The sequence below is a fragment of the Streptomyces sp. NPDC048278 genome, from assembly GCF_040652195.1.
GTDB lineage: Bacteria > Actinomycetota > Actinomycetes > Streptomycetales > Streptomycetaceae > Streptomyces.
The window spans coordinates 1-54,700 of record NZ_JBEZLP010000003.1 but is presented as its reverse complement, the minus strand read 5'-3'; the positions used below and the strand labels follow the sequence as shown (position 1 = coordinate 54,700).

Here is a 54,700-nt window from a genome sequence, read left to right as displayed (position 1 = left end):
TCACCGTCAGCCCGAGCCGCTCCGCGCTCGCCGCCAGTGTCCGGCGCAGCCGGGACGCCGTCGCCGGCAGGGGCTCGGCCGCCGTCGCCGCGAAGTCCGCCGACAGCCGCAGCGGCCCCGGCGGTACCGCCCCGGGCGGCGCCGGTACGACGGCCTCCGTCACCCCGGCCGGATCCGCCGGGGCGATCCGCACCGCACCCAGCCGCACCCCCGCCACCCCGGCCGCCGCCCGCCGCAGCACCGCGTCCGCCGCCGCCTCCGCGAGCCACGCCCCGTCCTGCGGCCCGCCCAGCGGGAGGATCCTGCCGAAGCCCAGAAGGTGCCGTACCGTGTCTGTCCGTCGGTCCGCCGTCATTGCTCCAGCCTGCCGCATCTTCGGCGCACGACAGGACATCCGCACGTAACGTGGTCGCAGGACGACGACGGGAAGGGACGCACGGCGATGACCGAGATGGCGGCGGAGCCCGAGAAGGACCCGACGGTACAGACCCGGAAGACCGTCAGGCGCGGCGGCGGAGACCCGGCGACCCGCGGGCGGACGACGATCGCCGACGGGGTCGTGGAGAAGATCGCCGGACTGGCGGCCCGGGACGTGGTCGGCGTGCACGCGATGGGCAGCGGCCTCGCCCGTACCTTCGGCGTCGTGCGGGACCGGGTGCCCGGCGGCTCCAAGTCCGTGAGCCGGGGCGTGAAGGCCGAGGTCGGCGAGGTGCAGACCGCGCTGGACCTGGAGATCGTCGTGGACTACGGCGTGTCGATCGCCGACGTGGCCCGCGCGGTCCGGGAGAACGTGATCGCCGCCGTGGAGCGCATGACCGGTCTCGAAGTGGTCGAGGTCAACATCGCGGTGAGTGATGTGAAGCTTCCGGAGGAAGAGGAAGAGGAGCCGGAGTCCCGGCTCCAGTGACCACCGACGGGACCACCGACGTGACCGCTGACGGGACCACCGACAGGACCGCTGAGGGGAGCGCACCATGAACATGGCCGTGGTCGGCATGATCGCCGGCATGGCGCTGGGCTTCGCCGGGTACTTCGGCGGGTTCGGCGCCTTCCTGCTGGTGGCGGCCCTCGGGGCCATCGGGTTCGTCGTCGGCCGGTTCGCGGAGGGGGACCTCGAACTCGGCGACTTCTTCCGCACCCGCGACGACCGGCGCGACCGCCGGCGATGACCTCCGCGAGCGGTGGGACACGCGGCGCCCCGACGGACGTGGCGCCCGGCGAACGCGGTGCCGTCCGGATCGCCGACAGGGTGGTGGCGAAGATCGCCGCACAGGCGGCCCGCGAGGCGCTCGGCACCCTCCCCAAGGACGCCGTACCCCCGCACGCCACCGTGGTCACGCACCATGACACGGCCCGCGTCCGGGTCCACCTCGAACTCGACTACCCGTCCGACATCGGCGCCCGGTGCGCGGCCGTGCGTCGGCATGTGGTCGAGCGGGTAGGCGCGTTGGTGGACATGGACGTCCGGGAGGTCGCCGTCCACGTCGAACGGCTGCACCCGGCCCGGACCCAGGGGAGGGCGTGATGAGCACGGAGCAGACACCGGTCGTCGAGAAGCCACCGGCACCGGCCGCCGCAGCCACGGCAGGCCACGAGCCCCGCTTCTGGTCCCCGCGCCGCGCCCCCGCCACCGTGGTCGCGCTGCTCGTCCTGGTGACCGCGGGCGCCTTCCTGTACGACATCGCCGCCGTACGAGCCCACCACCCCGCCATGCACTGGCGCCGCGAACTGGCCCACGGGCTCGCGACGCAGCCCCTCGACGGCACCTGGGTCCTGGTGGGCGCGGGCATCGCCGCGGCCCTCGGCCTGTGGCTGCTGGCCCTGGCCGTCACACCCGGCCTGCGGCGGCTGCTGCCCATGCGCCGCACCCACCCCGACGTCCGGGCCGGGCTGCGCCGTGACGCGGCGGCGCTGCTGCTGCGCGACCGGGCCATGGAGATCTCCGGCGTGCGCCGGGTGCGGGTACGGCTGCACCGGTCCCGCGCCCACGTCCTCGCCGTCTCCCACTTCCGCGAACTCGACGAGGTGCGCGGCGACCTGGAGGCGGCCCTGACCGACGCGATCCGTGCCATGGGGCTGGCCCGCCCGCCCGCGCTGACCCTGCACGTGATCCGCCCCGGCCGGAAGGGGTGACGCCGTGCTCGGCACCGTCAACCGCGTCCTGATCGCCCTCGCGGGCCTCCTGCTCCTCGCGCTCGGCGGCTCGGTCCTGGCCGTCGGCCTCGGCGCCCCGCCCCCGTCCTGGTGGATTCACGACGGCCGCCACGACGTCCTGCTCACCCAGGCCGAACGCACCCACTGGCGCACCGCGGGCTGGTGGTGGCCGACGGTCCTGGCCGCACTCGCCGTCCTGTTCCTGCTCGCCCTCTGGTGGCTGACCGCCCAACTGCGCCGACGCCGCCTGGCCGAGATCCTGGTGGACACCGGGGACGGCGAGAGCGCGCTGCTGCGCGGCCGGGCCCTGGAGACCGTCCTCGCCACGGACGCGGCCCACCAGGCGGGCGTCTCCCACGCCCAGGCGGTCCTGCGGGGCACCCGCACGGCCCCGCAGGTACGGGTATGGCTCCAACTGGAGCCGGACGTGGCCCCGGAGGACGCCCTGAACGACCTGACGGCCCAGGCCCTGACCCACGCCCGGGACTCGGCGGCCCTGGAAAAGCTCCCCGCAGAGGTCCGACTGACGTCGGTGAAGCACCGTGCGGAGAGGGTCACTTGAAAACGCCGTCCACGGAGGCGCCCCTCCAGGGGCGCGGGGAACTGCGCGACCAGCCCCCACCCACCCGCGCCCACAGCACCGACCCTCAGAACCCGTGCCTCATCCCCCCGTCCACAGGCACCATGATCCCGGTCAGATAAGAAGCCGCCGGAGACATCAGGAACGCCCCCACCCGCCCGAACTCCTCCGGAGCCCCGTACCGCCGCAACGGAATCCGCGACTCGTGCTCGGCCCGCGTCGCCGCCGGGTCGGCGGACATGGCGTCCAGCTCCCGCACCCGGTCCGTGTCGATCCGGGACGGCAGCAGCCCCACCACCCGGATCCCGCGCGGCCCCAGTTCGTCGGCGAGCGACTTGGCGAACCCGGCCAGCCCCGGCCGCAGCCCGTTGGAGATCGTCAGCCCGGGAATCGGCTCGTACACCGACGCGGACAGCACGAACCCGATGACCCCGCCGTCCCCCAGCTCGGCCGCCGCCGCGCGGGCGAGCCGTACGGCCCCCAGGAACACCGACTCGAACGCGGCCTGCCACTGTTCGTCCGTGTTGTCGGCGACGAACCCTGCCGCGGGTCCGCCGACGCTCACGAGGATCCCGTCGAACCCTCCGAACCGCTCACGCGCGGTCGCGATCAGCCGTTCCGGTGCCGCCGGATCCGCGTTGTCGACGGCCACGCCCACCCCGTTCGGTCCCAGTTCGGCCGCCACGTCGGCGGTCCGCTTCTCGTCCCGTCCGGTCACCACGACCTTCGCCCCGTCCGCGACCAGCTCGCGCGCGGTCGCGTGGCCCAGCCCGCGGGTCGCTCCGGTGACGACGTACACCCGGTCCTTCAGTCCAAGATCCATGGTGTCTATCCTGCCTGCTCGCCGCCGAAGAGCGTGAGGGCGGTGTTCACCAGCCCGATGTGACTGAACGCCTGCGGGAAGTTGCCCAGCTGGCGCCCGGTCTCCGGGTCGTACTCCTCGGACAGCAGACCCACGTCGTTGACCAGCCCCACCAGCCGTTCGAACAGCTCCTTGGCCTCGTCGGTGCGGCCCGTCATGTGCAGCGCGTCCGCGAGCCAGAACGAGCAGGCCAGGAAGGCGCCCTCGCCGCCCGGCATCCCGTCGACGCCGATCGCGTCGGTGTCGTAGCGGCGCAGGAACCCGTCCTGGCCCAGGTCGTCGCGGATGGCGTCCACCGTGCCGACCACCCGGGGGTCGTCCGGCGGCAGGAAGCCGACGCGCGGGATCAGCAGCAGGGAGGCGTCGAGTTCGCGCGAGCCGTAGTACTGGGTGAAGGTGTTGCGCTTCGGGTCGTACCCCTTCTCGCACACCTCCCGGTGGACCTCGTCGCGCAGCGCGCGCCATCCCATCAGTTCGCCCTTGAGCTCGGGGTGGTCCTCCAGGGTCCGCACCGCGCGGTCCGCGGCCACCCACACCAGCACCTTGGAGTGCACGAAGTGGCGCCGGCCGCCGCGCACCTCCCACAGGCCCTCGTCCGGCTGCCGCCAGGCCTTCTCCAGGAACTTCATCAGCGCGCACTGGATGGCCCACATGTGCGGCTTGGTGGGCAGGCCGGCGGTGCGGGCCAGCGACAGCGAGTCCATCACCTCGCCGTACACGTCCAGCTGGAGCTGGTCGACGGCGCCGTTGCCGACGCGTACCGGTGCGGAGCCGGCGAAGCCGGGCAGCCAGTCCAGTTCGAACTCGGGCAGCCGGCGCTCGCCCGCGAGGCCGTACATGATCTGCAGGTCCGCCGGGTCGCCGGCGACCGCGCGGACCAGCCAGTCGCGCCAGCGTTCGGCCTCCTTGTGGTAGCCGGCGGCGAGCAGGGCGCCGAGGGTCAGGGTGGAGTCGCGCAGCCAGCAGAACCGGTAGTCCCAGTTGCGCATCCCGCCCAGTTCCTCGGGCAGCGAGCTGGTGGCCGCGGCGACGATGCCCCCGGTCGGCTCGTAGCTGAGCGCCTTGAGGGTGATCAGGGAGCGCACGACCGTGTCCCGGTGGGGGCCGTCGTAGGTGCAGCGGGCGGTCCAGCGCCGCCAGTCGGTCACGCTGGACCGCAGCGCCTCGTACGGGTCCACGAGCGGTGGCCGCTGCTGGTGCGAGGGGTGCCAGGTGAGCACGAACGCGACCCGCTCGCCCTCCGCGACGGTGAACTCCGAGTGGGTGCCGAAGTCCTCGCCCCAGGTCCGGACCGACGGCTCGCTGCGCAGCCACACCGAGTCGGGGCCGGCGACCGCGACCCGGTGGCCGCCGGAGCGCCGCATCCACGGGACGACGGAGCCGTAGTCGAAGCGGAGCCGGAGCGTGCTGTGCACGGTGACCCGGCCGCTGACGCCCTCGATGATGCGTACGACGTCCGGCGCGTGCTCGCGCTGGGGCATCAGGTCGGTGACGCGGACCGTGCCCTCGGCGGTCTCCCACTCGGTGTCCAGGACCAGGGTGTCGGGCCGGTAACCGCGCCGGGTGCAGGTCGTGGCGCCGCCGGGGGCGATCCGCCAGTGGCCGTGGTCCTCGTTGCCCAGCAGCCTGGCGAAGCAGGCGGCCGAGTCGAAGCGGGGCAGGCACAGCCAGTCGATGGAGCCGTCCCGGCCGACCAGGGCCGCGGTCTGCTCGTCGCCGATGAGCGCGTAGTCCTCGATGCGTCGGTCCACGGGAGCCGGTTTCCCTGCGGGCCGGAGGGCCAATCAGGGGGTGGGCCGGGGGAGTGACAGGACCGTTCCGCGGAACCCGGCCGTCAGACGGCGGCCGGTTCCGTCTCCGCGGCCGGCTCCTGCTCCGCTGCCTCCGCACGCGTGCGTGCCTCACGGCGGGCCAGGACGAAGAAGCCGTAGGGGACGCCCGCGGCGAACAGCCACCACTGGATCATGTACGCGTAGTTCAGCGGGGCGTCTTCCTTGCCCGGGTCGGAGATCTGCTCCGGCGTGTCGCCCTTGGGCTCGGGCGCCGTCTGCTGGATGTAGCCGCCGAGTACCTGCTTGCCGAGCCGGCGTGCCTGCTCCTCGCTGTTGATCAGCATGATCTGCCGGTCGGGCAGGCCTTTGAGGTCCTTGATGCCGCTCGCCGCCGTGGTCTCGTCGGGCATCAGCCGGCCCTGGACGGTGACCTTGCCGGCCGGCGGCGCCGGGATCTTGGGGAAGGCGGTCTGGCTCGGGCCGTCCGACGGGATCCAGCCCCGGTTGACCAGCAGCACCTTGCCGTCGCTCAGCACGAACGGGGTGAGGACGTGGTAGCCGACCTCGTCGTCGGAGTTGGTACGGCGGCGGACGACGACCTCGTCGGCGGTGTCGAAGGTGCCGGTCGCGGTGACCGTGTGGTACCGCTCCTTGCGGGTCACGGCATGCCCCGGCTCGGTCACCTCCTCGACCGGCACCGGCTTGGCACCGAGGGCGTCGGCGACCAGCTGGTTGCGGGCGCTGCGCTCCTCGTACCGGTGCTTCTGCCAGATCCCGAGCCGGATCATCGTCGGGATCAGAAGCAGCGAGATGAGGGTGAGGATCACCCACTGCCGAGTCAACAGGAAGCGGTACACCCCACGACCGTACAACTCGGTCGTGGGGCGCGTTCGGGCGGGTACCGGGTCAGACGCGGTCGACAATGCCCGCCTTCCCGGCCTCGCGGGCGCAGTGGGCGCCGCAGAACCACTGGTTGTCGGCCTCGACACCCTGGCCGATGATCGAGACCTTGCAGTGCTCGCAGACCGGGGCCATGCGGTGGATCGCGCAGGAGAAGCAGTCGAAGACATGGACCGCGCCCTGCGCGTGCACCTCGAAGGTCATTCCGTAGTCATTGCCGCAGACTTCACATTTCGCCATGCGCCACAGGGTGGGCGGTCGGCCGCGCGCGGGCGAGGGGGCGCCGGGCGAGTCGTACGGCAATCACCCGTCCGTACGGCCCGTACGGACGGGTGTACGGCCCGCGCGGGCGGTCACTTCGCGGTGGCCGGCGCCACGTCCCGCAGCAGCTGCCCGAAGGCCGCCTCGTCGACCACCGGTGTCCCGAACTGACGGGCCTTGACGACCTTCGAGGTGCCCGAGTCGGGGTCGTTGGTGACGAGCAGGCTGGTGAGCCGCGAGATGCTCGTGGAGACGTGCAGACCGGCCTCGGCGGCCCGGTCCTCCAGCAGCTCCCGCTCGATCGAGGTGTCCCCGGAGAACGCCACCCGCATGCCCTGCTTCAGCGGGCTGCCGTCCTCGTACCGTCCCGGGTTCGGGTAGGGGCATGCGGGCCGCTTGCGGGACTGCCGCCAGGTGCCGGGCCGGTAGCCGCCGTACCCGCCGCTCGCCTGGGGCCCGATCCGGGGCGTGTCCGACCACTCCGTCAGGGGCCGGCACTCCAGCAGCGGCAGCCGTACGTTGCCCGCCGCGGCGGCCCGCAGGCTGGGCCGGAACGCCTCCGCGAGCACGCGCGCGTCGTCCAGCGCGTGGTGCGCCCGCCGCTGGACGACCCCGAAGTGCGCGGCCAGCGTCTCCAGTTTGTGGTTGGGCAGCGGCAGGTCCAGCTCCTTGGCGAGCGCGATCGTGCACAGCCGCTGCCGCACCGGGGCCTCGGTCCTCGCGCGCGCGTACTCCCGCGCGATCATCTGCCAGTCGAAGACCGCGTTGTGCGCGACCAGCACCCGGCCGTCCAGCCGGGCCGAGAACTCCTCGGCGATGTCGGTGAAGAGCGGCGCGCCGTCGAGCACCTCGCTCGTCAGCCCGTGGATCCACACGGGACCCGGATCACGCTCGGGGTTGACCAGCGTGTACCAGTGGTCCTCGACCTCGCCGCGCTCGTCCAGCCGGTAGACGGCCGCGCTGATTATCCGGTCGTCCCGGGCCAGTCCGGTGGTCTCCACGTCGACGACGGCGTACCCCTTCGGATACGCGGCCGGCCACGGGGTGCCGGGGGACACTGCGGTCGTACGGTCTTCGAGCATGGTCATTGAGGATACGGGCCCGCACCGACAGCCCGGTCCGTCAGGGCACCTGCCACAGCGGCCCGTTCGAATGTCCTGATTCCCCGTCCGCGCTGATTGCCCCTTGCGGGGCTATGGACCTTTTCGCCGCCCGGTGCCAGCGTGCACCCCGCCCGGAGCACGGACGGCCGACGGAAGGGCGGTACGGCGGATGGCACGCGTACGGTACGGCGCTCGGACCGAGGCGGAGATCGAGGCCGCGCGCACCACGAGACTCCCGGACGTCTGGTCCACCGGGGTGGTGGCCGTCTGGGAGACCGACCCGGACGCGGTCGCGGCGGTCCTGCCGCCGCCGCTGAAGCCGACCGGCAGACCCCTCGCCCGCGTCAACATCAGCAAGGTCCAACTGCCCGGATACCCGCTCGGCGCGGGCTCGTTCGCGGTCGCCGCCGCGCACGGCACGGTCGAGGGCTGGTACCCGCTGGTCATGCCGATGACCCACGAGCGCGCCCTCACCGGCGGCCGTGAGGTCTTCGGCGAGCCCAAGAAGCTCGGCGAGGTGACCGTCGAGCGGGAGGACGGCCTCGTGCGCGCGGCCCTTGCCCGGCACGGCGTCACCTTCGTCGAGGTGCGCGGCACGGTCGACGGCCCGCTGCCGCTGCCCGCGCCCGCCCCGAAGACCGACTTCTACTTCAAGTTCCTCCCGGCGGTGGACGGTTCGGGCTTCGACGGCGACCCGCTGCTGGTGCACTGCGTACGCGAGGAGAAGGTCCGCCGGCTGGAGCGCGTCACCGGGGAGGTGATCCTCCGCGAGTCCGCGTACGACCCGGTCGCCGACCTGCCGGTGCTGCGCCTGCTGGACCTCACCCTCGGCGAGAAGACCAGCGACCAGCGCGGCCGGGTCGCCGAACGGGTCGACGCCCAGGCGCTGTTGCCCTACGTCCACCAGCGCTACGACGATCCGCGCCAGGTCCACGACGCGCCCCCGGAGGGCAGTGAGGGGAGCGGGGCCTGATGGAGCTGCGCGAAGGACAGGTCGCCGTCGTCACCGGCGCGGCGAGCGGTATCGGGCTCGCGATGGCCCGGCGGTTCGCCGCCGAGGGGCTGAAGGTGGTCCTCGCCGACGTGGAGCCGGCCGCCCTGGAGAAGGCCGCCGACGGGCTGCGCGCGGAGGGCGCCGACGTGCACGCGCGCGTGGTCGACGTCGGCGTCCGCGAACAGGTCCTGGAACTGGCCGAGTCGGCCTACGACACCTACGGCTCGGTGCACGTCCTGTGCAACAACGCCGGGGTCGGGTCGGGCGCCGAGGGCCGGATGTGGGAGCACGAACCGAACGACTGGAAGTGGGCGTTCGAAGTCAATGTGTGGGGTGTCTTCCACGGTGTACAGGCTTTCCTGCCCAGGATGATCAAGTCGGGTCAACCCGGTCATGTGGTCAATACATCCTCCGGTGACGGCGGTATCGCCCCGCTGCCCACGGCTTCCGTGTACGCGGTCACGAAGGCGGCCGTCGTCACGATGACCGAGTCCCTGTACGCCCATCTCAGGGCCGAGCACGCGCGCGTGGGCGCCTCGGTGCTCTTCCCGGGGCCGCACATGCTGCGCACGGGCCTGTGGGAGTCGCACCGCAACCGCCCCGACCGCTGGGCCAAGGAACGGCCCCGCAGGACGCCGTACCGCAGCCTCGACCAGTGGGAGGCGGCGATGCGCGCGGCGGGCCGGGAGGTCGCCTTCACGCCCGTCGAGGAGGTCGCCGACCTCGTCGTGGCGGGCATCCGCGCGGACCGCTTCTGGCTGCTCCCGGAGAGCGGGCACAGCGACGCCCAGATCCGGGCGCGGGCGCGCTCGATGCTGGACCGGACGAACCCCTCGTACCTCGAGAACTTCATCCTCGACTGACACCTCATCCCGTACCGACAGGGGGCAGTGGTGACCGCGTACGACGACCCATACCTGATCATCTCCTCCGACTGCCACGCCGGGCTGCCCACCGAGGAGTACCGGCCCTATCTGGACGCCCGGTTCCACCGGGACTTCGACGAGTTCCTCGCGGGGCGCGAGCGCCGCCGGGAGGAGATGACCCGGCTCGGCATCCGCAACGAGGCGTTCGCGGCCAGGTGGTTCCAGGACAACGAGGAGGGGCTGCGCGGGGGCTGGGACGCCGCGCAGCGGGTGAAGGAGCTGGACGGGGACGGGGTGGCCGCCGAGGTGGTCTTCCCGGACGCCGACGCGGTCGACAGCCGGACCGCGGCGCCCTTCGGGGTCGGCCTCGGCCTGTCCGGGGACCACGACCCGGAGCTGGGCATGGCGGGCGCGCAGGCCCACAACCGCTGGCTGGCCGAGTTCGTGTCCGAGCATCCGGAACGGCACTGCGGGGTGGCCCTGCTGCCCGTCACGGCCCCGGCCGACCGGGTCGTCGCGGAGGTGTACCGGGCCAGGGAGTCCGGCCTCGGCGCCCTGATGATCCCCGCCATGTGGGTCGACAGGGCGCCCTACCACGACCGTCGTTACGACCCGGTCTGGGCCGCGGCGGCCGAGTGCGGGATGCCGGTCCTCACCCACTCCGGCGCGGCCCCGCGCGACGAGTACGGCGACCATCTCGGCATCTACGTCAGCGAGGTGACGTGGTGGCCGGCCCGCCCGCTGTGGTTCCTGCTCTGGTCCGGCGTCTTCGAACGCCATCCCGGACTGCGCTTCGGCGTCGCCGAGTCGGGCTGCTGGTGGCTGCCGAACCTGCTGTGGTTCATGGACCGCCTCTACCTCGGCGCGCACGGCGGCAAGAAGCTCTCCCCCTTCGAGGAGCTGACCCGCCCGCCGCACGAGTACCTGGACCGGCAGGTGTTCGTCTGCGCCACCAACACCAAGCGCCGGGAACTCGCCCAGCGCTACGAGATCGGCGTCGACAACATCCTCTGGGGCAGCGACTTCCCGCACCCCGAGGGCACCTGGCCGGACACGCGCGCGTGGCTGCGCCGCACCTTCCACGACATCCCGGTGACCGAGACCCGCCGGATGCTGGGCCTCGCGGCGGCCGAGGCCTTCGGCTTCGACACGGACCGCCTGGCCCCGCTCGCCCGGCGCATCGGCCCCACCCCGGCCGAGCTCGGCCAGCAGGCCGACCAGGCGGCAGTGGAGGCCTCCTGGGCCCGCTCGCGCGAGGTGGGCCGCCACTGGCTGACCGACAACGACTTCCCGGCGCTGGGGGTGACGTCGTGAACGACGACCGCTACACGGTGATCTCGGCCGACTGCCACGCGGGTGCGGACCTCCTCGACTACCGCCCCTACCTGGAGAAGCGCTACCACGACGACTTCGACCTGTGGGCGGCGACCTACGTCAACCCGTACGAGGACCTGCTCGCCGACTCGGCGGACCGGAACTGGAACTCCGCGCGGCGGCTCGCCGAGCTGGAGGAGGACGGGATCGTCGCGGAGGTGATCTTCCCTAACACCATCCCGCCGTTCTTCCCGTCCGGGTCGCTCATGGCCCCCGCGCCGACCGCGGCGGAGTACGAGCGCCGCTGGGCGGGCCTGCGCGCCCACAACCGCTGGCTGGCCGACTTCTGCGCCGCGGCGCCGGGCCGCCGGGCGGGCGTCTTCCAGATCCTCCTCAACGACGTGGAGGAGGCCGTGCAGGAGATCCGCCGGGCGGCCGGGGCGGGCCTGAAGGGCGGCCTGATGCTCCCGGGCACCCCGCCCGGCTCGGGCCTGCCCGAACTGCACGCGCGCGTGTACGACCCGATCTGGGCCGTCTGCGCGGAACTCGGCGTCCCCGTCAACCACCACGCCGGCTCGGCGTCCCCGCCGCTCGGCGACGAACCGGCCGCCCGTGCGGTCTTCATGGTCGAGACGACCTGGTTCTCGCACCGTGCACTCTGGCACCTCGTCTTCGGCGGCGCCTTCCGCCGTCACCCGGACCTGAAACTGGTCCTGACCGAACAGGGCTCGGGCTGGATCCCCGGGGTCCTGGCCATGCTGGACTACTACCACGGCCGCCTGCTGGCGGCGGCGCGGGCGACGACCGCGGAGGCGAAGTTCGGCGTCGGTCTCGCGGACTCGATGGGTGAAGCGCCGTCCACGGTCTGGCGGGACAACTGCTTCGTCGGCGCCAGCTTCATGCGCCCGCACGAGGTGCCGCTGCGCGACCGCATCGGCCTGGACAAGATCATGTGGGGCAGCGACTACCCGCACGACGAGGGCACGTACCCGTACACCAGGGAGGGCCTGCGCTTCGCCTTCGCCGGCGTCCCCCGGGACGAGCTCGCGGCGATGCTCGGCGGCAACGCGGCCCGCGTCTACGGCTTCGACCTGGACCTCCTGGACCCGATCGCGGCGAAGGTGGGACCGACGGTGGCGGAGATCGCCGAACCGCTGCCTGACCCGCCGGCCGACGCGACGAGCCCGGTGTTCGCGCGGGGCGCCTCGGTACGGGTCTGGTGACGTCGGTACGGCACCCACGGGCCCCGGGGTGCGATCCTCCCTGCTGTGACGGAACCTACGCACGACAACGAGGCCCACGGGGGAGCGCTCGGCTCCCGGCTGAACTGGCTGCGGGCGGCCGTACTGGGCGCGAACGACGGCATCGTGTCGACGGCGGGCATCGTCGTCGGCGTCGCGGGCGCCACGGCCGACCGCAACGCCCTGCTGACCGCGGGCCTGGCGGGGCTGCTCGCCGGATCCATGTCGATGGCGGCGGGGGAGTACGTCTCGGTGTCCACCCAGCGCGACTCCGAACTCGCCGCACTGGCGCAGGAGAAACGCGAGCTGAAGGAGCAGCCCGAGGCGGAACTGGAGGAACTGACCGAGCTGCTGGAGCGCCGCGGCCTGTCCCGGGAGGTGGCCCGTGAGGCGGCGGTCCAGCTGACGGAACGCGACGCCCTGAAGGCCCACGCGAGCGTGGAGCTGGGCATCGACCCCGACGAGCTGACCAACCCCTGGAACGCGGCCCTCGCCAGCTTCCTGGCGTTCACGGTGGGGGCGCTGCTCCCGCTGCTCGCGATCGTCCTGCCGCCCGCCGGCCGGCGGCTCCCGGTGACGGTGGTCTCGGTGCTGGCCGCACTGGTCCTGACCGGCTGGGCCAGCGCCCGCCTGGGAGCGGCCTCGGTGGGCCCGGCGGTGCTGCGCAACGTCCTGGGCGGCGCGCTGGCCATGGCCGTCACGTACGGGGCGGGGAGCCTGCTGGGGGCGGTCGGGGTCTAGCCCCTTGGCGGAGATCGCCAACAAGCAAGCGCATACCCCCGGCAATACTTGTGGGTAACAACGTCTAGCCGCAGCCGACCGGCGGTTCTACGGTGCCCACATGCCGAACCTGCCCGATGTCGTGCTGTGGTCGATACCCGCCTTCGTGCTGCTCACCGTGATCGAGGTGATCAGCTACCGCATCCATCCCGACGACGATGCCGCCGGGTACGAGACCAAGGACGCGGCCACCAGCATCGGCATGGGGCTCGGGTCGCTCGTCTTCGACTTCGTGTGGAAGATCCCGATCGTCATGATCTACACGGCGGTGTACGCACTGACCCCGCTGCGCATCCCCGTGCTCTGGTGGACGGTCCCGCTGATGCTGCTCGGGCAGGACTTCTTCTACTACTGGTCGCACCGCGGCCATCACGTCATCCGCATCCTGTGGGCCTGCCACGTCGTCCACCACTCCAGCAAGAAGTTCAACCTCTCCACGGCGCTGCGCCAGCCCTGGACCTCGCTGACCGTCTGGCCGTTCTACGTCCCGCTGGTCGCCGCGGGGGTGCACCCGGCCGCGCTCGCCTTCTGTTCCTCGGCGAACCTCGTCTACCAGTTCTGGATCCACACCGAACGCATCGACAAGATGCCCCGGTGGTTCGAGTTCGTCTTCAACACGCCTTCCCACCACCGCGTGCACCACGCCTCCCAGGGCGGCTACCTGGACCGCAACTTCGGCGGGATCCTGATCGTCTGGGACCGGCTGTTCGGTTCCTGGGTGGCGGAGACCGAACGGCCCGTGTACGGGTTGACCAAGAACATCAACACGTTCAACCCGGTCAAGGTGGCCACCCACGAGTACGCCGCCATCGCCAAGGACATCAGGGCCGCGCGCAGTTGGCGGGAGCGGGCCGGGCGGGTGTTCCGGGGACCGGGCTGGGCGCCGGCGCCCGCCGTGGAGCGGGCCGAGGAGTCCGTGGCCGCGTGAGAGCGTCCCGGGCGCCGCTCGCCGCCTTCGCCCTCGCCGTCGTCCTCGACCTCGCCTTCCTGACGGTCGGCTTCCACCCCGGGCACGTCGTCGCCAAGGTGCTCCTGATGCCCCTGCTCGCCGTGTCGGCCGCCCGCGCGGGTGCCCCCCGGCTCCTCGTCGCCGCCCTGCTGTGCGGCTGGGGCGGCGACGTCCTGCTCCTCTCCGACGCCGGCCCCGCCTTCATGGCGGGCATGGCCTCCTTCGCCGCCGGACACGTCTGCTACCTCGTCCTCTTCCGCCGCCAGGGCCCGCCGCACGCGCGTGCGCGTCTGCTCGCCCTCGGCTACGCCGCCGCCCTCGTCACCCTGGTCGCCCTGCTCTGGCCCGACCTGCCCGCCGGCCTGCGCGTCCCCGTGGCCGGCTACAGCACCCTGCTCACCGCCATGGCATACACCGCCGCCACCAGGCTCGGCCCGCTCGCCGGGCTCGGCGGCGCGCTCTTCATGGTCTCCGACACGCTGATCGCGACCGGCGTCGCCGACTGGCCGCAGCCGCCGCGCCCCGACTTCTGGATCATGCTCACCTATGCGGCGGCACAGTTCCTGCTGGTCCGCGGCACCCTCGACGCGCGGGCCGCACCGGCCACGGCGTACCGTGAAGTGCGCTCGACCACCCCCTGAGCGCACCCACCGCCACCGCACGAGAAGGACCCTCGCCATGCGCGCCACCACCATCCACGCCCCGTTCGACATGCGCGTGGAGGACGTGCCCGAGCCCGTGGTGCAGCTGCCCACCGACGCCGTCGTACGAGTGCTGCGCGCCTGCATCTGCGGCAGCGACCTGTGGGCCTACCGCGGTGAGTCGGCCCGGCAGCCGGGGCAGCGCATCGGCCACGAGTTCCTCGGCGTGGTCGAGGAGACCGGCTCCGAGGTGGGCACCGTGCGGCGCGGCGACCTCGTGGTCGCCCCCTTCATGTGGTCCGACGGCGTCTGCGACTACTGCCGCGAGGGCCTGACCACGTCCTGCGAGCACGGCGGTTTCTGGGGCTCCGTGGGGTACGACGGCGGCCAGGGCGAGGCCGTGCGGGTCCCGTTCGCCGACGGCACCCTGGTCACGCTGCCCAAGGACGCGGCCTCCGACGACCATCTGCTGTCCGCCCTGCTGACCCTCTCCGACGTGCTCGGCACCGGCCACCACGCGGCCCTCGGCGCGGGCGCCCGGCCCGGTGCGACGGTCGCCGTCGTCGGGGACGGCGCGGTCGGCCTGTGCGCCGTGCTGGCCGCCAAGCGGCTCGGCGCCGAGCGGATCATCGCGCTGGGCCGGCACAAGGTGCGCACCGACATCGCGCGCCGCTTCGGCGCCACCGACGTCGTCGCCGAACGCGGGGACGCGGCCGTGGCCGCCGTACGCGAACTCACCCGGGGCCAGGGCGCGCACGCCGTCGTCGAGGCCGTGGGCACCGAGCAGTCCATGCGGACGGCCGTCGAGATCACCCGCGACGGCGGCGCGATCGGCTTCGTCGGCGTCCCGCACGGCAGCGGCACCGGCCTGGACCTCGGCGTCATGTTCGACCGGAACATCGCCCTGCGCGGCGGTGTCGCCCCGGTCCGCGCCTATATCCCCGACCTGCTGCCCGATGTCCTCGACGGCACGATCGACCCGTCGCCGGTCTTCGACCTCACCGTCGGCATCGAGGGCGTGCCCGACGGCTACAAGGCGATGGACGACCGCACCGCCCTGAAGGTGCTCGTCACCAACGGCTGACCGGGTCAGGTCCACCTGATCGGCAGCGGCAGCGCCGTCAGCACCCCCGACACCGCGACCACCAGCCCCAGCACGGCCACCTCGGCCCGCGCGGGGACGTACGCGGTCAGCGGGTCGGCCGCCCGGCGCAGCCGGAACCGGGCCCACAGCGCGAGCACGACGACGGCGGCGACGAGGACCACCTTGGCCAGCAGGGTGCGCCCGTACGCCGTCGTCGTCAGCTGGTCCAGGACCGTGCCCAGGGGCATCCGCCGCAGCGAACTCCACACGCCCGTCGCGGTGATGGCCGCGAGCAGCACGGCCGCCACGCGTGCGTAGAGCCCGAGCAGCGCCGCCCCGGCCGCCCGGCCGCGCCACCGGCGCAGCATCCGCAACGCGTGCAGCAGACCGCCCGCCCACAGCGTCGCGCAGGTCAGATGCACCAGGGTCAGCGCGGAGCCGAGCAACGGGCCGTGCTCGGGCGCGGGATGGGCGCGCAGCGCCTCGGCGACGGCCACCGCCGCCAGCGGCCACGCCTGGGTTGCCGGGCGGCGCGAGCGGGCGCACAGACCGGCCAGTACAAAGGCGTTGACCTCGATCAGCGCCAACCTGCCGTCCCGCGACCGGTACAGGCCGCCCACGTCGACGTCGGCGAGCGAGCGCGGCACCAGGTTGCCCGTCGAGACGACCGACGCGAGCCCCAGCGCGGCGACGAAACCGGCGATCGCCGCGAACACCGCCCAGCCGGCGGGGCGTTCGGACGGCGCGTCCGGCAGCCGGCGCGCCAGCCGGTCCACGAACAGCTCACCCGCCGGCACGCACAGCGCGGCGAACAGCACCCCGCGCAGCAGGGCGACACCGTCCACCCCCGGCGCCGCGGCCTCCCCGGTGCCCCGGAGCGCGGCGGACGGCCCGAGCAGCGGCACCAGCGCGGCCACCGCGGCCAGCACCAGCACGGCGACGGCCCGCCAGGTCCCCGGGCGTCTCGCGGGGCCGCTCGCGGCCACCTCGGCGGTCGGTCGTGTCAACGGCCCCCCGATCTCCCCCGGCCGGTACAGAAGCGGGCAAGTAAAGGAAAACAGCTGACGGAACGGCATTCCACCCATTCGTACATTTCCGGCCACCGGGCGCGCACGGTCATGCCCAGCGGGCCGGATCCGATCCCCAGGGCGCCGGAGGCCGGGTCCAGTCGGCCGGCCCGCCCGCGAAGGACACCGGTGGCCGCGCGTACCGGAGCCGCCCGGGCGCGCCGTCCGTCTCCGCGAGCCAGGCGCCCGGCCCGTCGTACGGCTCACCGGTCCCGGAACCCGGCTCCAGCTCCGCCGTGAGCCAGCGCGCGGTCCGCGCCAGCGCCACCCGGACGAACCTGCTCCCGCCGTCGTACGACTGCTCGGTCAGCGCCCGCAGTACGCCGGCCGCCAGCAGGTAGCCGGTGCCGTGGTCCAGCGCCTGGGCGGGCAGCGCGCCCGGTCGGCCGGCGGAACCCTCGGTCCCCGCGATGCCGGTGGCGACCTGCACCAGGCTGTCGAAGCCGCGCCGCCCGCCCCACGGCCCGTACGCGCCCCACGCCGACACCTGGGCCACGACCAGCCCGGGCCGCCGCTCGGCCAGTGCCTCGGGGGAGAGCCCGAACCGGTCCAGGGCGCCCGGCCGGTAGCCGGTGACCACGACGTCCGCCGAGGCCAGCAACTCCTCGAAGGCCGCCCGGTCCGTCCTCAGGTCGAGCGTCGCCGAGCGCTTCCCGAAGCCCGTGTCGGCGTGCTGGTCGGGGAGTTCGGGCAGCCAGGGCGCGTCCAGGCGCAGGACGTCCGCGCCGAGCAGCCCGAGCGTGCGGGTGGCGACCGGGCCGGCGAGGACCCGGGTCAGGTCCAGGACGCGCAGCCTGGCGGCGGGCAGCAGGGGAGCGGTGCCGGCGTCGAGCGGCGGGAGCACGCGCGCGTGCGCCGCGTCCGGGCGGCCCCGCTCGACCAGGGGGCGCGCCGCCACCGCGACCGCCTGTTCGTGCGCGGCCCACTCCTCGGGTGAGCGCAGCGCCACGGCGAGTCCGCCGGCGGCCTGGACCGCGTCCTCCGTCGCCAGGGCGGGCCGGGCGGCGATCCGGGCCGCGACCTGCTCCGGGGAGGCGTCCGCGGGCAGCTCCAGCGCGCCCAGCAACCGGGCCCTGTGATGCGGGTAGTTGGCGTGCGTGCGCACCCACCCGTCGGCCGCCGGCCAGAACCGGGAGAGCGGGGCGAACTGCACCGGCGCCCGCCCGTCGACCAGCAGGTGCCGCTCGCTGGTGAACGCCGTCGCCACGGCCCCGTCGTCCACCCGGACCCGGGGCACCTCGGCGGTGCCGGTCCGCCGTGCCGCCAGCTCGGCGGCGGCGAGCGCGCAGACGCCGACGCAGGCGCGGGCGAGCTGCCGCACCGGAAGGCGTGCCGGGAGCGTGCTCTCGCGTGTCACGGTCGTGACACGCGAGAGCAGTGACGGATCGCCGCCCAGCGCGGACCACGCATAGTTGATTCCAGTCATGATTTAACTATGCATTATTGACTGGATCAATATGTGTACTCAGGTCGGGATCGGGGCCAGGGGCAGGGGCAGGGCTAGGCCCGGAGTCAGGGCTACCTGGTCACCGCCGCCAGCGCGTCGGCCGTGCCCCACCCGTAGAAGCCGTTGCGGTTCCTGGAGCCCTCGCACACCGCGTCGATCTTGCCGTCGCCGTTGATGTCGTACGGGTCGGTGCACGGCGTGGCGGTCGCCTCGGCGTACAGCAGGGCCTTCACCAGGGCGGCGGAGGCGTGCGGATGGGTTGACTTGATCAATGCGGCGACGCCGACGACGTGCGGGGTCGCCATCGACGTGCCGGCCATGTAGCCCCACTTGCCGCCCGGCAGCGGGCCCAGGATCAGGCCGCTGGTGGCGGGGGGCTCCGGCGCCTGGTAGGCCGTCGAGTCGCCGCCGGGCGCGGCGATGTCGATGACCCCGAGGCCGTAGTTGGAGAACGACGACTTGAGGCCCTTCGCGCCGGTCGCCGCGACCGTGACGACACCGGGCAGCTGGGTCGGGATGTCGAAGCACGTGTGCGGGTCGATCACCCGGTCGACGGGCGTGCCGTCGTTCGGCGAGACCGGGTCGGTGATCGAGTGGGAGGCCAGGTCGTAGCTCTCGTTGCCGGCCGCCGCTACGTTGACCGTGCCCTTGCGCTCCGCGAACTGCGAGGCCCGGGTGATGGCGTCGACGAGCGCCTTCTGGTCCGGGTCGTCGGTGCAGTTGAAGTACCACGGGTCGGTGTAGTAGCTGTTGTTGGTCACGTCGATGTGGTGCTCGGCCGCCCACACGAAGCCGCAGACCACGGCCTCCGTGTAGAAGTAGCCGGCGGTGGTGGCCACCTTGATGCCGGCCACCTTCACGCCCGGCGCCACACCGGTGATGCCGATCCCGTTCTTGGCGCCCGCGATCTCGCCCGCCACGTGGGTGCCGTGCGGGCTCTCCGCCGCGGTGGGCCGCCAGGCGCCGTAGGTCGTGTCCGGCTTGCCCGTGACGCAGTTGGTGGACTGCGCGGCGGAGAAGTTGGGGGCGATGTCCGGGTGGGTGTCGTCGACGCCCGTGTCGATGACGGCGACGGTGACCTTCGAACTGCCCAGGGTCTTCTCGTGCGCCTTGTCCGCCTTGATCGCCGGCAGGTCCCACTGGAGCGGCTCCAGCGGGTCCTGCCCGTCGGCCGCCTGCGCGTCCGCCGCCGCGACCTGCTCGGAACTGAGCACCTCCGGCGTGCCGACGTCCGTGGTCGACTGGGCGGGCAACGGCGCGTTGCGGGTGTTCCCGGCCGAGTCCACGCCGGGCACCTTGCGGATGGTCTTCGCGAAGTCGGCGTTCGACGAATGCACGACGATCACGCCGATCTCGTCGTACGCGATCACCACCGAGCCGCCGGCCCGCTCGATCGCCTTCTGGACGCGCTCGGAAGTGTGGTGCCCGGGACGGACGTTGACGACGTAGCTGAGGGACGTCGCGTCACCGGCGTCGGCTGCCGAGGCGGACGCGGACGTTCCGGTGTCGGCGGCGGACGCCGGGACGTTGGGCAGGAACGCGAGGGCCGTGGCCATGGCCATGCCGAGCGGGAGGGCGAGGACGCGGCGGTGGCGCGGCTTGGGCGCGGTCATCTGAGGTCTCCAGTTCGTTCGCGGAACGGGCATGCCGTGCGGGAAGTCCTGCTCTGCGGTGGCTACTTGACGGCTCGGAGCGCGTCGACGACACCGGAGCCGTAGAAGCCGTTGACGTGCTTGCCGCCCACGCAGGTGGCGTCGACGACACCGTCGCCGTCCCCGTCGTACGGACCGGCCGGGCAGCCCGGGTTGTCCGCCTCGGCCTTCAGGAGGGCCAGCAGCCGGGCCGGAGTGGCGTGCGGATGCGTCGACTTCAGCAGCGCGGCCACCGCGGCCACGTGCGGGGACGCCATCGAGGTGCCCTGGAGGAAGCCGTACTGGTCGTTCGGCAGCGTGGACAGGACGCGGCCGTTCTTCGACGGCGTGTCCGGGATCTGGTACTTGTCGCCGCCGGGGCCCGCCACGTCGACGACGCCCCGGCCGTAGCTGGAGTAGTACGACTTCGTGTCGTTCACGCCCACCGCGCTCACGGTGACCACGCCGGGCAGCTGGGTCGGTACGTCGAAGCACTCGTGCGGGTCGACCGTCCGGGTGGTCGCCGTCGAGTCGTCGGGGCTGGAGTCGTCGACGAGGGCGTGCGCGTCCAGGTCGTCGTTCGAGTTCCCCGCCGAGGCCACGTTGAGCGTGCCCTTGCGCTGGGCGTACAGCTGCGCCCTGTTGACCGCGTCAACGATGGCACGTTGATCGGGGTCGTCCATGCAGTTGTACAGCCATGGATCCACGTAGTAGCTGTTGTTGGTGATGTCGATGCCGTGGTCGGCGGCGAAGACGAAGGCGCAGACCACGCTCTCCGGGTAGAACAGCTGCGTCGAGTCGGGCTGCGCCACGGTGATGCTCGCGACCTTCACGCCCGGCGCCACACCGGCCACGCCGATCCCGTTGCGGGCGGCGGCTATCTCACCGGCGACATGGGTGCCGTGGTAATGGTCGGCGTCCACCGGCCGCCAGGCGCCGTACGTCGTGTCCGCCTTGCCGCTCACGCAGTTGGCGGACTGCGCGGCGGAGAAGTTCGGCGCGATGTCCGGGTGCGTGTCGTCGACGCCGGTGTCGATGACGCCGACCGTCACCGAGCGGCTCCCCGGGTTGATCGCGGCGGCCTTGTCGGCACCGATCGTCCGCAGATCCCACTGGTCCGCCTCAAGGGGTTCCTGGCCGGCCGCCGACCGCTGCTCGACCTTCGCGGCCTCGGCCTTCGACAGGACCTGTACGGCACCCTCGTCCGTGGTCCCCGCCGCGCTCAGCGCGGCCGTCCGGGTGGCGCCCGCCGACTCCACCCCGCGCACCGCCCGCAGGGCCGTGCCGAAGTCCGGGTTCGCCGAGTGCGCGACGATCACGCCGATCCTGTCGTACGTCGCGACGATCGTGCCGCCGTTGCGGGTGACCGCCCGCTGCACCGAATCGATCGTGCGATGGTCCGTCCTGGTGTTGACGACATAGGCCAGGTTCGGCCCGTCCGCCGACTGCGCGGCCCGGGTGGTCAGAGGGGCCGCGGAGGCCGCCGCCGGCACCAGGCCGAGCGAGGCGGTCAGCGACAGGACGACCGGGACGGCGAACGCCAGCCCGGGTCTGGAACGCAGATGAGCCATGGGGTCTCCACATCATCCGGAACATCAACCGAAAGCGGGCCCGCCCGAGCCGTGAGTGCCGCTTGGGCAGGTACATGACGGGTGGTGCAGGGCCGAAGCTATCTCCCGCACTCACCGGCCAGCAATGACCGGAGGTGACTTGCGCCGACGACTTCCGAAAGAACTCGGGCGAGTTGAACCTGCCCACGCGTGGCGCCGTGACCTTGAGGAGGGAGCCGCAGCAGGATCGAGGCCCCCCGTCGGGATCACGCTCCGGAGTCGCCATAACACTCCTGGTGTGCGATCCACCTGTCTGTGAGGTCAGAATCCGCATGTCCGTATCGCGAGGAGACTCCATGGCCACCGAGACACCACCGCCCTCGAACACACAGACCCGGCACCCCTCCGGCGAGGAGTTCGCCGAGACGCAGCAGAGTCCGGAGTTCGCCGAACTGCGGCACTCCTACCGCTCCTTCGCCTTCCCGCTGACCTTCGCCTTCATCGCCTGGTACCTGCTGTACGTCCTGCTCTCCAGCTACGCGGACGACTTCATGGGCACCAAGGTCGTCGGCAACGTCAACGTGGCGCTGGTCCTCGGCCTCGCCCAGTTCCTCACCACGTTCCTCATCGCCTGGTGGTACGCCCGGCACGCCGCGGCCAAGCTCGACCCCAAGGCCGAGGCCATCAAGTCCCGGATGGAGGGCGGCGCATGAGTCCCGCGATCACACTGGCGGCCGGCGAGGCCAGTCAGCACCGGACCCTGATCATCACCCTGTTCGCGGTGTTCGTCGCCGCGACCCTCGTCATCACCGTCTGGGCGGGCCGCCAGACCAAGGACGCCGCCGACTTCTACGCGGGCGGCCGTCAGTTCACCGGTTTCCAGAACGGTCTCGCCGTCTCCGGCGACTACATGTCCGCCGCGTCCTTCCTCGGCATCGCCGGCGCCATCGCCCTGTTCGGCTACGACGGCTTCCTGTACTCCATCGGCTTCCTGGTCGCCTGGCTCGTCGCCCTGCTCCTGGTCGCCGAGCCGCTGCGCAACTCCGGCCGCTACACCATGGGCGACGTGCTGGCCTACCGCATGCGCCAGCGCCCGGTCCGCACCGCCGCCGGTACCTCCACGATCGTCGTCTCGATCTTCTACCTGCTGGCCCAGATGGCGGGAGCGGGCGTCCTCGTCTCCCTCCTCCTCGGCATCACCAGCGACGGCGGCAAGATCGCCATCGTCGCCCTGGTCGGCGTTTTGATGATCGTCTACGTCACCATCGGCGGCATGAAGGGCACCACCTGGGTCCAGATGGTCAAGGCCGTGCTGCTCATCGCGGGCGCCCTGCTGCTGACCTTCATGGTCCTGGCCAAGTTCCACTTCAACGTCTCCGACCTGCTCGGCAAGGCCGCCGACAACAGCGGCAAGGGCAGTGCCTTCCTGGAGCCCGGCCTGAAGTACGGCGCCACCGGCACCAGCAAGCTGGACTTCCTCTCCCTCGGCATCGCCCTGGTCCTCGGCACCGCCGGCCTGCCGCACATCCTGATCCGCTTCTACACCGTGCCCACCGCCAAGGCGGCCCGGCAGTCGGTCCTCTGGGCCATCGGCCTGATCGGCGCCTTCTACCTGATGACCCTCGCCCTCGGCTTCGGCGCCGCCGCGCTGATCAAACCCGACGAGATCATCGCGTCCAACAAGTCAGGCAACACCGCGGCCCCCCTCCTCGCCCTGCACCTGGGCGGCGTCGACTCCAACTGGGGCGCGATCCTGCTGGCCACGATCTCGGCGGTGGCCTTCGCGACCATCCTCGCGGTGGTCGCGGGCCTCACCCTGGCGTCCTCGTCGTCCTTCGCGCACGACATCTACGCCAACGTCATCAAGAAGGGCCAGGCCACCGAGAAGCAGGAGATCAACGCGGCCCGGTACGCCACGGTCGGCATCGGCGCCGTCTCCATCCTGCTCGGTGCCCTCGCCCGCGACCTGAACGTCGCCGGGCTGGTCGCCCTGGCCTTCGCGGTCGCCGCCTCGGCCAACCTGCCGACCATCCTCTACAGCCTCTTCTGGAAGCGGTTCACCACCGCCGGAGCTCTCTGGTCGATCTACGGCGGCCTGGTCACCGCCGTCGGCCTGGTGCTGTTCTCCCCGGTGGTGTCCGGCAAGGAGACGTCGATGTTCCCCGGCGTCGACTTCCACTGGTTCCCGCTGGAGAACCCGGGCATCATCTCGATCCCGGTCGGATTCCTCCTCGGCGTCGTGGGCACCCTGCTCTCCAAGGAGGCCCCGGACACCGCCAAGTACGCGGAGCTGGAGGTGCGGTCCCTGACCGGCACCGGAGCGCACTGAGCTTCGTACGACTGGCCGCGTCGACGGGATCATAGGATCCTACGACGCGGCCGCGTCGTACCTCGTGGCATCAGGCCTCTCCCGATGTCAGTGCCGTCACGTAGGCTCGCAAGAGACGGCAGAGATCCGATCCGCAACGAGGGAGGGGGCCCGCGTGCTCATCGACACCTATGGCCGGGTGGCCACCGACCTGAGAGTCTCGCTGACCGACCGGTGCAACCTGCGCTGTACCTACTGCATGCCCGAAGAGGGCCTGCAGTGGCTGGCCAAGCCCGACCTGCTCACGGACGACGAGATCGTCCGGCTGATCGACATCGCCGTCCGCCTGCTGGGTGTCGAGGAGGTCCGCTTCACCGGCGGCGAGCCGCTGCTGCGCCCCGGCCTGACCGGAATCGTCGAGCGGGTGGCGGCGCTCGCCCCCCGCCCCCGGATGTCCCTGACGACCAACGGCATCGGCCTGCGCCGTACCGCGACGGCCCTCAAGGCGGCCGGCCTGGACCGGGTCAACGTCTCCCTGGACACCCTCCGCCCGGACGTCTTCAAGACGCTGACCCGCCGAGACCGCCACCACGACGTCCTCGACGGCCTCCGGGCCGCCCACGACGCCGGCCTCACCCCGGTCAAGGTCAACACGGTCCTGATGCCCGGGCTGAACGAGGACGAGGCCCCCGACCTCCTCGCCTGGGCGGTGGCCCACGACTACGAACTGCGCTTCATCGAGCAGATGCCCCTCGACGCCCAGCACGGCTGGAAGCGCGACAGCATGGTGACGGCCGGGGACATCCTCGCCTCCCTCCGCACGCGCTTCGACCTCGCCCCCGAGGGCGCGGACGACCGCGGCTCGGCCCCGGCGGAGCGCTGGCTGGTCGACGGCGGCCCGCACCGCGTCGGCGTCATCGCCTCGGTCACCCGCCCGTTCTGCGCGGCCTGCGACCGCACCCGCCTCACCGCCGACGGCCAGATACGGACCTGCCTCTTCGCCCGGGAGGAGACGGACCTGCGCGGCGCGCTCCGCTCCGGTGCCCCGGACGAGGAGATCGCCCGCAGGTGGCGGCTGGCGATGTGGGGCAAGAAGGCGGGGGCGGGGCTGGACGACCCGCAGTTCGTGCAGCCGGACCGGCCGATGTCCGCGATCGGCGGCTAGCCCGTCCTACCTGTCCTGCCCGTCCTGTCCGTCCCGTCCGGGCGACTCGGGTCCGGACGACTCGGGCGACTCCCAGTCCCGCAACAGCACGACGTCCTTCAGGAACCCCCGCACCCCGAGGAACTGCGAGAGATGCTCCCGGTGCTCCTCACAGGCGAGCCAGGTCTTGCGCCGCTCCGGCGTGTGGATCTTCGGGTTGTTCCACGCAAGCACCCACACCGCCGCGGCGCGACAGCCCTTCGCCGAACAAACAACGTCACTCACTGCTTCGTCTCGCACCGCGTCGTCTCGCAAAAAAAGACCCCGTAAACAAGGCGACGCCGAGCAGCCACGGGGGGAGCTGCCCGGCGTCGGTCCGTCGCTCCGACGGGGGATGCGGAGCGCGTACGCAGTATGTCACGGGTCACCCTTGGCCCGGCACTGGAACAGCACGATAGATCTGAGCATTTCTTGAGCTTCGGGCGGAGCCGCCCGGGGCCGAGTCGCCACCCGTCCACGCGGTGTCGCCGGGCTCAGACCGACTCCGGCCGCTCGCCGTGCACGGCCCCCGCCGCCGGGTCCGCCGCCACGTCCTCCGGGACGGATTCCGCCTGTGCCTCCTCGGCCCGCGGCGGTGCGATCATCAGCCTGGTCGGCGCGACCCCGAAGGCCGACGGAAGCGACTGCGGGCGCTCCCGCCCGGCGTTGGCGATGACGACGGCGACGTAGGGGAGCAGCGCCCCGAGCACCAGGGCCACGACGGCGACGTACCGTTCGACGTTCCACAACGTCACCGCGAGGATCACCGACATGGTGCGGACGCCCATCGAGATGACGTACCGCCGCTGCCGGCCGCGTACGTCCTCCGCCAGGCCGGTGCGGGCCCCGGTGATCCGGAACACCTGGACGTTGCCGTCGCCGCGCTGCTTCCGCATCACATTCCACCATCCGCCCGCATCGGACACTCCCCGGCCCGTACCCGGTCCGCACCCGCTCGGGGAACCGGGCCAGGACACTTTCCACGGTACGCCGCGCCTGCGCCGCCTTCGAGACCGGGTCGCCCTCCCGCCTGCGTGAACGCACTGCGCCGTAGCGCGTACGGGCGTACCGACATGCGCCGTACGGCGCACGGGCCGACACTTGGCGTAATGCTCACGTCGAGCCGTACGAGGAGGCAGTCATGGGCTGGTTGTGGGCGATCATCGTGGGCTTCGTGCTGGGCCTGATCGCGAAGGCGGTCATCCCGGGCAAGCAGCACAGCCCCCTGTGGCTGACGACCATCTTCGGCATCCTGGGCGCCATCGCGGGCAACGCGATCGCCCGCGCGGTCGGCGTGGCGGAGACGAAGGGCATCGACTGGACCCGCCACATCTTCCAGCTGGTGGCAGCCATCATCATCGTCTTCCTGGGCGACATGGCCTACACGGCGACCCTGGGAAAACGCAAACAACGCATCTGACGCGTCCCGTACTTCACGGCGCCCCGCACTTCACAGCGCCCTGAACGGAAGCGCCCTGTCAGGGGCGCGGGGAACCGCGCGACCAGCCACATCGAACCCGCGGCCGGCAACGCGCCCCGCACCCCCCACGGCGCTCACGACCCGACGACCTCCACGGCCGCCAGATTCTTCTTCCCCCGCCGCAGCACCAGCCACCGCCCGTGCAGCAGCTCCGCAGGATCCGGCACGGCGTCCTCGGCGGTCACCTTCACGTTGTTCACGTAGGCCCCGCCCTCCTTCACGGTCCGCCGCGCCGCGGACTTGCTGGCCACCAGCCCGACCTCGGCGAACAGGTCGACCACCGGACCCAGCTCGGCGACCCGGACGTGCGGCACCTCGGACAGCGCCGCGGCCAGCGTCCGGTCGTCCAGCTCCGCCAGCTCGCCCTGCCCGAAGAGGGCACGGGACGCGGCCACCACGGCGGCCGTCTGGTCGGCCCCGTGGACCAGCGTCGTCAGCTCCTCGGCCAGCGCCCGCTGCGCGGCCCGCGCCTGCGGACGCTCCGCGGTCTGCCGCTCCAGGTCCTCGATCTCGTCGTGCGACCTGAAGCTGAAGATCCGCAGGAACTTGGAGACGTCCCGGTCGTCCGCGTTCAGCCAGAACTGGTAGAAGGCGTACGGCGTGGTCATCTCCGGGTCGAGCCAGACCGTGCCGGACTCCGTCTTGCCGAACTTGGTGCCGTCGGCCTTGGTGATCAGCGGCGTGCCCAGCGCGTGCACCACCGCGTCGGGCTCGACCTTGTGGATCAGGTCGGTGCCCGAGGTGAGGTTGCCCCACTGGTCGCTGCCGCCGGTCTGCAGCGTGCAGCCGTGGCGCCGGTACAGCTGGAGGAAGTCCATGCCCTGGAGGATCTGGTAGCTGAACTCCGTGTAGCTGATGCCCTCCTGGGACTCCAGGCGCCGGGCCACGGCCTCCTTCGCGATCATCTTGTTCACACGGAAGTGCTTGCCGATGTCCCGCAGGAACTCGATGGCCGACAGGCCCTGCGTCCAGTCCAGGTTGTTGACCATGACCGCCGCGTTCGGACCCTCGAAGTCCAGCAGCGGAGCGATCTGGGCGCGCAGCCGCTCGACCCACTGGGCGACGACCTCGGGGGCGTTGAGCGTGCGCTCGGAGTTCGGCTTCGGGTCACCGATCAGGCCGGTGGCGCCCCCGACCAGGCCCAGCGGGCGGTTCCCCGCCTGCTGGATCCGGCGCATCGTCAGGATCTGCACGAGGTTGCCGAGGTGCAGGCTGGGCGCGGTCGGGTCGAAGCCGCAATAGAACGTGACGGGACCGTCTGCGAACGCCTTGCGCAATGCGTCCTCGTCCGTGGAGAGGGCGATGAGCCCCCGCCACTTCAGCTCGTCGACGATGTCCGTCACGGTTCTCGTGTCTCCTTGATGATCTCGCGGCGGCCGTGCGGCCACGGCTACGAGGTTATACGCCCTGGCTGACAGAGCTCATATTGAAGTCGGGCACCCGCAGCGCGGGCATCGCAGCCCTAGTGAACCAGTCGCTCCACTCCCTCGGCAGCGTCTTTTCCGTGCGCCCGGCCTCGGTCGCCCGCCCCAGCAGGTCCACCGGCGACTCGTTGAACCTGAAGTTGTTCACCTGCCCGGTGACCTGGCCGTTCTCCACCAGGTAGACGCCGTCCCGGGTCAGGCCCGTGAGCAGCAGGGTCGCCGGGTCGACCTCGCGGATGTACCAGAGGCAGGTCAGCAGCAGCCCGCGCTCGGTGGCGGCCACCATGTCGTCGAGCGAGCGGTCCTCGCCGCCGTCGAGGATCAGGTTGCCGCCCGCCGGGGCGACCGGGAGGCCGGTCAGACCGGCCGTGTGCCGGGTGGTCGTGAGGTGCTTCAGCTCGCCCCCGGACACCCACTCGGTGGCGCCGACCGGCAGCCCGTTGTCGAAGACCGACTGGTCGCCGCCGGAGGAGTGCGCGACGACGAAGGGCGCGGACTCCAGGCCCGGCTCGTTCGGGTCGCTGCGCAGGGTCAGCGGCAGGTCGGTCAGCTTCTCGCCGACCCGGGTGCCGCCGCCCGGCTTGGAGAACACCGTCCGGCCCTCGGCCGCGTCCCGCCCGGACGCCGACCACAGCTGGTAGATCAGCAGGTCGGCCACGGCGGTCGGCGGCAGCAGCGTCTCGTACCGGCCGGCCGGGAGGTCCACCCGCCGCTCGGCCCAGCCGAGCCGCACCGCGAGCTCGGCGTCCAGCGCGCCGGGGTCGACGTCCTTGAAGTCCCGCGTGGAGCGCCCGGCCCAGGCGGAGCGGGTGCGGTCCGGCGACTTGGCGTTCAGCTCCAGCGTGCCGGTGGGCTGGTCGTGCCTGAGGCGCAGTCCGGTCGAGGTGCCCACGTACGTCGACACCAGCTCGTGGTTGGCGAAGCCGTACAGCTCGCGGCCACCGGCACGCGCGCGTGCGAAGGCCTCGCCGAGCGCCGGGGCGAAGTCGGCGAACACGGCGGAGGAGGTCTCGGCGGGCACGTCCGTGAAGTCCGGCGCCTCCGGTACGCCGGTGACCAGCGGCTGCGCGTCCTCGGCGGGACCGGCGCCGCGCGCGGCGGCCTCGGCGGCCCGCACCAGCGGCTCCAGGTCGTCGGCGGTCACGGCCGACCGGGAGACGACACCCGAGGCGGTGCCCTCCTTGCCGTCCACGGTGGCGACGACGGTGAGCGAACGGCCGCGCGTGACGCCGTTGGTGGTGAGCGCGTTGCCGGCCCAGCGCAGGTTGGCGGTGGAGTACTCGTCGGCGATGACCACGCAGCCGTCGGCCCGGGACAGTTCCAGAGCGCGCTCGACGATCTCGTGCGGCTTGTTGGTACGGGCGCTCATCGACCGGCCTCCTGCGTGGTGTTGAGGATGTTGACGCCCTTGAAGAGGGCCGAGGGGCAGCCGTGCGACACCGCGGCGACCTGTCCCGGCTGGGCCTTGCCGCAGTTGAAGGCGCCACCGAGGACGTACGTCTGGGGGCCGCCGACGGCCGCCATGGAGCCCCAGAAGTCGGTGGTCGTCGCCTGGTAGGCGACGTCGCGCAGCTGCCCGGTGATCCGGCCGTTCTCGATCCTGAAGAACCGCTGTCCGGTGAACTGGAAGTTGTAGCGCTGCATGTCGATCGACCAGGAACGGTCGCCGACCACGTAGATCCCGCGGTCGACCCCGCCGATCAGGTCCTCCGTCGCCAGCCCGGCCGGGTCCGGCCGCAGGGACACGTTGGCCATGCGCTGCACGGGGACGTGCCCGGGGGAGTCGGCGTACGCGCACCCGTTGGAGCGGTCGAAGCCGGTCAGCTTCGCGATGCGCCGGTCCAGCTGGTAGCCGACGAGCGTGCCGTCCTTGACCAGGTCCCAGGACTGGCCCTCGACGCCCTCGTCGTCGTACCCGATGGTCGCCAGGCCGTGCTCGGCGGTGCGGTCGCCGGTGACGTTCATCAGCTCGGAGCCGTACTTCAGCTTGCCGAGCTGGTCGAAGGTGGCGAAGGAGGTGCCGGCGTAGGCGGCCTCGTAGCCGAGCGCGCGGTCCAGCTCGGTGGCGTGACCGATGGACTCGTGGATGGTCAGCCACAGGTTGGAGGGATCGACCACCAGGTCGTACAGGCCCGCCTCGACGCTCGGCGCGCGCATCTTCTCGGCCAGCAGCTCCGGGATCTGCTCCAGCTCGGCGTCCCAGTCCCAGCCGGTGCCGGTGAGGTACTCCCAGCCGCGGCCGACCGGCGGCGCGATGGTCCGCATCGAGTCGAACTCACCGCTGGACTCGTCGACCGACACGGCCGTCAGCTGCGGATGCAGCCGCACCCGCTGCTGGGTCGTCACGGTCCCGGCCGTGTCCGCGTAGAACTTGTTCTCGTGGACGGTGAGCAGCGAGGCGTCGACGTGGTTGACGCCGTTCGCCGCCAGCAGCCGCGTGCTCCACTCCGCGAGCAGCGCCGCCTTCTCCTCGTCCGGCACGGAGAACGGGTCGATCTCGTACGCCGAGACCCACGTCTTCTCCGCGTGCACCGGCTCGCCGGCCAGCTCCACCCGCTCGTCGGACCCGGCGGCCTTGATGACCTGCGCAGAAAGCTTGGCCATCGCCACCGCCTGGGAGGCGACCTTGGCCGCCGCGTCCAGGGTCAGGTCCACCCCGGACGCGAAGCCCCACGTACCGCCGTGCACGACCCGGACCGCGTACCCGAGGTCGGTGGTGTCCGAGGATCCGGCGGGCTTGGCGTCCCGCAGCCGCCAGGACGCGCTGCGCACCCGCTCGAACCGGAAGTCCGCGTGCTCGGCCCCCAGCGCACGCGCGCGTGCCAGCGCGGCGTCGGCCAGGGCCCGTAGCGGAAGCGCCGTGAAGGCTTCGTCGATGGAATGAGGCACGGAGGTCTCCCTGCTGTCGTGGCCTGTCCGTCCGATCATGTCGCGCCCGCGGGTGCGCGGACCACAGGTTTCGGCCCGGCGTCGCGGCTTTCTGTAGGGATCCGACAGTGACACTCCCGAGCCACTGTCGGTGCCCGCTTGCCCGCGGCGATGGCGGGACCGATAGGTTTTCGAGGAAGCCGCCTGTCGTGTCAGCTGTTCGGGCGGGTTGTTCAGACCGATCGAAAGGGTGATCCGTTGAGCCGCTCGGTTCTCGTCACTGGAGGCAACCGGGGCATCGGCCTCGCCATCGCCCGCGCTTTCGCCGACAACGGCGACAAGGTCGCCGTCACGTACCGCTCCGGTGAGCCGCCGGCCCTGCTCAAGGAACTGGGCGTCCTGGCCGTCAAGTGCGACATCACCGACTCCGAGCAGGTGGAGCAGGCCTACAAGGAGATCGAGGACGCGCACGGCCCGGTCGAGGTCCTGATCGCGAACGCCGGCATTACCAAGGACACGCTCCTGATGCGGATGTCCGAGGAGGACTTCACCTCGGTCGTCGACACCAACCTCACCGGCACCTTCCGGGTCGTCAAGCGCGCCAACCGCGGCATGCTGCGCGCCAAGAAGGGCCGCGTCGTCCTCATCTCCTCGGTCGTCGGCCTCTACGGCGGCCCCGGCCAGGCCAACTACGCCGCCTCCAAGGCCGCCCTGGTCGGCTTCGCGCGCTCCCTCGCCCGTGAGCTGGGCTCGCGCAACATCACCTTCAACGTCGTCGCGCCCGGCTTCGTCGACACCGACATGACCAAGGTGCTCACCGACGAGCAGCGCGCCACCATCGTGTCGCAGGTGCCGCTCGGCCGGTACGCGGAGCCCGAGGAGGTCGCCGCGACGGTGCGGTTCCTCGCCTCGGACGACGCCTCGTACATCACTGGAGCCGTCATCCCCGTTGACGGCGGACTGGGAATGGGTCACTGATCACCATGAGTGGAATCCTCGAGGGCAAGCGCATCCTGATCACGGGTGTGCTGATGGAGTCCTCCATCGCCTTCCACGCGGCCAAGCTGGCCCAGGAGCAGGGTGCCGAGATCATCCTCACCGCGTTCCCGCGGCCCACGCTGACCGAGCGCATCGCCAAGAAGCTGCCGAAGCCCACCAAGGTCATCGAGCTCGACGTCACCAACGACGAGCACCTCGGGCGCCTCGCCGACCTCGTCGGCGAGGAGCTCGGCGGCCTCGACGGCGTCGTCCACTCCATCGGCTTCGCCCCCCAGGACGCCCTCGGCGGCAACTTCCTCAACACGCCGTTCGAGTCCGTCGCCACCGCCATGCACGTCTCGGCGTACTCCCTGAAGTCGCTGACCATGGCCTGCCTGCCGCTGATGCAGAACGGCGGCTCGGTCGTCGGCCTCACCTTCGACGCCCAGTACGCCTGGCCGCAGTACGACTGGATGGGCCCGGCCAAGGCCGCCCTGGAGGCCACCAGCCGCTACATCGCCCGTGACCTGGGCAAGCAGAACATCCGCTGCAACCTCATCTCGGCCGGCCCGATCGGCTCCATGGCCGCCAAGTCCATCCCGGGCTTCAGCGACCTGGCCGCCGTCTGGGACCACCGCTCCCCGCTGGAGTGGGACCTCAAGGACCCGGAGCCGGCCGGCAAGGGCATCGTCGCGCTGCTGAGCGACTGGTTCCCGAAGACCACCGGCGAGATCATCCACGTGGACGGCGGCCTGCACGCCATCGGCGCCTGACCCGCACGGACTCACCGATTCATCGAGGCCCGCGTCCCGCGAGGGGTGCGGGCCTCACCCGTTCGGTCCCACCGGCCGGGTGATCACCGGCCGGGCGGCGCACGCTGGAGAGGCGGCGGCGCCCCCTGGTTGCGCGTTCTCCGCGCGACGTCCCTCCCCAGCCCGGCCGAGGAGGTCCCCCTTGTGCGCCTTTCCCGCAGCCTGGCCCCGGTGACCCTGGCCCTCGTCCTCGTGGTGTCGCTGCCCTGCGACGCGGAGTCCCACGCTCGCGTGCCGGGCGGACAGGGGCCGGCCCCGCAGCTGTTCGGCGCGTCCTGCCGGACCACCGTCCGCGGCTCCCACGTGGTCGCCTACTGCCACAACCCCTACGTCGACACGGACCGGGTCCGGCTGCACATCGAGTGCGCCCAGTGGTGGGACATCGACACCGACGGCTCCCCGGTCGACACCGGCCCGGCGATGACCGTACGGCTCTCCGGCCGCTGCTGGAAGGAGGTCGGATCGGTGTGGATCAGTCACCAGAAGGTGGACTGAACCGGTCCGGACGGCACAGGAACGGGTAGCTCGCCGCCTCCTTCGAGGCCGCGTCCGCGTCGCCCGCGCGGATCGCCTCGACCAGCCGGGCGTGGTCCATGTACGACTGCGGCGTCAGCTCGGCGCCGACGTCCGCGCGCAGCCAGTCCCGCAGCACCTCGCCCAGGTCGGCGTACATCGCCGTCAGGACGTCGTTGTGCGAGGCGGCCACCACGGCCAGGTGCAGGGTCGCGTCCGCCGCCACGAAGGCCTCCGCGTCGCCCGACCGCCAGGCCTGCTCGCGGCGCGCCAGGAGGGCGTCCAGCTGTCCGAGATCCTTCTCCGTGCGCCGCGCCGCGGCCAGCCGGGCGGCCGACGACTCCAGGGTGGAGCGCAGCTCGGCGATGTGCCTTGGGTCGGCGTCGGCGAACCGGCGGTGCATCACGCCGGCCAGCTCGCTGGTGGCCGCGACGTACGTCCCCGAGCCCTGGCGGATGTCCAGCAGGCCGTTGTGGGCCAGCGCCCGGACGGCCTCCCGGACGGTGTTGCGGGCCACCCCGAGCTGCTCGACCAGCTCCGGTTCGGTGGGGATGCGCGAGCCGACCGGCCACTCGCCCGAGGTGATCTGGTTCCGCAACGCGGAGATGACCTGCTCGGACAGTGCCGAGCGGCGCGGATGGCTCAGAGGCATGACACACCTTCGCACGCGGGAGCCCGGCGGGAGCGGCCGGGCCCGCCCGGGGATGGACAATCATTCATCCTATGATTCTATGATGGGCCTCATGGCAGGCAAGGAAACCGGCACCACGGCCTCTGAGGCGACCGAGACCACCGAGACAGTCGAGACCACCAAGACAGCTGAGACAGCTGGCACGGCTGAGACAGCTGGCACGGCTGGCACGGCTGGGACGGCTGGGACGGCACGCGTGTCGCCCACGCGCGCGTGGGCGACACGGCTGGTCGTGGTCGGCATCGTGCTGTCCGCCGTCAACCTCCGGCCGGCCATCACCAGCCTCGGCGCGCTCCTGGAGGAGGTCCGCGACGGCCTCGGCATGAGCGGCAGCGTGGCCGGACTGCTCACCTCCGTGCCCCCGCTCTGCTTCGCCGTCTTCGGCGTCATGGCCCCCCGCCTCGCCCGTCGCTTCGGCCCGGCGGCCGTGGTCTGCGCGGGCATGGCGGCCGTCACGGCCGGCCTGCTGATACGGCCGTACGCCGGGAGCACCGCCGGATTCCTGGCCGGCAGCGCGCTCGCGCTCATGGGCATCGCGGTCAGCAACGTACTGATGCCGGTCATCGTCAAGCGCTGGTTCCCCGACCGGGTCGGCTCCATGACCGGCCTGTACTCGATGGCGCTCGCCGCCGGCACCGCGCTGGCCGCCGCGGTGACCGTCCCCCTGACCGACACGCTGGGCGGCAGCTGGCAGACCGGGCTGGCCGTCTGGGGCGGGCTCGCCGCGGTCGCGGTGCTGCCCTGGGTTCCGCTGGTACGGGACCGGGGAACGGCACCGGCTCCCGGGGCAGAGACCGACGCACGCGCGCGTGCGGAGCGGCAGCCGCCCACCCTGCGGATCACCCGCAGCCGTACCGCCTGGGCGCTCGCCGTGTTCTTCGGGCTCCAGGCCACCGCCGCCTACATCACGATGGGCTGGATGGCACAGATCTTCCGCGACGCGGGCGTCTCCGCGAGCACGGCCGGACTGCTGCTGGCCGTCACCATGGTGATGGGCGTACCCCTGGCCTTCGTCATCCCGCGTGTGGCGACGCGGCTGCCGCACCAGGGCCCGATCGTGATCGTGCTCGGCGTCTGCGGCCTCGCCGGATACGCCGGCCTGTACCTCGCGCCCGCGGGCGGCGCCTGGGCCTGGGCCGTCCTGCTGGGCATCGCGAACTGTGCCTTCCCGCTGGCCCTCACCATGGTCGGGATGCGGGCCAGGACCGGCGCGGGCGTCGCCCAGCTCTCCGCCTTCGCCCAGAGCACCGGATACCTGATCTCCATCCCCGGCCCGCTGCTGGTGGGCGTGCTCTACCAGCACAGCGGGGGCTGGGGCCTGCCGATCGCCCTCATGGTCGGCCTGATGATCCCGCAGATGGCCGTCGGCGTCCTGGCGGGCCGGAACAGGATCGTGGAGGACGAGGCGGCCACGACGGCCGCCTGACCGCGCGCCGGCCCCCTGCGTGCTCGGTGTCTGCTCGTCTCCGCTCGCGTTTGCTCGCGTCTGCTCGTGTCGCGGCCACCCCGCGCGGTCCGGCCGCGCCCCGGGGTGCCAGACTGGCCCCATGCCAGTGCTCGACCCGAACCCCCAGAACGGTCAGAAGAAGATGCTGATCGTCTTCGGCTCGTTCTTCGCCATCTTCATCGTCATCGCCGTCATCGCGACCCTCGCGTCACCCTGACCACAGCAGACCGCCACCCCCGCGGCCGATGGTGGTGCTAGCCCCCCCATCCCCTAGGGGGTGAGTGTCAGGGTCGAGTGGGTGGATCACCGGATGGGACGGCGACCGCGGATTCCGTAGTTTCGAGGTGTGGCCGCGAGGGCGGCCGACAGACCACGGAGACCACGGAGGCGACCATGCCGGCCCCCACGCACACCCGGTCCCACCCGGCGACCCCGGACAGCGTCGACATCCGGCTCCCCTGGTGGGCGCTCGCCCTTCCCGCGCTCGCCTTCGTCGCCCTGCTGCTCCTGATACTGAACCCGGCGGACGCCCACGCGGCCGGCGGGGACCCCGCCGTCACCCACCTTTTCGAGCGCGTCCAGCAGATCGTCACCCGTTAGCGCATTCAGGGGTTCGGCACCCGCGGACCGGGCGAAGCCGCATGTCAACTCCCTGCGCCCGTTGGCCTGTTTCATGCGAAGCTGGGTGCCATGAGCGTCGCAGAACCCCGCAGGATTGTCCTCTTCCGCCATGCGAAAGCCGACTGGCCACAGGTGACCGACCACGAGCGACCACTCGCTGAGCGGGGCCGAATGGACGCCGCCGTCGCCGGACGCAAGCTCGCGGACAGCGGCATCACCTTCGACCTGGCCGTGTGCTCCACCTCCGTGCGTACCCGGGAGACCTGGAAGCTCGCCGTCCATGAGCTCGCGCACCGGCCGAAAACCGTCTATGAGGAGCGGGTGTACGAGGCCTCGCCCGGCGAGCTGATCGCCGTGCTCAACGAGGTGCCCGACGACGTACGGACCGTGATCCTCATCGGCCACAACCCCGGCGTGCACGGAGTGACCGAGATCCTGGCCGGCGCCGCCGAGGCCGACGCCCGCGAGTGGATGGACCGCCGGGGCTTTCCGGCCGCCGCCTTCGCCGTCCTGACGCACGAGGGCTCCTGGAAGACCCTGGAGCCCGGCGTGGCCACGCTCGCGGACTACTGGGCACCTTCCGAGTAGACCACCGCACCAGCGCTGACACGGCACGACGAGGGCCCGGCACCGATCTCCGCGGTGCCGGGCCCTCGGGTCCGGATCGGCCGGACGGTTCAGCTCTCGTCGTGGGTGTCCGCCGCCTCGACCTCTTCGCGGGTGACGCCCAGCAGATACAGGACCGTGTCCAGGAACGGGAAGTTCACCGCCGTGTGCGCGGCCTCGCGGACCACCGGCTTGGCGTTGAAGGCGACCCCGAGACCGGCCGCGTTCAGCATGTCCAGGTCATTGGCGCCGTCGCCGATGGCCACCGTCTGCACCAGCGGCACGCCCGCCTCGGCGGCGAACCGGCGCAGCAGCCGCGCCTTGCCCGCCCGGTCCACGATCTCGCCGGTCACCCGGCCGGTCAGCTTCCCGTCGACGATCTCCAGCGTGTTGGCCTGGGCGAAGTCCAGCCCCAGTCGCTCCTTCAGATCGTCGGTGACCTGGGTGAAACCGCCCGAGACGACGCCGACTTGGTAGCCGAGCCGCTTCAGTGTCCGGATCAGGGTCCGCGCGCCCGGCGTCAGCCGGACCTCGGCGCGCACCTTCTGCACGACCGACTCGTCCAGCCCCTCCAGCAGCGCCACGCGCGCGTGCAGCGACTGCTCGAAGTCCAGTTCGCCGCGCATCGCCGCCGCCGTCACCTGGGCGACCTCGTCCTCGCAGCCGGCGTGCGCCGCGAAGAGCTCGATCACCTCGTCCTGGATGAGCGTCGAGTCCACGTCCATGACGACCAGCCGCTGGGCCCGCCGGTGCAGGCCCGCCGAGACGACCGCGATGTCCACGCCGAGCTCGGCCGCGTCGGAGGCCAGGGCGGTGCGCAGCGGTTCGGTCTCCACGCCCGACACCGCGAACTCGACAGCTGTCACCGGGTACTTGGCGAGCCGGAAGATACGGTCGATGTTGCCGCCGGTCTTGGCGATCCGGGCGGCGATGGCGGCCGTCGACTCGGCGGTCAGCGGGTGGCCGAGGACGGTGACCAGGGAACGGCCGAGGCCACGCGGGCGGTTGTCGCCGTGGCCGGAGATGATCTCCGCCTGCATCTTCATCGACTCGGCCCAGCTGTGCACGGTCGCCCTGAGGTCGCCCTCAAGACCCGCCGGGGGCTGGGTCACGAGCGCGCACAGCACCAGGCGGCCTCGCGTGACGACCTGCTCGATGTCGACCACGTCGACCATGTAGGCGGCAAGAGTGTCGAAGAGGCCGGCCGTGATGCCCGGCCTGTCCTTGCCGAAAATCTTGACGAGGAGAGTGGGGACCTCGGAGGTCTGCGGATCGCTCATGGTGTAACCAAGGTAACCGGCACCCAGTGCCTGCGGCGCAGGTGGTCCGCCTGACGGACACGGAACAATAGGTGTCGGGCCGGTGTCGGACGCCTTGCCTCCGCCCTACGGGCGAACGTGCGTGCGATGTCCACGGCCGGGGCCGGAGTGCATCCCGCCGCGACTTCACGCACGGTTCGGCGCCGCGACATGCGTGTGGCGGGTGCCGGGATGCGCGTGTGGAGGGCGCCGGGAAACGTGCGGGGCGGGCGCCCGGGCGCGCGTGGTGGTCGCTGCCTACCGGCTCGCCCGGCGACCCACTCACCCTCTCTACCCGCGGGGCCTCCTGGGCGGCGGCGGAGGTGGCGGGGGAGGGGGTGGCGGGGGCCCGGCGCCCGGGCCGCTCTGGGGGCCGTCGGGTCGCCGTGCGCCCGGCCGGGGACGCGGGGAGCGAGGCGGCGGATCGAAGGGGCGCGCCATGGTGGGCGCGCCGTACACGTCGCCCGAGCCGGACGGCGGTACGTCGGAGGGGTCGCCGCGCGACCCGCTCTCCCTCGGCGCGCGGCGGCCGTCGTCCGCCGGGGGCGGTGCGCCCGGCGGACGACGGCCCGGGACGGCGGAACCGCCCGGCGGTGCCGTCCCCGCCCCCTGCGCCGCACCGGACCGAGCCCCTCGGCCGCCACCGGTCTCCCGCAGCTCCTCCGGCACCCGGAGATACGGGTTCGTGTTCGGATTGGGCGGACGGTACGGCGTGCCCGGCGCGTAGGGCCCCGCCGTCCCGCTGACGACCCGCTCCGGAGCCCGGCCGGCCCCCTCACGGACGGGCCCGCCGCCCGCCTCGCTGTCACCCAGTGCCAGCAGGGCCGCCCGTGACCCCGCCGCCCCGGTCATCCAGGCGAGCAGTGCCCCCGCGGCCCCCGCCGCCGCGCCCCACACCGCCCCGAGCAGCAACGCCGTCCCCAGCTGCCCGTGCAGCTGGATCCCCGCCCCGAACGCGTCGAAGCCCAGCACCGACAGCGAGGCGTCCACCGACACGTCCGCCAGCCAGGCCAGCAGCGGCAGCGTGAGCGCGGTGGCGATCCCCAGTCGCACGGCACACCGCCCGGCGAAACCGAGCGCACCGGCCGAGCCGCCCCGCCGGCCCACCGGCGTCCGACCCACCGGCGTCCGACCCACCGGCGTCCGGACCACCGGTGTCCGGACCGCCGTGAACACCCCGGCCAGCAGCATGAGCAGGGCCGCCGCGACCCCCAGCAGCCACACCCGCCCGTCCAGGGCGGCCAGGTGGCCGAGCGTCACCGACTGGTCGGACTTCGAGTTCAGGAGCTCGTCGAGAGGGTGCGGCAGGAACATGGTCAGGACGCCCGTGGCCCGGCCGTCGAAGGGGACGAAGAGCCCGATCGGAACGCCGAGCCAGACGCCGTTCGGGGCGCCCAGCAGGGCCGCGCCCATGATCCGGGCCGGATGCGGGTCGCCGATCGCCGCGTAGGCCGCCGCCGCCCAGCCGGCCGCCACGGCCACCAGCAGTATCGTCACCAGCGCCGAGGCCGCAGGCCGTACCCCCCGGTGCACCGCGGCCCAGCCGGGTGGCAGCGGGGTCCGGCGCGAGGCCAGCAGGGCGATCAGCAGGATGCCCACCGACCAGCCGAGGCCGCCGAGCAGGGTCGCCGCCGTGTCCACGCTGAAGCCGACCGCGGCGTTCGCGTGCACGAGGTCGCCGAGGCGGTCCGGCAGCAGTCCGCCGACGTCGCCGATGCCGGGGATCTTCAGCCCCCCGCCGCCGCTCCCGCCGCCCGGCAGCTTGTCCAGGCCGAGCGCACCGCCGTCGATCGTCACGACGGAGTGCCCCGCCCACGCCAGGCCGCCCAGCATCGCCACGAACACCGACACCACCGAGCCCGCGCGGGCCAGCAGTTCGGCCGGGGAGATCACAACTCCGGCCGTGCGCAGGGATCGTAAGAAGAACCATGACAAAAGGAGCGCACCGACCAGGCTCACCCCCAGTGGCGTGATCTCGATGGCCGTGGTGGCCTCCGCCCCCTTCAGCCCGAAAGCGGACAGATCTCCGTCCGGGGTGACCGAACCACCCGCCCCGAGTGCCACAACGGCCGCGGTCATCGGGCCCAGCGAGCCCGCCGCGTCGGCCCGCAGCAGATGCAGGCCCAGCGCCGCCGTGCCCGCCATACCGATCAACGCCCAGCTCACGGCGGCTATCGAGGACAGCAGGATGTCGGCCCACGGCAGCCGTGCGCCGTGCCTCGCGTGCTCGACTCCCGTACCGGACGCATCAGCACTCATGGCAGACCCCCCGATCCGCAGGCGCCCCGGACCACTCCGTCGCGCTTGTCCCCCTCGCGTGGATTACCACTCTCCGGGCTGGTTTCAACCCCGTCAACGGAAAGAGTCGAAGCGCTCGTACGAGGCCTCCACAAGGCCCGGCTTTCGGTCAGAGGGCCGAGCCTGAAATAGTTCCCGACGATGTTCGACATCCCTAGACTCCCTGTGATGGGGGTAACTCGGGGGACTACTCATGGGGCTTGGAGTGCCGGAACTCGTACTTGAATCAGACGGACGCACCTGGACGCTCGATCCGTCCAGGTCATACACCCTCGGACGCGATCCGCAGGGGGACATCGTGTTCGACGACGCCAGGGTCTCCTGGCGGCACGCCACGATCAGCTTCGACGGCCGCAGTTGGGTCATCGAGGACCACGGCAGTACCAACGGCACCTTCGTGCAGAGCAGCAGGGTCCAGCGCTCCGAGATCGGCCCGGGCTCGGCCGTCCATCTCGGCAACGCGAACGACGGACCGCGCCTGGGTCTCTCCGGTGCCGCCGTCGCCCAACCGCAGCCCCAGCAGCAGCCGTTCGCGGCGCAGGGCGCGGGCGGCGCGGGCTGGTCTCAGCCGCCTGCTCCGCAGCCGTCGGCCGCGCAGCAGGCTCCGCAACAGGGCTGGCAGCAGGCCCCGCCGGTGATCCCGCAGCAGCAGGGTGCCCCGGCCATGGCCTCCGGCGGTGGCGCGGGGGCGCCGCCGGTCTACGGCGACCGCAGCCCGACCACCTTCCACCAGTTCTCCGTCGGCCGCGTGATGCGCATCGGCCGTGCCCTGGACAACGAGCTGGTCGTCTCCGACCTGCAGGTCTCGCGCCACCACGCCGAGTTCCACTCCACGCCCGACGGCCGCATGGAGATCCGCGACCTCGGCTCGCACAACGGCACGTACGTCAACGGCATGCCGATCGCGAAGAGCGGCAGCGCGCTGCTCGACGCGGACGACATCGTGGGCGTCGGCCACTCCACCTTCCGGATCGTCGGCGACCGGCTGGAGGAGTTCGTCGACACCGGTGAGGTCTCCTTCTCCGCACGCCACCTGACCGTCACGGTCGACGGCGGCAAGCAGATCCTCAAGGACGTCTCCTTCGGCGTCCCGGAGAAGTCCGTGATCGCGGTCATCGGCCCGTCGGGATCCGGCAAGTCGACGCTGCTCAAGGCGCTCACCGGCTACCGCCCCGCCAACGAGGGCGAGGTGCTGTACGACAACCGCAACCTGTACAAGCAGTTCGCCGAGCTGCGCCAGCGCATCGGTCTGGTCCCGCAGGACGACATCCTGCACAAGGAGCTGACCGTCAAGAAGGCCCTCAAGTACGCGGCCAAGCTCCGCTTCCCCGCCGACACCACGGGGGAGGAGCGCGAGGCCCGGATAGACGAGGTGCTGCGCGAGCTGAAGCTCGACGTCCACAAGGAGAAGAAGGTCACCTCCCTCTCCGGCGGCCAGCGCAAGCGCGTGTCGGTGGCCCTGGAGCTGCTCACCAAGCCGTCGCTGATCTTCCTCGACGAGCCCACCTCGGGCCTCGACCCGGGCATGGACCGCGATGTCATGCAGCTGCTGCGCGGCCTCGCCGACGACGGCCGCACGGTCCTCGTCGTCACCCACTCGGTGGCCGAGCTGGCGCTGTGCGACAAGCTCCTGGTGATGGCCCCGGGCGGCTCGGTCGCCTACTTCGGCCCGCCGGAGGAGGCGCTGAACTTCTTCGGCTACGACACCTGGGCCGACGTCTTCTCCGCCTTCGAGAACTACCGCGACTACGACTGGGCGGGCCGCTGGAAGGGCTCGCAGCACTACCAGATGTACGCCGCGGACATCGACGCGATTGCGCCGCAGTCCGTACAGATGCCGCCGATGCAGGTGATGAAGCCGAAGAAGCCGCAGAGCTGGGGGTCGCAGCTGCTGACCCTGGTCCGGCGGTACGTGTCGGTCATCGCCTCGGACAAGGGCTTCCTGGCGCTGACGGTGATCCTGCCGGCCGTGCTCGGCGCGGTCAGCCTGCTGATCGACAGCGACAAGGGCCTGCTGGTGAACCCGGTGAGCTCGAAGACGGGCGTGCCGGTCCCGAACGGGACGGCGACCACGGTCCTGCTGATCCTCGCCGTCGGCGCCTGTTTCGCGGGTGCCGCCAACTCCGTGCGCGAGCTGATCAAGGAACGGGTCATCTACGAGCGGGAGCGCGCGGTCGGCCTGTCCCGGTCGGCGTACCTGATGTCCAAGGTGGTCGTGCTCGGCCTGATCACCGTGTTGCAGGGTCTGATGGTCGGCCTGATCGGCTTCTCCAGCCGCGAGATCCCCGACCAGGGCGTGGTCCTCGGCCACTCCACCCTCTTCGAGCTGTGCATCCCGATCATGGGGCTCGGCTTCACCTCGATGATGTTCGGCCTGGTCATCTCCTCGCTGGTGAAGACGTCCGAGAAGACCATGCCGCTGCTGGTGATGTTCGCGATCATCCAGGTCGTGTTCACCGGCTGCCTGTTCACCCTGAACGGCGCGGTGGGAGTGAACCAGGTCTCGTTCCTGATGCCCTCCCGCTGGGCGGTGGGCGCGGCCGGCGCCACGCTGGACTTCAACAACATCGCGCCCAACGTCGACAACCCGACCAAGACGGATCCGCTGTGGGACCACACGGCCGGCGCCTGGACCATGGACATGGCCGCGCTGATCGTCCTCGGCCTCATCTGCGGTTTCCTCGTGGCCCGGTTCCTGCGCCGCCACGAGCCCGAGGTCATGCGCAAGTAGCACGCCGGCGCCCTCAGGACGCCCGAAGGGCGGCACCCCGCAGTGGGGTGCCGCCCTTCGGCATGTGCGTGAAGAGGTCCGCGCAGGCCTCAGTACGCGCTGTTGACGTTGTCCATCGAGCCGTACCGGTGGGCGGCGTAGTTGCAGGCGGCCGTGATGTTGGCGACCGGGTCGTAGATGTTCCACGAGGTGCCGGCCACGTGGTAGGTGGCGAAGGTCGGCGGGATGACCTGGAGCAGACCCTTGGAGGGGATGCCGTTGATGGCGTTGATGTCCCAGTTGTTGATGGCGTTGGGGTTGCCGGAGGACTCCCGCATGATGTTGCGGTACAGGCCGTTGTAGGAGCCCGGGATGCCCTTGGCGTTCATGATGTCGAGGGACTGGCGGATCCAGCCGTCGAGGTTGTTGGCGTAGGTCTTCGAGGCGACCGGCTGGAGCTGCGGGCGCGCGGCGGACCGGCTGGCGGCCTGCTGGGCGGCGCGCTTGGCGGCGGCCTTCTTGACGGCGGCGACGTGCTTCACGTGGGCCGCGTGCAGCTTCTTGGCGTGGGCCTGCTTCACGTGGGCGACGTGGGCCGCGTGGACCTTCTTCACGTGGGCCACGTGCAGCTGGTGGGCGGAGAGCGCCTTCTTCTTGGCGATGGCCTCGACCTTGACGTTCTGCAGGGCCAGCTGGTCCGTGACCTTGCCCGTGACGTCCTTGACCTGCGCGGTGCCGTAGACGGCCTTGGCGGCGGTCTCGGGGGCACCGGCCGCGATCGTCTCGGCGCTGCTGGGCACGGCCGAGAAGGCGAGGGCGGCGGCGCCGAGCGTGGCGACACCGGCGAGCGCGATCTTGCGGTGCTTGGTCAGAGTGGGACTGTGGCTGTGCTTGGGCATGGCTTCGGACCTCTTCGAATAGCGCGGAGGTCGCTCGTTGTCCGCGGGAGGAGACCGGCTCCTCCGGCACGAACACCGCCGGGGGAACCCGCGGTGCTGAGCGACGGCAGCCATTCTTAGCGGCAGCAAAATGCCCTGGCAAAGGTGTGACGTACGATCCCCGGTAGTGGAGCCCGGAGGGGCAAATCGGGACAGACTGGAACGTCTGCCCCGTTCGCGCCGGGCCCCTTTATCTCCTATTTCCGTTCGTACGTGATGTGCGCCCTATGTGCCGCCTCACATCGGCCGCACATCAATCTCACCGGGAGTTGCTGAAGCAACCCGCTGCGTGAGGGGCCTACTGCGGGAGGATGAGGTGCAGGTCGCCGAACTCGTGCCACAGGTAGAGACCGCGCAGCGCCTCCTCGTAGCCGAGGTCGAGCGCGGCCCGCCCGGCGACCGCCTCCAGCATCAGCAGATGCGAGGCCTCCGGCTCGTGCAGCCCGGTCAGCAGCCCGTCCACCACCCGGACCCCGAGCCTCGGCGTCACCACCAGCTCCGTCCAGCCCTCGGCCGCCCGCACCACCCCGTCGGACCCGGCGGCCGACTCCACGGCCCGCACCGCGGTCGTCCCGACGGCCACCACCCGCCCCCCTCCCGCTCGCGCGTTGTTGATCAGCCGTGCCGACGTCTCCGGCACGGCGAACCGCTCCGCGTACGGCGGCTCGTACGCCTCCGCCGACGACACCCCGGTGTGCAGCGTGATCGGCGCGAACTGCACCCCGCGGCTCACCAGCTCCGCCACCAGCCGCGCGGTGAAGGGCCGGGCCGCACTCGGCATCTCCGCGCTTCCCGCCCCGTCCGCCGACGGCAGCGCGAACACCGTCTGGTACACCGACAACGGCTGGTCCCGCTCCGTATAGGAGTAACGGATGGGCCGCCCGTACTCCCGCAGCATCCCGTGGACGTCCGTCGAGGTCCGCGCCCACCACAGCCGCTCGCCCCGCTCGGTCAACGGCTCCTCCAGGACCAGCCGCCCGCCCCCGGGCAGCCGCACCCCGGTACCGGCGCGCGTACCCGCACGCGCGCGAGTGGTCCCCTTCCCGTCCGGCTCGCGCAGCTCGACCGCCCACCGTCCGTCCCCGCGCACCGCGTCCCCGCGCGTGGAGAAGTGCACCACCACCCGCGCGTGCCCGACCCGCCCGTCCACGGCCGCCGCCAGCGTCGGCGAGGTGTTCACCACCAGCAGGTCCCCGGCCCGCAGCAGGCACGGCAGCTCGGCGAAGGCGTGATGCGACACCGCCGTCCCGCGCGACACCAGCAGCCGTACGGCGTCCCGTTCCAGACCCGGCCCGCGCTGCTCGGCCGGCACCCGCGCGGACAGCTCCTCGGGCACCCGCACCACCGTCGTCATCGCCCCTCCACCAGGGCAGGAGCGTCGTACCGCCCGCTCACGGGCCGCTCGTCCAGGAGCCGCAGGAAGGCCGGTACGACACTCACCGGCGCCGGCCGCGGATCGTCGTCGTCCGGTACGGCCGCCGCATACAGGTCGGTCGCCATGTCCCCGGGATCAACCGCCCACACCCGCAGCCCCGGCTCCTCCACGGCGAGCACCGCCGCCAGCTGGTCCAGGGCCGCCTTCGAGGCGCCGTAGCCGCCCCAGGTCTCGTACGCCTCGGCGCCCGCGTCCGAGCTGACCGCGACCACCGCACCCGCCGCCGACTCCCGCAGCAGCGGCAGCGCCTCCTGGACCAGGCCCAGCGCGGCCACCACGTTCACCTCCAGCGCCCGGCGCAGCCCCGCAAGCGGCAGCTCGCCCAGGCGCACCAGCGGCTCGGCGCCCAGCGCGCTGGCATTGCTCACCAGCAGGTCCACCCCGCCCAGCTCCCGCGCGGCGGCCACCAGACCGGCCCGGTGCCCGGCGTCCGTGACATCGCCGGGCAGCGCAGCCACCCGCGTCCCGTGCTCCGCGACGGCCTCCGCCGTCTCCTTCAGCGCCCCGGCCCCCCTGGCGTCCAGCACCAGATCCCAGCCGCGCGCGGCCAGCGCCTCGGCCAGCGCCCGCCCCAGCCCCTTCGAGGCCCCCGTGATGATCGCTACCGGCATGACAACCGTCCCCTCGGCTCCGTCCGCCCGCGTCGGCGGTGATCCCAACGTAGGAACCGGACCGCCCCGGCCGCCTCGGACGGGGGCCGCAACCCGGCGGGGCCCTTCGGACTAAGCCGCCGGTCCGGGCCTCGCGCCCTAGGTCCCCGGGCCTACGGCCGACGGTCCAGGCCCTGCCGCCCTCGGCCCGATCCGCACTGTCGGACCCCGCCGGTACCGTGAGGACATGAGTCAAGGTCCCCGGTCCGGCCTCGGCGCGGTGAGTTCCGCGCTGCTGGCCATGAGCAGGCATCTGGAGGTGCGCGACGTCCTCAAGACGATCGTCGCCTCCGCCCGTGAGCTGCTCGACGCCCAGTACGCCGCGCTCGGGGTCCCCGACGACCACGGCGGCTTCGCCCAGTTCGTCGTCGACGGCGTCACCGACGCCCAGTGGAAGGCCATCGGCCCGCTCCCGCGCCAGCACGGCATCCTCGCGGCGATGCTGCGCGAGGCCAAGGTCGAGCGGCTGGCCGACGTCCGCACGGACCCCCGCTTCGAGGGCTGGCCCTCCGCCCACCCCGACATGTCCGACTTCCTGGGCCTGCCGATCCGGGACGGCGACGAGGTCATCGGCGCGCTGTTCCTCGCCAACAAGAACTGCGCGAAGCCCCAGGGAGGCTGCGGCTTCACCGCCGAGGACGAGGAACTCCTCTCCATCCTCGCCCAGCACGCGGCCATCGCCCTCACCAACGCCCGCCTCTACGAGCGCAGCCGCGAGCTGACCATCGCCGAGGAGCGCTCCCGGCTCGCCCACGAACTGCACGACGCGGTCAGCCAGAAGCTCTTCTCGCTCCGCCTGACCGCCCAGGCCGCCGCCGCCCTGGTCGACCGCGACCCCTCCCGCGCCAAGGGCGAGCTGCACCAGGTCGCCGTGCTTGCCGCCGAGGCCATCGACGAACTGCGTGCCGCCGTCGTGGAGCTGCGCCCGGCCGCCCTCGACGAGGACGGTCTGCTCGCCACCCTGCGCACCCAGATCCAGGTCCTCGACCGCGCCCACACCGCGCGCGTGACCTTCGCCGCCGGCGGCTTCCGCGCCCTGCCCGCCGCCCAGGAGGAGGCACTGCTCCGGGTGGCCCAGGAGGCCCTGCACAACGCCCTGCGGCACTCCGGGGCCGGGCACGTGGACGTGACGGTGAACCGGCGCGGCGGCGGAGCCGTCCTGCGGGTCACGGACGACGGAAGCGGCTTCGACCCGCACCTCACCCGGCGCGCCGGACGCCACCTCGGCCTGGTCTCCATGCGGGACCGGACGAACGGCGTCGGCGGCACGCTGACCGTGGAATCGGCGCCCGGCAAGGGCACCACGATCGAGATGGAGGTCCCCGGTGGCTGACGCGATCCGGGTGCTGCTGGTCGACGACCACCAGGTCGTCCGCCGGGGCCTGCGCACCTTCCTGGAGGTCCAGGACGACATCGAGGTGGTCGGCGAGGCCGCCGACGGCGCCGAAGGGGTCGAGCGCGCCCAGGAGCTCACCCCCGACGTCGTCCTGATGGACGTCAAGATGCCCGGCCTGGACGGCGTGGCGGCACTGCGCAGGCTCCGCGAACTCGACAACCCCGCGCGCGTGCTGATCGTCACCAGCTTCACCGAGCAGCGCACGGTGGTCCCGGCCCTGCGCGCGGGCGCCGCCGGATACGTCTACAAGGACGTCGATCCCGACGCGCTCGCCGCCGCCATCCGCTCGGTGCACGCCGGGCACGTGCTGCTCCAGCCCGAGGTGGCCGGCGCCCTGCTCTCCCAGGAGGAGGCCAACTCCGGCCAGGGCAGGGGCGGCTCGCTCACCGAACGGGAGCGGGAGGTGCTCGGGCTGATCGCCGACGGCCGCTCCAACCGCGAGATAGCCCGCGCCCTGGTGCTGTCCGAGAAGACGGTCAAGACGCACGTCTCGAACATCCTGATGAAACTCGACCTCGCCGATCGCACCCAGGCCGCCCTGTGGGCCGTTCGCCATGGCGTGACCGGCTGAAACGCCTTCCGCAACGCTTCACGGACGACAAACGGACGACAATATGGAGGGTCGCCTTCCGGGCTGAGATTCATACCGTCGTGGGAATGTCACCCGGACGGCGCATCCTCGGCCGGCCACCGCCGTTCTCCAGTGCGTGCTGCGGCGACCGCCGCGGCGATCGCCAAGGAGGCTCAAGAAGTGAAGAACCTGAAGAAGGCAGCGGCCCTGACGATGGTGGCCGGCGGGATCGTGGCGGCCGGCGCGGGAATTGCCTCCGCCCACACCGGCGGCGCCGCTGCCGCGGGCGAGGCCCACGGCTCCCCGGGCGTCGTCTCGGGCAACGTCATCCAGGTCCCGGTGGACGTTCCGGTCAACGTCGTCGGCAACAGCATCAACGTCATCGGCGTACTGAACCCCGCCTTCGGCAACCTCGGCCTCAACCACTGAGACCCTGCCGCCCGACGGCACCGACCTCCGGCCTTCCGGCCACCCCGGAAGGCCGGTCGGCTGCTGTCGGGCAGCGCCCCGAAGGGGCGCGGGGCTGAATTCGATGTGCGGCTGCCGCCGCGCGGGCGCGCCCAGCCACGACGCCGCCGCAGGCGACCGACGACAGACGCATCTCACGCCACCTCACGCCACCTTGCGGCACAGCAGAGCGCTCAGCGCCCTCGCTCGCGCTCCTCCACAACGGAGTTGTACGCCGCGACCTGCGCCCGCCGCGCCGTCCGCTCCACCGGCCGCAGTGCCAGCGACCGCGCCGCCATCTCCGACGCGCTCACCGCCCCGCCGTGCCCGTTGTCGTAGGCCAGCGAGATCAGCAACCCCACCCGCTGCGCCAGCTCCAGCACCCGCACCGCCCGCGGCGGATACCCCGGGGCCAGCACCTCCCGGCCCCGCTCCGCGCGCGCCCGGTACGCGTCGATCGCCGCCTCCGCCACCGGCCCCGACCCCGCGACGTCCAGCTTCGACAGCACCTCCGTCGCGTCCCGCAACGCCTCGGCCAGCTCGCGCTCCGCCTCACCGAGCGACGGCACGTCGGCCGGCGGGGCCTCCCGCACCGGCAGCACGTGCCAGACCACCTCGACATGCACATCGCCGGCGGGCCCGGCCTCGTAGACCTCCGGCACCAGCCCGAACGCGGCTCCGTGGCAGATCACCGCCTCCTCGGCCTCCAGCGCCCGCGCGTTGAACTCCGGCGGCCCGCTCAGCCCCAGCGGATGCCCGGACGCCGGCAGCGCGACCCGCAGCCCGGTCGCCCCCAGCGCCCGCAGCCGCCCCAGCGCCAGCGTGAGCCCGACCGGAGCGGACTCACCGGGCAGCCCCTCCACCCGGTGCACCGCGTCCTCGCCGACGATGGCGAGCACGGCGTCATCCGGAGAGACAAGTCCGGCCAAAAGGGCGTTTCCCCAAGCGGCGAGGCGTCCTGAACGCGGTTCCGAGAGCATGCCCCCACCCTAAGGACAGGACCGATGGAATGGAGCGGCGCACTCGTGGCGTAGATTTCATAAGGGCTGCGCCCACCGGCGCCGCCACCCGGGCCACAGGCGTACGCGACAGCCGAGAACGGCGACACTGCAAGGGGAGACAACGCGCTCATGAGCGATGTTCTGGAGCTTCAGGACGTATCCGTGGTCCGGGAGGGCCGGGCTCTGGTGGACCAGGTCTCCTGGTCGGTGAAGGAGGGCGAGCGCTGGGTCATCCTCGGCCCCAACGGCGCCGGCAAGACCACCCTCCTGAACGTCGCGTCCAGCTACCTCTTCCCCAGCAAGGGCACCGCCACCATCCTCGGCGACACCCTCGGCAAGGTCGACGTCTTCGACCTGCGCCCGCGCATCGGCATGGCCGGCGTCGCCATGGCCGAGAAGCTCCCCAAGCGCCAGACCGTCCTGGAGACCGTGCTCACCGCCGCCTACGGCATGACCGCCCACTGGCAGGAGGAGTACGACGAGGTCGACGAGCAGCGTGCCCGCGCCTTCCTGGACCGCCTCGGCATGACCGACTACGTGGACCGGAAGTTCGGCACCCTCTCCGAGGGCGAGCGCAAGCGCACCCTGATCGCCCGCGCCCTGATGACCGACCCCGAGCTGCTCCTCCTCGACGAGCCCGCCGCGGGACTCGACCTCGGCGGCCGGGAGGACCTGGTCCGCCGCCTCGGCCGGCTCGCCCGCGACCCGATCGCCCCCTCCATGATCATGGTCACCCACCATGTCGAGGAGATCGCCCCCGGCTTCACCCACGTCCTGATGATCCGCCAGGGCAAGGTCCTCACCGCCGGCCCGCTGGAGCTCGAACTCACCTCCCGCAACCTCTCCCTCTGCTTCGGCCTCCCGCTCGTCGTCGAGCAGCTCGGCGACCGCTGGACCGCCCACGGACTGCCTCTGTCCTGACCGGCGTTGACCCGGAAAAGCACCCTGTCGGGGTGGGCACCCCCGGCCCTACCATGACAATGTGAACAGCATCGACGCATGGGTGTGGTGGCTCGTCGGCGCGGCGGCTCTCGGGATCCCGCTCGTGGTGACCGCGATGCCGGAGTTCGGCATGTTCGCGGTCGGTGCCGTGGCCGCCGCCGTCACCGCGGGTCTCGGCGCGGACGCCGTGCTCCAGGTGCTCGTCTTCGTCCTCGTCTCGGTCGCGCTGATCGCCGTCGTACGGCCCATCGCGAACCGGCACGCCGCCCAGCGCCCGCAACTCGCCACCGGCGTCGACGCGTTGAAGGGCAGACAGGCCGTCGTACTCGAACGCGTCGACGGCGGCGCGGACGGCCGGATCAAGCTCGCCGGCGAGATCTGGTCGGCGCGCGCCCTCGACCCGGACCGTGCCTACGAAGTGGGTCAGGAAGTCGACGTCGTGGAGATCGAGGGGGCCACCGCGATCGTCATCTGACCTCGTAAGACTCAACTGAACAGAAGAGTCCCCGAGTTGCGCGTGCGTCTGTCAGACTCATCCAGCAAGATCTTCAACAACCATAAGATCTGCCGAAGCGCCGAGGCGGAGAAGGGTACGGGGAGCGACGATGGAACCGGTCATCATCGTCCTGGTCATTCTGGTGGTGTTGGTCTTCATCGCCCTGATCAAGACGATCCAAGTCATCCCACAGGCGAGCGCCGCCATCGTCGAGCGCTTCGGCCGCTACACGCGGACCCTGAACGCGGGCCTGAACATCGTGGTCCCGTTCATAGACACCATCCGCAACCGCATCGACCTGCGTGAACAGGTCGTCCCGTTCCCGCCGCAGCCGGTGATCACCCAGGACAACCTGGTCGTGAACATCGACACCGTCATCTACTACCAGGTGACGGACGCGCGCGCGGCCACCTACGAGGTCGCCAGCTACATCCAGGCCATCGAGCAGCTCACGGTCACCACGCTCCGCAACATCATCGGCGGCATGGACCTGGAGCGGACCCTGACCTCCCGCGAGGAGATCAACGCGGCCCTGCGCGGCGTCCTCGACGAGGCCACCGGCAAGTGGGGCATCCGCGTCAACCGCGTCGAGCTCAAGGCGATCGAACCACCCACCTCCATCCAGGACTCGATGGAGAAGCAGATGCGCGCCGACCGTGACAAGCGCGCCGCGATCCTCACCGCGGAGGGCACCCGCCAGGCGGCGATCCTCACCGCCGAGGGCGAGAAGCAGTCCCAGATCCTGCGCGCCGAAGGTGAGGCCAAGGCGGCGGCCCTGCGCGCCGAGGGCGAGGCCCAGGCGGTCCGTACGGTCTTCGAGGCCATCCACGCCGGCGACCCGGACCAGAAGCTCCTCTCCTACCAGTACCTCCAGATGCTCCCGAAGATCGCCGAGGGCGACGCCAACAAGCTCTGGATCGTCCCCAGCGAGATCGGCGACGCCCTCAAGGGCCTCTCCGGCGCCATGGGCAACTTCGGCTCTCTGGGCGGCGGTTCTAACGGCGGCGGCAACATCCCGTCCCAGGAACGCCGCGAGAAGCCCAACATCGACTGACGGCACCTCAAAACAAACGTTCCCCGCGCCCACCCTTTCTTGGGGGCGCGGGGAACTGCGCGATCAGCCACAACACAGCCGCAGCCGCAAGACGGCACCGGCCGGGCACACGACTAGGCGGCCACATCCCCCGCCAGCCACTCGGGCAACGCCGCCAGATCCTCGGCCCCCATGGCCAACAGCATCGCATCCTGCGGCGAAGGCTCGAACGGCTTCCGGAGCAACGGCATCTCCGCCTGCTCCGGCGTCCGGTCCGCCTTCCGGTGATTGTCCTCCGCGCAGGACGCCACCGTGTTCAGCCACGAATCCTGACCACCCTGCGCCCGCGGCACCACATGGTCCACGGTCGTCGCCCGCTTCCCGCAGTACGCGCACCGGTGCCGGTCCCTGACCAGCACCCCCCGCCGCGACCACGGCGCCTGTCTCCGAAAGGGCACCCGCACATACCTGCACAGCCGTATGACCCGAGGCGCAGGTATGTCCACCTCGGCACCGCGCATGCGCAGCTCGGGGTGGGCCTGCTCGACGACGGCCTTGTCCTGGAGCACCAGAACGACGGCGCGGTTCAACGTCACCGTAGACAGCGGCTCGAAGCTCGCGTTCAGCACCAGCGTGTCCCGCATCCAGCCCACCTCCTTTGTGCACCGTGCCCACCCCCGGCGGGCTTGGATCAACTCTGGACGGGCGCGCCGAGATGGACAACGCAATAAAAACTGCCCGCCCCTGATCACTTCCATGACCAGAGACGGGCAAACGTTCAATGAACGCTCAGCTGATTTCGCGCGCTGCGTCAGCCCTGCTCGGAGTTCTCGTACTCCCCGATGAGCTGCGCCCGCGCGATCGCGTGGAACCGCAGGTTGAACCCGACGACGGCAGGCGACACATCGGCGTCCGGACCGAGCTTCTCCTGGTCCACCGCGTACACCGTGAAGACGTACCGGTGCGGCCCGTCCCCGGGCGGCGGCGCGGCACCGCCGAAGTCCTTCGACCCGTAGTCGTTGCGCACCTGCACCGCGCCCTCGGGCAGACCCTCGAACTTGCCGCTGCCCGCGCCCGCCGGCAGCTCGGTCACCGAGGCCGGGATGTCGAACAGGACCCAGTGCCAGAACCCGCTGCCCGTCGGGGCGTCAGGGTCGTAGCACGTCACGGCGAAACTCCTGGTCCCGTCGGGGAAACCCGCCCACCGCAGCTGCGGCGAGGTGTTGCCCTTCGCATAGACCTGAGCGTCCTTGAGCGTCGCCCCTTCCTCGATGTCCTCGCTCGTCACCGTGAACGACGGGACGGGAGGGTGGAAGTCATGGGGGAGAGGCCGCCGCTTGAGCTCGGACACCTCGGTACCTCCTGATCGATTACCGGAATCAGCAGTGTCGAGCCTAGAACCAGTTGCGCTTGCTGCCGACCTCGGACAGCCACTGGTTGAGATAAGCCGCCCAGTCGGTCCCGTGGAAGTCGTGCAGACCCACCTGGAACGACCGGAACGTGTCACTGCCCTCGCTGAACAGCCCCGGCTTCTTGTCCATTTCGAGGATGACGTCCATGGCGTGCGCGTCCGCCACGAAGCTCAGCTCGACCTGGTTCAGCCCCCGGTACTGGGACGGCGGGTGGAACTCGACCTCCTGGTAGAACGGCAGCGTCTGCCGCGTCCCCCGGATGTGCCCCTTCTCCAGGTCCGCGTTCCTGAACCGGAAGCCCAGCTGGATGAAGGCGTCCAGGATCGCCTTCTGCGCCGGCAGCGGATGCACGTTGATCGGGTCCAGGTCCCCGGAGTCGACGGCACGCGCGATCTCCAGCTCGGTGGTCACCCCGATGTGCATCCCGCGCAGCGCCTGCCCGTCGATCATCGTGACGGGCGTCTCCCACGGGATCTCCAGCCCGAACGGCACCGCGTGCACGGCCCCGGCCTGCAGCTCGAAGGCACCGCCGAGCCGCGTCTTGCCGAAGGCGATGTTCTGCTTGTACTCCTCGTCGCCGTGCTCCACCTCGACCCGCGCCTGGAGCCCCACGGACAGCCCCTGGATCTCCTGGTTCACCGAGCCGCCCTGGATCCGCACCTCGCCCTGGACGACACCGCCAGGTACGACGTTCACCTCGGTGAGCACCGTCTCGACGGACGCCCCGCCGGCCCCCAGGCTCGCGAGCAGCTTCTTGAACCCCATGACTCTCCTCTACTACGCACGGTCTACTACGTACGGACCCTTGATCCCTACAAACGCGATCCGGTCACCACCGGTTCCGGTCCACACCCTGGCAAGCAGACGATTCCTTGACCAGTCCTTGGCGTCCCCGGTCTGGACTACGCTCGGACGCCATGATCGCGCCCCCGGACCGTACGCCACTCCCCAGAAGCTTCTTCGACCGCCCTGTCCTGGAGGTCGCCCCCGACCTCCTCGGCCGCGTCCTCCTCCGCACCACCCCGGACGGTCCGATCGCGGTGCGCCTCACAGAGGTCGAGGCGTACGACGGCCCGAACGACCCCGGCTCGCACGCCTATCGCGGCCCCACCCCCCGCAACGAAGTCATGTTCGGTCCGCCCGGACATGTGTACGTCTACTTCACCTACGGCATGTGGTTCTGCATGAACCTCGTCTGCGGCCCCGAGGGCACCGCGTGCGCGGTCCTGCTCCGCGCCGGGGAGATCATCGAGGGCGCCGAGCTCGCCCGTAAACGTCGACTTTCGGCCCGATACGACAGAGAACTGGCCAAAGGACCGGCCCGCCTGGCCACCGCCCTGGGCGTCGACCGGGCCCTGGACGGCACGGACGCGTGCGCCGAAGGCGAGACCCCGCTGCGGATACTGACCGGCACCCCCGTCCCCTCCGACCAGGTACGCAACGGTCCGCGCACCGGAGTCGCCGGCGAGGGCGGCGACGGCGACATCCATCCCTGGCGCTACTGGATCGCCAACGACCCCACCGTGAGCCCCTATCGGGCCCATGTGCCGAGGCGCCGCTCAAGTTGACGCGTCCCTGGAAGGTGCGTAATGTAGCCCGAGCCGCTGAACCGGGTACGGCAATCGCCAGCAGCCGGAAGTGGCCACCCACTACCTACGACTTCCCCTGACGGGGTCGATTTCGGCGTGCCCGCATGCCCGAATTCGAGCCCGCGGAACTCGATTATGAGTCCCGGCGGGAATCGGCTAACGTAGTGAATGTCGAAAGGCCGACGGGCGAAAGCCGGAAAGCCTGAAGACAATCCCGCCGACCGGGAATCGGACGCCGAAAGGATCTGATAGAGTCGGAAACACCGAAGGGAAGCCCGGAGGAAAGCCCGAGAGGGTGAGTACAAAGGAAGCGACCGTTCCTTGAGAACTCAACAGCGTGCCAAAAGTCAACGCCAG

Annotated in this window: 58 protein-coding genes (1 of these 58 cut by a window edge); 32 read left to right on the top strand and 26 right to left on the bottom strand. The window is 71.7% G+C overall.

Translation table 11 applies throughout. The features are described 5' to 3' along the window. A protein-coding gene (locus AB0D74_RS06435) for a nucleopolyhedrovirus P10 family protein (protein WP_362581132.1) crosses the window boundary here: on the bottom strand, nucleotides 1-355 show its 5' portion. Its footprint begins 341 nt before the window's first position; the window shows 355 of its 696 coding nt (coding positions 1-355); it begins with the start codon at nucleotides 353-355; its stop codon lies off the left edge, out of view. Nucleotides 356-442: 87 nt separating this feature from the next. Here AB0D74_RS06435 and AB0D74_RS06430 point away from each other — a divergent pair, with 87 nt between their 5' ends. The 5 genes from AB0D74_RS06430 to amaP all read left to right on the top strand — a co-directional run bounded on the left by AB0D74_RS06430 (nucleotide 443) and on the right by amaP (nucleotide 2,716). Then, entirely contained in the window at nucleotides 443-907 is a 465-nt protein-coding gene (locus tag AB0D74_RS06430; RefSeq protein WP_089101589.1) for an Asp23/Gls24 family envelope stress response protein, read from the top strand. A gap of 67 nt (nucleotides 908-974) precedes the next feature. Continuing rightward, nucleotides 975-1,169 carry a hypothetical protein gene (locus AB0D74_RS06425; protein WP_362581130.1) on the top strand — a complete coding sequence of 65 codons (195 nt, stop codon included), beginning with the start codon at nucleotides 975-977 and terminating at the stop codon, nucleotides 1,167-1,169. Beyond that, nucleotides 1,166-1,525, top strand: a complete 360-nt coding sequence (locus tag AB0D74_RS06420) for a hypothetical protein (protein ID WP_362581128.1) — start codon at nucleotides 1,166-1,168, stop codon at nucleotides 1,523-1,525. The genes AB0D74_RS06425 and AB0D74_RS06420 overlap by 4 nt, the downstream gene beginning before the upstream one ends. Then, nucleotides 1,525-2,133 carry a DUF6286 domain-containing protein gene (locus AB0D74_RS06415; protein ID WP_362581126.1) on the top strand — a complete coding sequence of 203 codons (609 nt, stop codon included), beginning with the start codon at nucleotides 1,525-1,527 and terminating at the stop codon, nucleotides 2,131-2,133. The genes AB0D74_RS06420 and AB0D74_RS06415 overlap by 1 nt, the downstream gene beginning before the upstream one ends. 4 nt (nucleotides 2,134-2,137) lie before the next feature. After that, complete coding sequence (gene amaP, locus AB0D74_RS06410) at nucleotides 2,138-2,716, top strand: alkaline shock response membrane anchor protein AmaP (RefSeq protein ID WP_362581124.1); 579 nt, start codon at nucleotides 2,138-2,140, stop codon at nucleotides 2,714-2,716. A gap of 85 nt (nucleotides 2,717-2,801) precedes the next feature. Here amaP and AB0D74_RS06405 read toward each other — a convergent pair whose 3' ends face one another. The 5 genes from AB0D74_RS06405 to AB0D74_RS06385 all read right to left on the bottom strand — a co-directional run bounded on the left by AB0D74_RS06405 (nucleotide 2,802) and on the right by AB0D74_RS06385 (nucleotide 7,611). Then, nucleotides 2,802-3,557, bottom strand: coding sequence for an SDR family oxidoreductase (locus tag AB0D74_RS06405; protein WP_362581122.1), 756 nt, complete (start codon nucleotides 3,555-3,557; stop codon nucleotides 2,802-2,804). Nucleotides 3,558-3,562: 5 nt separating this feature from the next. Continuing rightward, nucleotides 3,563-5,347: a glycoside hydrolase family 15 protein gene (locus AB0D74_RS06400; protein WP_362581120.1), complete on the bottom strand. Its 1,785-nt coding sequence runs from the start codon at nucleotides 5,345-5,347 to the stop codon at nucleotides 3,563-3,565. Between the two features lie 83 nt (nucleotides 5,348-5,430). After that, nucleotides 5,431-6,225, bottom strand: coding sequence for an SURF1 family protein (locus AB0D74_RS06395; RefSeq protein WP_362581118.1), 795 nt, complete (start codon nucleotides 6,223-6,225; stop codon nucleotides 5,431-5,433). Between the two features lie 49 nt (nucleotides 6,226-6,274). After that, nucleotides 6,275-6,508, bottom strand: coding sequence for a hypothetical protein (locus tag AB0D74_RS06390; RefSeq protein ID WP_093508408.1), 234 nt, complete (start codon nucleotides 6,506-6,508; stop codon nucleotides 6,275-6,277). 113 nt (nucleotides 6,509-6,621) lie between these two features. After that, on the bottom strand, nucleotides 6,622-7,611 hold the full coding sequence (locus AB0D74_RS06385; protein WP_362581116.1) for a DEDDh family exonuclease: 990 nt from the start codon (nucleotides 7,609-7,611) through the stop codon (nucleotides 6,622-6,624). Nucleotides 7,612-7,801: 190 nt separating this feature from the next. Between AB0D74_RS06385 and AB0D74_RS06380 the strand changes: the two genes are divergently transcribed. The 8 genes from AB0D74_RS06380 to AB0D74_RS06345 all read left to right on the top strand — a co-directional run bounded on the left by AB0D74_RS06380 (nucleotide 7,802) and on the right by AB0D74_RS06345 (nucleotide 15,501). Beyond that, nucleotides 7,802-8,605, top strand: a complete 804-nt coding sequence (locus tag AB0D74_RS06380) for an acetoacetate decarboxylase family protein (RefSeq protein WP_362581114.1) — start codon at nucleotides 7,802-7,804, stop codon at nucleotides 8,603-8,605. Beyond that, a complete protein-coding gene (locus AB0D74_RS06375) occupies nucleotides 8,605-9,489 on the top strand; it encodes an SDR family NAD(P)-dependent oxidoreductase (RefSeq protein ID WP_362581112.1) in 885 nt (294 codons plus the stop codon). The genes AB0D74_RS06380 and AB0D74_RS06375 overlap by 1 nt, the downstream gene beginning before the upstream one ends. 30 nt (nucleotides 9,490-9,519) lie before the next feature. Further along, nucleotides 9,520-10,806: an amidohydrolase family protein gene (locus tag AB0D74_RS06370; protein WP_362581110.1), complete on the top strand. Its 1,287-nt coding sequence runs from the start codon at nucleotides 9,520-9,522 to the stop codon at nucleotides 10,804-10,806. Further along, a complete protein-coding gene (locus AB0D74_RS06365) occupies nucleotides 10,803-12,029 on the top strand; it encodes an amidohydrolase family protein (RefSeq protein WP_362581108.1) in 1,227 nt (408 codons plus the stop codon). Before AB0D74_RS06370 ends, AB0D74_RS06365 begins: the two co-directional genes overlap by 4 nt. 45 nt (nucleotides 12,030-12,074) lie before the next feature. After that, entirely contained in the window at nucleotides 12,075-12,788 is a 714-nt protein-coding gene (locus tag AB0D74_RS06360) for a VIT family protein (RefSeq protein WP_362581106.1), read from the top strand. 100 nt (nucleotides 12,789-12,888) lie between these two features. Next, nucleotides 12,889-13,755, top strand: coding sequence for a sterol desaturase family protein (locus AB0D74_RS06355; RefSeq protein WP_362581104.1), 867 nt, complete (start codon nucleotides 12,889-12,891; stop codon nucleotides 13,753-13,755). Continuing rightward, nucleotides 13,752-14,417, top strand: coding sequence for a lysoplasmalogenase (locus AB0D74_RS06350; RefSeq protein WP_362581102.1), 666 nt, complete (start codon nucleotides 13,752-13,754; stop codon nucleotides 14,415-14,417). The genes AB0D74_RS06355 and AB0D74_RS06350 overlap by 4 nt, the downstream gene beginning before the upstream one ends. A gap of 37 nt (nucleotides 14,418-14,454) precedes the next feature. Next, nucleotides 14,455-15,501 (top strand): zinc-dependent alcohol dehydrogenase family protein, encoded by a 1,047-nt coding sequence (locus AB0D74_RS06345; RefSeq protein WP_362581100.1) that lies wholly within the window; start codon nucleotides 14,455-14,457, stop codon nucleotides 15,499-15,501. A gap of 5 nt (nucleotides 15,502-15,506) precedes the next feature. On the opposite strand, the gene AB0D74_RS06340 is transcribed toward AB0D74_RS06345, so the two are convergent. From AB0D74_RS06340 to AB0D74_RS06325, 4 genes are all read right to left on the bottom strand, one after another. After that, on the bottom strand, nucleotides 15,507-16,508 hold the full coding sequence (locus AB0D74_RS06340; RefSeq protein WP_362581098.1) for a CopD family protein: 1,002 nt from the start codon (nucleotides 16,506-16,508) through the stop codon (nucleotides 15,507-15,509). A gap of 109 nt (nucleotides 16,509-16,617) precedes the next feature. Beyond that, nucleotides 16,618-17,994: a CoA transferase gene (locus AB0D74_RS06335; protein ID WP_362581095.1), complete on the bottom strand. Its 1,377-nt coding sequence runs from the start codon at nucleotides 17,992-17,994 to the stop codon at nucleotides 16,618-16,620. 92 nt (nucleotides 17,995-18,086) lie between these two features. Further along, nucleotides 18,087-19,628: a S8 family serine peptidase gene (locus AB0D74_RS06330; RefSeq protein WP_362581093.1), complete on the bottom strand. Its 1,542-nt coding sequence runs from the start codon at nucleotides 19,626-19,628 to the stop codon at nucleotides 18,087-18,089. 62 nt (nucleotides 19,629-19,690) lie between these two features. Then, entirely contained in the window at nucleotides 19,691-21,217 is a 1,527-nt protein-coding gene (locus AB0D74_RS06325; protein ID WP_362581091.1) for a S8 family serine peptidase, read from the bottom strand. A 335-nt stretch (nucleotides 21,218-21,552) separates the two neighbouring features. On the opposite strand from AB0D74_RS06325, the gene AB0D74_RS06320 reads away from it, so the two are divergent. From AB0D74_RS06320 to moaA, 3 genes are all read left to right on the top strand, one after another. Then, a complete protein-coding gene (locus AB0D74_RS06320) occupies nucleotides 21,553-21,909 on the top strand; it encodes a DUF485 domain-containing protein (protein ID WP_362581089.1) in 357 nt (118 codons plus the stop codon). Continuing rightward, a complete protein-coding gene (locus AB0D74_RS06315; RefSeq protein WP_362581087.1) occupies nucleotides 21,906-23,525 on the top strand; it encodes a cation acetate symporter in 1,620 nt (539 codons plus the stop codon). The genes AB0D74_RS06320 and AB0D74_RS06315 overlap by 4 nt, the downstream gene beginning before the upstream one ends. Nucleotides 23,526-23,679: 154 nt before the next feature. Then, nucleotides 23,680-24,669 (top strand): GTP 3',8-cyclase MoaA, encoded by a 990-nt coding sequence (moaA, locus tag AB0D74_RS06310; RefSeq protein ID WP_362581085.1) that lies wholly within the window; start codon nucleotides 23,680-23,682, stop codon nucleotides 24,667-24,669. A gap of 6 nt (nucleotides 24,670-24,675) precedes the next feature. Here moaA and AB0D74_RS06305 read toward each other — a convergent pair whose 3' ends face one another. Together AB0D74_RS06305 and AB0D74_RS06300 are read right to left on the bottom strand one after the other, a co-directional pair. Then, the gene (locus AB0D74_RS06305; RefSeq protein ID WP_362581083.1) at nucleotides 24,676-24,933 is read right to left on the bottom strand and encodes a hypothetical protein; all 258 of its coding nucleotides are present in this window, start codon (nucleotides 24,931-24,933) and stop codon (nucleotides 24,676-24,678) included. Nucleotides 24,934-25,181: 248 nt separating this feature from the next. Next, nucleotides 25,182-25,583 carry a DUF3099 domain-containing protein gene (locus tag AB0D74_RS06300; RefSeq protein ID WP_362581081.1) on the bottom strand — a complete coding sequence of 134 codons (402 nt, stop codon included), beginning with the start codon at nucleotides 25,581-25,583 and terminating at the stop codon, nucleotides 25,182-25,184. Nucleotides 25,584-25,828: 245 nt separating this feature from the next. On the opposite strand from AB0D74_RS06300, the gene AB0D74_RS06295 reads away from it, so the two are divergent. Next, nucleotides 25,829-26,107: a GlsB/YeaQ/YmgE family stress response membrane protein gene (locus AB0D74_RS06295; protein ID WP_362581079.1), complete on the top strand. Its 279-nt coding sequence runs from the start codon at nucleotides 25,829-25,831 to the stop codon at nucleotides 26,105-26,107. Nucleotides 26,108-26,241: 134 nt separating this feature from the next. On the opposite strand, the gene tyrS is transcribed toward AB0D74_RS06295, so the two are convergent. The 3 genes from tyrS to AB0D74_RS06280 are packed head-to-tail and all read right to left on the bottom strand — an operon-like array spanning nucleotide 26,242 to nucleotide 30,480. Next, nucleotides 26,242-27,510, bottom strand: coding sequence for a tyrosine--tRNA ligase (gene tyrS / locus AB0D74_RS06290; protein ID WP_362581077.1), 1,269 nt, complete (start codon nucleotides 27,508-27,510; stop codon nucleotides 26,242-26,244). A gap of 55 nt (nucleotides 27,511-27,565) precedes the next feature. Then, nucleotides 27,566-28,960, bottom strand: coding sequence for a metallopeptidase TldD-related protein (locus AB0D74_RS06285; protein WP_362581075.1), 1,395 nt, complete (start codon nucleotides 28,958-28,960; stop codon nucleotides 27,566-27,568). Beyond that, nucleotides 28,957-30,480 (bottom strand): TldD/PmbA family protein, encoded by a 1,524-nt coding sequence (locus tag AB0D74_RS06280; protein ID WP_362581073.1) that lies wholly within the window; start codon nucleotides 30,478-30,480, stop codon nucleotides 28,957-28,959. Before AB0D74_RS06280 ends, AB0D74_RS06285 begins: the two co-directional genes overlap by 4 nt. A gap of 237 nt (nucleotides 30,481-30,717) precedes the next feature. Between AB0D74_RS06280 and fabG the strand changes: the two genes are divergently transcribed. The 3 genes from fabG to AB0D74_RS06265 all read left to right on the top strand — a co-directional run bounded on the left by fabG (nucleotide 30,718) and on the right by AB0D74_RS06265 (nucleotide 32,744). After that, a complete protein-coding gene (gene fabG / locus AB0D74_RS06275) occupies nucleotides 30,718-31,437 on the top strand; it encodes a 3-oxoacyl-[acyl-carrier-protein] reductase (RefSeq protein WP_351705716.1) in 720 nt (239 codons plus the stop codon). A 5-nt stretch (nucleotides 31,438-31,442) separates the two neighbouring features. After that, on the top strand, nucleotides 31,443-32,210 hold the full coding sequence (fabI, locus tag AB0D74_RS06270) for an enoyl-ACP reductase FabI (RefSeq protein WP_046727988.1): 768 nt from the start codon (nucleotides 31,443-31,445) through the stop codon (nucleotides 32,208-32,210). 183 nt (nucleotides 32,211-32,393) lie between these two features. Beyond that, the gene (locus AB0D74_RS06265) at nucleotides 32,394-32,744 is read left to right on the top strand and encodes a hypothetical protein (protein ID WP_362581071.1); all 351 of its coding nucleotides are present in this window, start codon (nucleotides 32,394-32,396) and stop codon (nucleotides 32,742-32,744) included. On the opposite strand, the gene AB0D74_RS06260 is transcribed toward AB0D74_RS06265, so the two are convergent. Next, entirely contained in the window at nucleotides 32,722-33,414 is a 693-nt protein-coding gene (locus tag AB0D74_RS06260) for a FadR/GntR family transcriptional regulator (protein WP_362581069.1), read from the bottom strand. The genes AB0D74_RS06265 and AB0D74_RS06260 overlap by 23 nt on opposite strands. A 79-nt stretch (nucleotides 33,415-33,493) precedes the next feature. On the opposite strand from AB0D74_RS06260, the gene AB0D74_RS06255 reads away from it, so the two are divergent. From AB0D74_RS06255 to AB0D74_RS06240, 4 genes are all read left to right on the top strand, one after another. Further along, nucleotides 33,494-34,879, top strand: a complete 1,386-nt coding sequence (locus tag AB0D74_RS06255; RefSeq protein WP_362581067.1) for a CynX/NimT family MFS transporter — start codon at nucleotides 33,494-33,496, stop codon at nucleotides 34,877-34,879. Between the two features lie 121 nt (nucleotides 34,880-35,000). Then, nucleotides 35,001-35,117 carry an SGM_5486 family transporter-associated protein gene (locus AB0D74_RS06250; protein WP_089107830.1) on the top strand — a complete coding sequence of 39 codons (117 nt, stop codon included), beginning with the start codon at nucleotides 35,001-35,003 and terminating at the stop codon, nucleotides 35,115-35,117. 176 nt (nucleotides 35,118-35,293) lie between these two features. Then, nucleotides 35,294-35,500, top strand: a complete 207-nt coding sequence (locus AB0D74_RS06245) for a hypothetical protein (RefSeq protein WP_362581065.1) — start codon at nucleotides 35,294-35,296, stop codon at nucleotides 35,498-35,500. Nucleotides 35,501-35,590: 90 nt separating this feature from the next. Next, nucleotides 35,591-36,109: a histidine phosphatase family protein gene (locus AB0D74_RS06240; RefSeq protein ID WP_362581063.1), complete on the top strand. Its 519-nt coding sequence runs from the start codon at nucleotides 35,591-35,593 to the stop codon at nucleotides 36,107-36,109. Between the two features lie 89 nt (nucleotides 36,110-36,198). Here AB0D74_RS06240 and serB read toward each other — a convergent pair whose 3' ends face one another. Beyond that, nucleotides 36,199-37,407 (bottom strand): phosphoserine phosphatase SerB, encoded by a 1,209-nt coding sequence (gene serB, locus AB0D74_RS06235; RefSeq protein WP_362581061.1) that lies wholly within the window; start codon nucleotides 37,405-37,407, stop codon nucleotides 36,199-36,201. A 309-nt stretch (nucleotides 37,408-37,716) separates the two neighbouring features. After that, complete coding sequence (locus AB0D74_RS06230) at nucleotides 37,717-39,684, bottom strand: streptophobe family protein (RefSeq protein WP_362581059.1); 1,968 nt, start codon at nucleotides 39,682-39,684, stop codon at nucleotides 37,717-37,719. 244 nt (nucleotides 39,685-39,928) lie between these two features. Here AB0D74_RS06230 and AB0D74_RS06225 point away from each other — a divergent pair, with 244 nt between their 5' ends. Further along, on the top strand, nucleotides 39,929-42,454 hold the full coding sequence (locus AB0D74_RS06225) for an FHA domain-containing protein (RefSeq protein ID WP_362581915.1): 2,526 nt from the start codon (nucleotides 39,929-39,931) through the stop codon (nucleotides 42,452-42,454). 89 nt (nucleotides 42,455-42,543) lie between these two features. On the opposite strand, the gene AB0D74_RS06220 is transcribed toward AB0D74_RS06225, so the two are convergent. The 3 genes from AB0D74_RS06220 to AB0D74_RS06210 form a co-directional block, all read right to left on the bottom strand. Beyond that, nucleotides 42,544-43,332, bottom strand: coding sequence for a transglycosylase SLT domain-containing protein (locus AB0D74_RS06220; protein ID WP_362581057.1), 789 nt, complete (start codon nucleotides 43,330-43,332; stop codon nucleotides 42,544-42,546). 337 nt (nucleotides 43,333-43,669) lie between these two features. Further along, a complete protein-coding gene (locus AB0D74_RS06215; protein WP_362581055.1) occupies nucleotides 43,670-44,725 on the bottom strand; it encodes an S-adenosylmethionine:tRNA ribosyltransferase-isomerase in 1,056 nt (351 codons plus the stop codon). Continuing rightward, complete coding sequence (locus AB0D74_RS06210; RefSeq protein WP_362581054.1) at nucleotides 44,722-45,417, bottom strand: SDR family NAD(P)-dependent oxidoreductase; 696 nt, start codon at nucleotides 45,415-45,417, stop codon at nucleotides 44,722-44,724. Before AB0D74_RS06210 ends, AB0D74_RS06215 begins: the two co-directional genes overlap by 4 nt. 226 nt (nucleotides 45,418-45,643) lie before the next feature. Between AB0D74_RS06210 and AB0D74_RS06205 the strand changes: the two genes are divergently transcribed. From AB0D74_RS06205 to AB0D74_RS06195, 3 genes are all read left to right on the top strand, one after another. Beyond that, complete coding sequence (locus AB0D74_RS06205; protein ID WP_362581053.1) at nucleotides 45,644-46,789, top strand: GAF domain-containing sensor histidine kinase; 1,146 nt, start codon at nucleotides 45,644-45,646, stop codon at nucleotides 46,787-46,789. Then, nucleotides 46,782-47,423: a response regulator transcription factor gene (locus tag AB0D74_RS06200; protein WP_294008392.1), complete on the top strand. Its 642-nt coding sequence runs from the start codon at nucleotides 46,782-46,784 to the stop codon at nucleotides 47,421-47,423. The genes AB0D74_RS06205 and AB0D74_RS06200 overlap by 8 nt, the downstream gene beginning before the upstream one ends. A 180-nt stretch (nucleotides 47,424-47,603) precedes the next feature. Beyond that, nucleotides 47,604-47,852 (top strand): chaplin, encoded by a 249-nt coding sequence (locus tag AB0D74_RS06195; RefSeq protein WP_362581051.1) that lies wholly within the window; start codon nucleotides 47,604-47,606, stop codon nucleotides 47,850-47,852. A 212-nt stretch (nucleotides 47,853-48,064) separates the two neighbouring features. Here AB0D74_RS06195 and AB0D74_RS06190 read toward each other — a convergent pair whose 3' ends face one another. Continuing rightward, nucleotides 48,065-48,850 (bottom strand): hypothetical protein, encoded by a 786-nt coding sequence (locus AB0D74_RS06190; protein ID WP_362581049.1) that lies wholly within the window; start codon nucleotides 48,848-48,850, stop codon nucleotides 48,065-48,067. A 150-nt stretch (nucleotides 48,851-49,000) separates the two neighbouring features. On the opposite strand from AB0D74_RS06190, the gene AB0D74_RS06185 reads away from it, so the two are divergent. From AB0D74_RS06185 to AB0D74_RS06175, 3 genes are all read left to right on the top strand, one after another. Next, nucleotides 49,001-49,792, top strand: a complete 792-nt coding sequence (locus AB0D74_RS06185) for an ABC transporter ATP-binding protein (protein WP_362581048.1) — start codon at nucleotides 49,001-49,003, stop codon at nucleotides 49,790-49,792. A gap of 61 nt (nucleotides 49,793-49,853) precedes the next feature. Beyond that, nucleotides 49,854-50,288: an NfeD family protein gene (locus AB0D74_RS06180; RefSeq protein ID WP_362581046.1), complete on the top strand. Its 435-nt coding sequence runs from the start codon at nucleotides 49,854-49,856 to the stop codon at nucleotides 50,286-50,288. Nucleotides 50,289-50,418: 130 nt separating this feature from the next. Further along, complete coding sequence (locus AB0D74_RS06175; protein WP_362581045.1) at nucleotides 50,419-51,363, top strand: SPFH domain-containing protein; 945 nt, start codon at nucleotides 50,419-50,421, stop codon at nucleotides 51,361-51,363. 113 nt (nucleotides 51,364-51,476) lie between these two features. On the opposite strand, the gene AB0D74_RS06170 is transcribed toward AB0D74_RS06175, so the two are convergent. The 3 genes from AB0D74_RS06170 to AB0D74_RS06160 all read right to left on the bottom strand — a co-directional run bounded on the left by AB0D74_RS06170 (nucleotide 51,477) and on the right by AB0D74_RS06160 (nucleotide 53,519). Beyond that, nucleotides 51,477-51,986, bottom strand: a complete 510-nt coding sequence (locus AB0D74_RS06170; RefSeq protein WP_362581043.1) for an HNH endonuclease — start codon at nucleotides 51,984-51,986, stop codon at nucleotides 51,477-51,479. Nucleotides 51,987-52,153: 167 nt separating this feature from the next. After that, complete coding sequence (locus tag AB0D74_RS06165; protein ID WP_362581041.1) at nucleotides 52,154-52,693, bottom strand: YbhB/YbcL family Raf kinase inhibitor-like protein; 540 nt, start codon at nucleotides 52,691-52,693, stop codon at nucleotides 52,154-52,156. 43 nt (nucleotides 52,694-52,736) lie between these two features. Next, entirely contained in the window at nucleotides 52,737-53,519 is a 783-nt protein-coding gene (locus AB0D74_RS06160; RefSeq protein WP_362581039.1) for a sporulation protein, read from the bottom strand. A 152-nt stretch (nucleotides 53,520-53,671) separates the two neighbouring features. On the opposite strand from AB0D74_RS06160, the gene AB0D74_RS06155 reads away from it, so the two are divergent. Continuing rightward, on the top strand, nucleotides 53,672-54,322 hold the full coding sequence (locus AB0D74_RS06155; RefSeq protein ID WP_362581037.1) for a DNA-3-methyladenine glycosylase: 651 nt from the start codon (nucleotides 53,672-53,674) through the stop codon (nucleotides 54,320-54,322). A 177-nt stretch (nucleotides 54,323-54,499) separates the two neighbouring features. On the opposite strand, the gene AB0D74_RS06150 is transcribed toward AB0D74_RS06155, so the two are convergent. After that, nucleotides 54,500-54,700 (bottom strand): hypothetical protein (locus AB0D74_RS06150; RefSeq protein ID WP_362581035.1); only part of this gene is annotated, 201 nt, incomplete at its 5' end.

What these genes read in the sequence shown, in the direction of transcription:
- AB0D74_RS06430 (WP_089101589.1), top strand. Translation starts at nt 443, where the DNA reads ATGACCGAGATGGCGGCGGAGCCCGAGAAGGACCCGACGGTACAGACC.
- AB0D74_RS06425 (WP_362581130.1), top strand. Translation starts at nt 975, where the DNA reads ATGAACATGGCCGTGGTCGGCATGATCGCCGGCATGGCGCTGGGCTTC.
- AB0D74_RS06420 (WP_362581128.1), top strand. Translation starts at nt 1,166, where the DNA reads ATGACCTCCGCGAGCGGTGGGACACGCGGCGCCCCGACGGACGTGGCG.
- AB0D74_RS06415 (WP_362581126.1), top strand. Translation starts at nt 1,525, where the DNA reads ATGAGCACGGAGCAGACACCGGTCGTCGAGAAGCCACCGGCACCGGCC.
- AB0D74_RS06405 (WP_362581122.1), bottom strand. Translation starts at nt 3,557, where the DNA reads ATGGATCTTGGACTGAAGGACCGGGTGTACGTCGTCACCGGAGCGACC.
- AB0D74_RS06390 (WP_093508408.1), bottom strand. Translation starts at nt 6,508, where the DNA reads ATGGCGAAATGTGAAGTCTGCGGCAATGACTACGGAATGACCTTCGAG.
- AB0D74_RS06385 (WP_362581116.1), bottom strand. Translation starts at nt 7,611, where the DNA reads ATGCTCGAAGACCGTACGACCGCAGTGTCCCCCGGCACCCCGTGGCCG.
- AB0D74_RS06380 (WP_362581114.1), top strand. Translation starts at nt 7,802, where the DNA reads ATGGCACGCGTACGGTACGGCGCTCGGACCGAGGCGGAGATCGAGGCC.
- AB0D74_RS06375 (WP_362581112.1), top strand. Translation starts at nt 8,605, where the DNA reads ATGGAGCTGCGCGAAGGACAGGTCGCCGTCGTCACCGGCGCGGCGAGC.
- AB0D74_RS06355 (WP_362581104.1), top strand. Translation starts at nt 12,889, where the DNA reads ATGCCGAACCTGCCCGATGTCGTGCTGTGGTCGATACCCGCCTTCGTG.
- AB0D74_RS06345 (WP_362581100.1), top strand. Translation starts at nt 14,455, where the DNA reads ATGCGCGCCACCACCATCCACGCCCCGTTCGACATGCGCGTGGAGGAC.
- AB0D74_RS06335 (WP_362581095.1), bottom strand. Translation starts at nt 17,994, where the DNA reads ATGACTGGAATCAACTATGCGTGGTCCGCGCTGGGCGGCGATCCGTCA.
- AB0D74_RS06330 (WP_362581093.1), bottom strand. Translation starts at nt 19,628, where the DNA reads ATGACCGCGCCCAAGCCGCGCCACCGCCGCGTCCTCGCCCTCCCGCTC.
- AB0D74_RS06325 (WP_362581091.1), bottom strand. Translation starts at nt 21,217, where the DNA reads ATGGCTCATCTGCGTTCCAGACCCGGGCTGGCGTTCGCCGTCCCGGTC.
- AB0D74_RS06320 (WP_362581089.1), top strand. Translation starts at nt 21,553, where the DNA reads ATGGCCACCGAGACACCACCGCCCTCGAACACACAGACCCGGCACCCC.
- AB0D74_RS06315 (WP_362581087.1), top strand. Translation starts at nt 21,906, where the DNA reads ATGAGTCCCGCGATCACACTGGCGGCCGGCGAGGCCAGTCAGCACCGG.
- AB0D74_RS06300 (WP_362581081.1), bottom strand. Translation starts at nt 25,583, where the DNA reads ATGCGGAAGCAGCGCGGCGACGGCAACGTCCAGGTGTTCCGGATCACC.
- AB0D74_RS06295 (WP_362581079.1), top strand. Translation starts at nt 25,829, where the DNA reads ATGGGCTGGTTGTGGGCGATCATCGTGGGCTTCGTGCTGGGCCTGATC.
- AB0D74_RS06285 (WP_362581075.1), bottom strand. Translation starts at nt 28,960, where the DNA reads ATGAGCGCCCGTACCAACAAGCCGCACGAGATCGTCGAGCGCGCTCTG.
- fabI (WP_046727988.1), top strand. Translation starts at nt 31,443, where the DNA reads ATGAGTGGAATCCTCGAGGGCAAGCGCATCCTGATCACGGGTGTGCTG.
- AB0D74_RS06260 (WP_362581069.1), bottom strand. Translation starts at nt 33,414, where the DNA reads ATGCCTCTGAGCCATCCGCGCCGCTCGGCACTGTCCGAGCAGGTCATC.
- AB0D74_RS06255 (WP_362581067.1), top strand. Translation starts at nt 33,494, where the DNA reads ATGATGGGCCTCATGGCAGGCAAGGAAACCGGCACCACGGCCTCTGAG.
- AB0D74_RS06250 (WP_089107830.1), top strand. Translation starts at nt 35,001, where the DNA reads ATGCCAGTGCTCGACCCGAACCCCCAGAACGGTCAGAAGAAGATGCTG.
- AB0D74_RS06245 (WP_362581065.1), top strand. Translation starts at nt 35,294, where the DNA reads ATGCCGGCCCCCACGCACACCCGGTCCCACCCGGCGACCCCGGACAGC.
- AB0D74_RS06240 (WP_362581063.1), top strand. Translation starts at nt 35,591, where the DNA reads ATGAGCGTCGCAGAACCCCGCAGGATTGTCCTCTTCCGCCATGCGAAA.
- serB (WP_362581061.1), bottom strand. Translation starts at nt 37,407, where the DNA reads ATGAGCGATCCGCAGACCTCCGAGGTCCCCACTCTCCTCGTCAAGATT.
- AB0D74_RS06230 (WP_362581059.1), bottom strand. Translation starts at nt 39,684, where the DNA reads ATGAGTGCTGATGCGTCCGGTACGGGAGTCGAGCACGCGAGGCACGGC.
- AB0D74_RS06220 (WP_362581057.1), bottom strand. Translation starts at nt 43,332, where the DNA reads ATGCCCAAGCACAGCCACAGTCCCACTCTGACCAAGCACCGCAAGATC.
- AB0D74_RS06215 (WP_362581055.1), bottom strand. Translation starts at nt 44,725, where the DNA reads ATGACGACGGTGGTGCGGGTGCCCGAGGAGCTGTCCGCGCGGGTGCCG.
- AB0D74_RS06210 (WP_362581054.1), bottom strand. Translation starts at nt 45,417, where the DNA reads ATGCCGGTAGCGATCATCACGGGGGCCTCGAAGGGGCTGGGGCGGGCG.
- AB0D74_RS06205 (WP_362581053.1), top strand. Translation starts at nt 45,644, where the DNA reads ATGAGTCAAGGTCCCCGGTCCGGCCTCGGCGCGGTGAGTTCCGCGCTG.
- AB0D74_RS06190 (WP_362581049.1), bottom strand. Translation starts at nt 48,850, where the DNA reads ATGCTCTCGGAACCGCGTTCAGGACGCCTCGCCGCTTGGGGAAACGCC.
- AB0D74_RS06185 (WP_362581048.1), top strand. Translation starts at nt 49,001, where the DNA reads ATGAGCGATGTTCTGGAGCTTCAGGACGTATCCGTGGTCCGGGAGGGC.
- AB0D74_RS06175 (WP_362581045.1), top strand. Translation starts at nt 50,419, where the DNA reads ATGGAACCGGTCATCATCGTCCTGGTCATTCTGGTGGTGTTGGTCTTC.
- AB0D74_RS06170 (WP_362581043.1), bottom strand. Translation starts at nt 51,986, where the DNA reads ATGCGGGACACGCTGGTGCTGAACGCGAGCTTCGAGCCGCTGTCTACG.
- AB0D74_RS06160 (WP_362581039.1), bottom strand. Translation starts at nt 53,519, where the DNA reads ATGGGGTTCAAGAAGCTGCTCGCGAGCCTGGGGGCCGGCGGGGCGTCC.
- AB0D74_RS06155 (WP_362581037.1), top strand. Translation starts at nt 53,672, where the DNA reads ATGATCGCGCCCCCGGACCGTACGCCACTCCCCAGAAGCTTCTTCGAC.